At 31.9% G+C, this 57,671-nt stretch carries 50 protein-coding genes (2 of these 50 cut by a window edge); 10 read left to right on the forward strand and 40 right to left on the reverse strand.

The window, feature by feature from the left end; translation table 11 throughout:
• Positions 1-776, reverse strand: partial view of an oligoendopeptidase F gene (gene pepF / locus SBL15_RS05695; protein ID WP_107612378.1) — the 5' end (the start) only. Its footprint begins 1,036 nt before the window's first position; the window shows 776 of its 1,812 coding nt (coding positions 1-776); the start codon lies at positions 774-776; its stop codon lies beyond the left edge, outside the window.
• A 170-nt stretch (positions 777-946) separates the two neighbouring features.
• Here pepF and SBL15_RS05700 point away from each other — a divergent pair, with 170 nt between their 5' ends.
• On the forward strand, positions 947-1,288 hold the full coding sequence (locus SBL15_RS05700; protein ID WP_037537113.1) for a membrane protein: 342 nt from the start codon (positions 947-949) through the stop codon (positions 1,286-1,288).
• 118 nt (positions 1,289-1,406) lie between these two features.
• On the opposite strand, the gene SBL15_RS05705 is transcribed toward SBL15_RS05700, so the two are convergent.
• The 12 genes from SBL15_RS05705 to SBL15_RS05760 all read right to left on the reverse strand — a co-directional run bounded on the left by SBL15_RS05705 (position 1,407) and on the right by SBL15_RS05760 (position 14,797).
• Positions 1,407-2,405, reverse strand: coding sequence for a siderophore ABC transporter substrate-binding protein (locus SBL15_RS05705; RefSeq protein ID WP_317955407.1), 999 nt, complete (start codon positions 2,403-2,405; stop codon positions 1,407-1,409).
• A gap of 88 nt (positions 2,406-2,493) precedes the next feature.
• Entirely contained in the window at positions 2,494-3,270 is a 777-nt protein-coding gene (locus SBL15_RS05710) for an HAD-IIB family hydrolase (protein ID WP_317955409.1), read from the reverse strand.
• A gap of 848 nt (positions 3,271-4,118) precedes the next feature.
• Complete coding sequence (locus tag SBL15_RS05715; protein ID WP_317955411.1) at positions 4,119-5,378, reverse strand: aminoacyltransferase; 1,260 nt, start codon at positions 5,376-5,378, stop codon at positions 4,119-4,121.
• Positions 5,379-5,399: 21 nt separating this feature from the next.
• Positions 5,400-6,659: an aminoacyltransferase gene (locus SBL15_RS05720; protein ID WP_037537117.1), complete on the reverse strand. Its 1,260-nt coding sequence runs from the start codon at positions 6,657-6,659 to the stop codon at positions 5,400-5,402.
• A gap of 273 nt (positions 6,660-6,932) precedes the next feature.
• On the reverse strand, positions 6,933-7,664 hold the full coding sequence (gene trpA / locus SBL15_RS05725; protein ID WP_317955414.1) for a tryptophan synthase subunit alpha: 732 nt from the start codon (positions 7,662-7,664) through the stop codon (positions 6,933-6,935).
• Positions 7,657-8,868: a tryptophan synthase subunit beta gene (trpB, locus tag SBL15_RS05730; RefSeq protein WP_107612226.1), complete on the reverse strand. Its 1,212-nt coding sequence runs from the start codon at positions 8,866-8,868 to the stop codon at positions 7,657-7,659. Before trpB ends, trpA begins: the two co-directional genes overlap by 8 nt.
• Position 8,869: 1 nt before the next feature.
• Positions 8,870-9,496 carry a phosphoribosylanthranilate isomerase gene (locus SBL15_RS05735; protein ID WP_107612227.1) on the reverse strand — a complete coding sequence of 209 codons (627 nt, stop codon included), beginning with the start codon at positions 9,494-9,496 and terminating at the stop codon, positions 8,870-8,872.
• Positions 9,493-10,275 carry an indole-3-glycerol phosphate synthase TrpC gene (gene trpC / locus SBL15_RS05740; protein WP_317955416.1) on the reverse strand — a complete coding sequence of 261 codons (783 nt, stop codon included), beginning with the start codon at positions 10,273-10,275 and terminating at the stop codon, positions 9,493-9,495. Before trpC ends, SBL15_RS05735 begins: the two co-directional genes overlap by 4 nt.
• On the reverse strand, positions 10,259-11,275 hold the full coding sequence (trpD, locus tag SBL15_RS05745; protein WP_107612229.1) for an anthranilate phosphoribosyltransferase: 1,017 nt from the start codon (positions 11,273-11,275) through the stop codon (positions 10,259-10,261). The genes trpC and trpD overlap by 17 nt, the downstream gene beginning before the upstream one ends.
• Complete coding sequence (locus tag SBL15_RS05750; protein ID WP_107612230.1) at positions 11,250-11,849, reverse strand: anthranilate synthase component II; 600 nt, start codon at positions 11,847-11,849, stop codon at positions 11,250-11,252. The genes trpD and SBL15_RS05750 overlap by 26 nt, the downstream gene beginning before the upstream one ends.
• Positions 11,846-13,255 carry an anthranilate synthase component I gene (locus SBL15_RS05755; RefSeq protein WP_107612231.1) on the reverse strand — a complete coding sequence of 470 codons (1,410 nt, stop codon included), beginning with the start codon at positions 13,253-13,255 and terminating at the stop codon, positions 11,846-11,848. Before SBL15_RS05755 ends, SBL15_RS05750 begins: the two co-directional genes overlap by 4 nt.
• Before the next feature lie 504 nt (positions 13,256-13,759).
• Positions 13,760-14,797, reverse strand: coding sequence for a M42 family metallopeptidase (locus SBL15_RS05760; RefSeq protein WP_107612232.1), 1,038 nt, complete (start codon positions 14,795-14,797; stop codon positions 13,760-13,762).
• Positions 14,798-14,945: 148 nt separating this feature from the next.
• On the opposite strand from SBL15_RS05760, the gene SBL15_RS05765 reads away from it, so the two are divergent.
• Positions 14,946-16,037, forward strand: a complete 1,092-nt coding sequence (locus tag SBL15_RS05765; protein WP_107612233.1) for a prephenate dehydrogenase — start codon at positions 14,946-14,948, stop codon at positions 16,035-16,037.
• 73 nt (positions 16,038-16,110) lie between these two features.
• Here SBL15_RS05765 and SBL15_RS05770 read toward each other — a convergent pair whose 3' ends face one another.
• Complete coding sequence (locus SBL15_RS05770) at positions 16,111-17,373, reverse strand: Y-family DNA polymerase (RefSeq protein ID WP_037537127.1); 1,263 nt, start codon at positions 17,371-17,373, stop codon at positions 16,111-16,113.
• A 152-nt stretch (positions 17,374-17,525) separates the two neighbouring features.
• Here SBL15_RS05770 and SBL15_RS05775 point away from each other — a divergent pair, with 152 nt between their 5' ends.
• Complete coding sequence (locus SBL15_RS05775; RefSeq protein WP_011275837.1) at positions 17,526-17,714, forward strand: 2-hydroxymuconate tautomerase; 189 nt, start codon at positions 17,526-17,528, stop codon at positions 17,712-17,714.
• 88 nt (positions 17,715-17,802) lie between these two features.
• On the opposite strand, the gene SBL15_RS05780 is transcribed toward SBL15_RS05775, so the two are convergent.
• A complete protein-coding gene (locus tag SBL15_RS05780; RefSeq protein WP_317955419.1) occupies positions 17,803-18,780 on the reverse strand; it encodes an LCP family protein in 978 nt (325 codons plus the stop codon).
• A gap of 146 nt (positions 18,781-18,926) precedes the next feature.
• Between SBL15_RS05780 and msrA the strand changes: the two genes are divergently transcribed.
• Complete coding sequence (gene msrA / locus SBL15_RS05785) at positions 18,927-19,433, forward strand: peptide-methionine (S)-S-oxide reductase MsrA (RefSeq protein ID WP_011275839.1); 507 nt, start codon at positions 18,927-18,929, stop codon at positions 19,431-19,433.
• Positions 19,434-19,505: 72 nt separating this feature from the next.
• Here msrA and mprF read toward each other — a convergent pair whose 3' ends face one another.
• The 6 genes from mprF to parE form a co-directional block, all read right to left on the reverse strand.
• Positions 19,506-22,028 carry a bifunctional lysylphosphatidylglycerol flippase/synthetase MprF gene (mprF, locus tag SBL15_RS05790; RefSeq protein ID WP_107638452.1) on the reverse strand — a complete coding sequence of 841 codons (2,523 nt, stop codon included), beginning with the start codon at positions 22,026-22,028 and terminating at the stop codon, positions 19,506-19,508.
• Positions 22,029-22,269: 241 nt separating this feature from the next.
• Entirely contained in the window at positions 22,270-23,499 is a 1,230-nt protein-coding gene (locus SBL15_RS05795; RefSeq protein WP_037537130.1) for an AI-2E family transporter, read from the reverse strand.
• A gap of 77 nt (positions 23,500-23,576) precedes the next feature.
• The gene (glcT, locus tag SBL15_RS05800) at positions 23,577-24,431 is read right to left on the reverse strand and encodes a glucose PTS transporter transcription antiterminator GlcT (protein WP_053017916.1); all 855 of its coding nucleotides are present in this window, start codon (positions 24,429-24,431) and stop codon (positions 23,577-23,579) included.
• A 161-nt stretch (positions 24,432-24,592) separates the two neighbouring features.
• Positions 24,593-26,050, reverse strand: a complete 1,458-nt coding sequence (locus tag SBL15_RS05805) for an alanine/glycine:cation symporter family protein (protein ID WP_107614265.1) — start codon at positions 26,048-26,050, stop codon at positions 24,593-24,595.
• A gap of 216 nt (positions 26,051-26,266) precedes the next feature.
• On the reverse strand, positions 26,267-28,666 hold the full coding sequence (gene parC, locus SBL15_RS05810; RefSeq protein WP_107612237.1) for a DNA topoisomerase IV subunit A: 2,400 nt from the start codon (positions 28,664-28,666) through the stop codon (positions 26,267-26,269).
• A complete protein-coding gene (parE, locus tag SBL15_RS05815; protein ID WP_107612238.1) occupies positions 28,663-30,663 on the reverse strand; it encodes a DNA topoisomerase IV subunit B in 2,001 nt (666 codons plus the stop codon). The genes parC and parE overlap by 4 nt, the downstream gene beginning before the upstream one ends.
• Before the next feature lie 202 nt (positions 30,664-30,865).
• Between parE and plsY the strand changes: the two genes are divergently transcribed.
• A complete protein-coding gene (gene plsY, locus SBL15_RS05820; protein ID WP_011275846.1) occupies positions 30,866-31,474 on the forward strand; it encodes a glycerol-3-phosphate 1-O-acyltransferase PlsY in 609 nt (202 codons plus the stop codon).
• 169 nt (positions 31,475-31,643) lie between these two features.
• On the forward strand, positions 31,644-31,943 hold the full coding sequence (locus tag SBL15_RS05825) for a HesB/YadR/YfhF family protein (RefSeq protein WP_011275847.1): 300 nt from the start codon (positions 31,644-31,646) through the stop codon (positions 31,941-31,943).
• A 305-nt stretch (positions 31,944-32,248) separates the two neighbouring features.
• Here the strand turns inward: SBL15_RS05825 and menI are convergent, their stop codons facing one another.
• From menI to SBL15_RS05840, 3 genes are all read right to left on the reverse strand, one after another.
• On the reverse strand, positions 32,249-32,719 hold the full coding sequence (gene menI / locus SBL15_RS05830) for a 1,4-dihydroxy-2-naphthoyl-CoA hydrolase MenI (protein WP_107612239.1): 471 nt from the start codon (positions 32,717-32,719) through the stop codon (positions 32,249-32,251).
• Between the two features lie 94 nt (positions 32,720-32,813).
• On the reverse strand, positions 32,814-35,519 hold the full coding sequence (gene acnA / locus SBL15_RS05835) for an aconitate hydratase AcnA (protein WP_011275849.1): 2,706 nt from the start codon (positions 35,517-35,519) through the stop codon (positions 32,814-32,816).
• A gap of 295 nt (positions 35,520-35,814) precedes the next feature.
• Positions 35,815-37,452: a BCCT family transporter gene (locus SBL15_RS05840; RefSeq protein ID WP_107612240.1), complete on the reverse strand. Its 1,638-nt coding sequence runs from the start codon at positions 37,450-37,452 to the stop codon at positions 35,815-35,817.
• Between the two features lie 188 nt (positions 37,453-37,640).
• Between SBL15_RS05840 and mscL the strand changes: the two genes are divergently transcribed.
• Positions 37,641-37,994 (forward strand): large conductance mechanosensitive channel protein MscL, encoded by a 354-nt coding sequence (mscL, locus tag SBL15_RS05845; protein WP_033080045.1) that lies wholly within the window; start codon positions 37,641-37,643, stop codon positions 37,992-37,994.
• Positions 37,995-38,048: 54 nt separating this feature from the next.
• On the opposite strand, the gene sbcC is transcribed toward mscL, so the two are convergent.
• The 7 genes from sbcC to sosA form a co-directional block, all read right to left on the reverse strand.
• Positions 38,049-41,084, reverse strand: a complete 3,036-nt coding sequence (gene sbcC, locus SBL15_RS05850; protein WP_317955422.1) for an exonuclease subunit SbcC — start codon at positions 41,082-41,084, stop codon at positions 38,049-38,051.
• Between the two features lie 4 nt (positions 41,085-41,088).
• A complete protein-coding gene (sbcD, locus tag SBL15_RS05855) occupies positions 41,089-42,213 on the reverse strand; it encodes an exonuclease subunit SbcD (protein WP_317955425.1) in 1,125 nt (374 codons plus the stop codon).
• Between the two features lie 363 nt (positions 42,214-42,576).
• Positions 42,577-43,044, reverse strand: coding sequence for a CcdC family protein (locus SBL15_RS05860; protein ID WP_037537138.1), 468 nt, complete (start codon positions 43,042-43,044; stop codon positions 42,577-42,579).
• A gap of 158 nt (positions 43,045-43,202) precedes the next feature.
• On the reverse strand, positions 43,203-43,445 hold the full coding sequence (locus SBL15_RS05865) for a YneF family protein (protein WP_011275855.1): 243 nt from the start codon (positions 43,443-43,445) through the stop codon (positions 43,203-43,205).
• A 220-nt stretch (positions 43,446-43,665) separates the two neighbouring features.
• On the reverse strand, positions 43,666-45,654 hold the full coding sequence (gene tkt / locus SBL15_RS05870) for a transketolase (protein ID WP_107612638.1): 1,989 nt from the start codon (positions 45,652-45,654) through the stop codon (positions 43,666-43,668).
• A 103-nt stretch (positions 45,655-45,757) separates the two neighbouring features.
• Positions 45,758-45,991 (reverse strand): DUF896 domain-containing protein, encoded by a 234-nt coding sequence (locus SBL15_RS05875; protein WP_317955427.1) that lies wholly within the window; start codon positions 45,989-45,991, stop codon positions 45,758-45,760.
• A gap of 123 nt (positions 45,992-46,114) precedes the next feature.
• Entirely contained in the window at positions 46,115-46,348 is a 234-nt protein-coding gene (gene sosA / locus SBL15_RS05880) for a DNA damage-induced cell division inhibitor SosA (RefSeq protein ID WP_107612636.1), read from the reverse strand.
• Between the two features lie 142 nt (positions 46,349-46,490).
• On the opposite strand from sosA, the gene lexA reads away from it, so the two are divergent.
• Positions 46,491-47,114 carry a transcriptional repressor LexA gene (lexA, locus tag SBL15_RS05885; protein ID WP_011275859.1) on the forward strand — a complete coding sequence of 208 codons (624 nt, stop codon included), beginning with the start codon at positions 46,491-46,493 and terminating at the stop codon, positions 47,112-47,114.
• Between the two features lie 229 nt (positions 47,115-47,343).
• Here lexA and SBL15_RS05890 read toward each other — a convergent pair whose 3' ends face one another.
• From SBL15_RS05890 to SBL15_RS05910, 5 genes are all read right to left on the reverse strand, one after another.
• Complete coding sequence (locus SBL15_RS05890; RefSeq protein ID WP_317955429.1) at positions 47,344-48,369, reverse strand: CAP domain-containing protein; 1,026 nt, start codon at positions 48,367-48,369, stop codon at positions 47,344-47,346.
• 14 nt (positions 48,370-48,383) lie between these two features.
• Positions 48,384-49,361, reverse strand: a complete 978-nt coding sequence (gene guaC / locus SBL15_RS05895) for a GMP reductase (RefSeq protein ID WP_037537140.1) — start codon at positions 49,359-49,361, stop codon at positions 48,384-48,386.
• A 146-nt stretch (positions 49,362-49,507) separates the two neighbouring features.
• A complete protein-coding gene (gene rpsN, locus SBL15_RS05900) occupies positions 49,508-49,777 on the reverse strand; it encodes a 30S ribosomal protein S14 (protein WP_011275862.1) in 270 nt (89 codons plus the stop codon).
• A gap of 180 nt (positions 49,778-49,957) precedes the next feature.
• On the reverse strand, positions 49,958-50,107 hold the full coding sequence (rpmG, locus tag SBL15_RS05905) for a 50S ribosomal protein L33 (RefSeq protein ID WP_001265708.1): 150 nt from the start codon (positions 50,105-50,107) through the stop codon (positions 49,958-49,960).
• A gap of 89 nt (positions 50,108-50,196) precedes the next feature.
• The gene (locus tag SBL15_RS05910; protein WP_107612502.1) at positions 50,197-51,711 is read right to left on the reverse strand and encodes a catalase; all 1,515 of its coding nucleotides are present in this window, start codon (positions 51,709-51,711) and stop codon (positions 50,197-50,199) included.
• A 215-nt stretch (positions 51,712-51,926) separates the two neighbouring features.
• Here SBL15_RS05910 and SBL15_RS05915 point away from each other — a divergent pair, with 215 nt between their 5' ends.
• Both SBL15_RS05915 and SBL15_RS05920 read left to right on the forward strand, forming a co-directional pair.
• Positions 51,927-53,381 (forward strand): amino acid permease, encoded by a 1,455-nt coding sequence (locus SBL15_RS05915; protein WP_107612504.1) that lies wholly within the window; start codon positions 51,927-51,929, stop codon positions 53,379-53,381.
• Positions 53,382-53,520: 139 nt separating this feature from the next.
• On the forward strand, positions 53,521-53,835 hold the full coding sequence (locus tag SBL15_RS05920; RefSeq protein WP_011275865.1) for a hypothetical protein: 315 nt from the start codon (positions 53,521-53,523) through the stop codon (positions 53,833-53,835).
• Positions 53,836-53,921: 86 nt separating this feature from the next.
• Here SBL15_RS05920 and SBL15_RS05925 read toward each other — a convergent pair whose 3' ends face one another.
• The 4 genes in view from SBL15_RS05925 to SBL15_RS05940 are tightly spaced (at most 52 nt apart) and all read right to left on the reverse strand, a layout consistent with a single transcriptional unit that may run on beyond the window.
• On the reverse strand, positions 53,922-54,725 hold the full coding sequence (locus tag SBL15_RS05925) for a Cof-type HAD-IIB family hydrolase (protein ID WP_037537143.1): 804 nt from the start codon (positions 54,723-54,725) through the stop codon (positions 53,922-53,924).
• A 52-nt stretch (positions 54,726-54,777) separates the two neighbouring features.
• A complete protein-coding gene (gene thrB / locus SBL15_RS05930) occupies positions 54,778-55,695 on the reverse strand; it encodes a homoserine kinase (RefSeq protein WP_107614393.1) in 918 nt (305 codons plus the stop codon).
• Between the two features lie 2 nt (positions 55,696-55,697).
• Positions 55,698-56,759, reverse strand: coding sequence for a threonine synthase (gene thrC / locus SBL15_RS05935; RefSeq protein WP_107613660.1), 1,062 nt, complete (start codon positions 56,757-56,759; stop codon positions 55,698-55,700).
• A 5-nt stretch (positions 56,760-56,764) separates the two neighbouring features.
• Positions 56,765-57,671: the 3' portion of a homoserine dehydrogenase gene (locus SBL15_RS05940; RefSeq protein ID WP_107612512.1), read on the reverse strand. 371 nt of this gene lie beyond the right edge of the window; only the last 907 of its 1,278 coding nucleotides appear in the window; the start codon falls outside the window, past its right edge; it ends in the stop codon at positions 56,765-56,767.

Genomic DNA, 57,671 nt, shown 5'->3' on the forward strand with positions numbered 1-57,671 from the left:
TGATCATGTAATAAATAGTCTATGACAGAATCATATCCTCTTAAGTCAGCCTCAATTTTTTCTTGTTGCACATGTTGATTGTAAGTCGCAGCAGTAGTATGTTGATATTTTTTCAGAGCATCACTAAAGCTTTTAAAACTTTTTTGTCTAAATTCTGGATCAGCATTATCCTCGTATTCATTTTCAAATGTTGCATAATCCATAGGGTATGTCACATTGTTATGTTCAAATGATTCGAAGGCAATATCAAGCATTTTCGTTGTGCCATATAATTCATATGCACTTTGAAAAGTAGGCGATAAACTCGCCATTACTTGTTCCACTTCAGGTGACAATTGATATGGCTTACTTTCAATTAATTTCTCTAAGTAGTGAGGCACATCAGATTCTTCTATTGCTTGTTTAATAACCTCTTCAGGTAACATTAATATTTCAGATTCTACAAAGGATAACTGACTTGAAATCTTACCATAATTTGTCGATAACTTTGCGCTTAATGTTTGTGCATCAGTATTAGCAGTATCAACGCTTAGTCTTAGTTCCGCATAATTACCAAGACGATCAAGTTGAATAAGAATATTTTCAAATTCTGATAATACTTTTTTTATCATCTTTGCATCTGAAATTTTACCTTTATATTGTTGATTGAATGACTTCGATTGATTTAGTATATTATCTAAAGTGTCATAAAATTGTTCATCACTATCAAAAAAATCATTTAAATTCCATTTTTCTAGTTCTGGAACATCTTTTCTAAATGGTAAACCTGACGTCATATATTCCACTCCCTTTAAAATCATTTCACAATCATTATACACAATATCATTTTCAAACTCATTATTAAGCCTCAAGGCCGAGTTATGCTTATAGGCAAAGGGGTATAATTTAATTACATATTATTGTATAGTATTTAAAAGAAAGATTTTTATTATGATAGGAGATATACATGACTATTTTTGATATGCCGAACTATTTATGGATTACAATAGTTGCAATGATAATTTTAACTGTCTTCTGTGCTTTAGTACTTAAGAAATGGTTTGTATCCGCAGTAATTACATTTGTTGCGTTAGCTGTCTTAGCATTTTTTATTCCTAATTTTTATGACATCTCATTTCAACCATTACTAGGATATGCTGCTTTTCTAGCCATTATCAGTTTAATTATCAGCTTTTTATTATGGTATTTCACTAGAAATTGGCGTCGCGAACGTAAAAAGAAACAATTAGAAAAGGAAATACGTAAATACGAAGATGATGACGAAACAATCCGTCGTCGTAGAAGATAATAAAAAAAGCGTTTGAGACATATATGCATACTTGCATGTTAAAATGTTTCAAACGCTTTTTTTCTATTCTAAAGTGAGTGGATTAAAAGCTTTTCACTAATTATTTTTAAAAGCTTTTTTAAATTTTGTCTAATTGCTCAATGGTAGTTTCAATTCCACCCTCAGAAAAATACCATGCGTTAGATTCAAATTGATAAACTTGATCATTCTTAATAGCTTTTAATTTTTTTATAACGTCGTTATTTAATGCAGAAGGTAACGACTTATCATTTCCTTTTTGAGTACGATCAATTACAAATAGTTTATCTGGGTTTACTTTGTTTAAATACTCATAAGTAATAGAATTTCCAGCAGAATTGGCTTTCATGGCAGTGTCAGCATGTTTTATTCCTAAATCTTTATTTAAGAATCCTCCGAAACGACCAGTAGGTCCAAATGCTTTAACACCTTTATCATCCACATTTAAAAACAAGACCGTATCGTCATTAATAACTTTTTTAGTTTCAGCAACTTTTTTACTTAGTTTCTCATTAAGCATTTTAGCCTTGTTTTGTTGTTTGAATATTTTCCCAAACAATGTCGTATTATCTTTAATGGAATCAATATAATGATCATTATCAGGACTTACAAATAATATTTTAGCGTTAGGGGCAGCTTTTTTTATTTCATCTAGCGTTTTAGTATGTGCTTGTCTAAATGATGTGAAGATAACTTCTGGTTTAGCTTTAGCTAAATTATCATAATTAGGTTGTCCAGGGTTACCTAAATTAGTATATTTATCATTTTTAAATTCTGAAAGGGAAGAAGGTAAGAAAGCAGCACCTTTACCTTTCGCAATTGCCACAATCTTATCTTCCAATCCCATCTGTTTCATAATATCTAATGCACCATAATCTAATACAGCCACTCTATCTGGATTTACTGGAACTTTAACTTTCTCTGTTTTCATTTTTCCTTTAGTATGTGTATTATTTTTATCTTTAAACTCATATGTATTCTCAACTGTAATCGTATCCTTGGAAGATGACGACGATTTAAAAGTAGAATCCTTACCGCACGCAGATAATAATACAACTATTGTGAAAAGTATAGCTATAAATTTAAATGTATTTTTCATAATTAACCTCCTATGAAATTATTATACTTGCAATTGATAATCATTTTCAATAAGAAGTTGTTTATATTTCATTATAAATGTAGCTATTTTAGTAATCTTTGCTTAATTCATTTAAAGATAAACATAGTGCTTCCGTATTCGCATTAATACAACGGATATTTTTATTATTTTTTAAAATAGAAGCATCCATTGATTCATTATTTACAAAATAACCAACTTTAGCATGTTGCAACATTTCAATATCATTATGATCGTTACCGAATGCAACATACGTAGGATATTTACCAAGTATATGCTCAACAGCAGTAAATTTATTAATATATTTAGCAGTAATATTAATATTAAGTTCATTTGAATGATTAATTAGTGAAAGACTAGGTGCATTGGTAGCTAGATATGTTATAACTTCGTCAAAGTCTTTTTCATCTATGTTCAATAAAATCGTCTTAATAGGTGAAGTAATCTCATTAATAGTTAATTTTTGTGCTAATCGATGAGGATCTAGGCGTTGATAAATTGTATTTGTAGCATCAACACGTGCTGCATAATCCCATTCATCATCAACAATGTAATTTAAGTCATAATGATTAATGACATGTTTTATCACATTAAATGATTTAGGCTGAATGGTTGCAAATGTCTGTATACGACCATTAATAGAGATAATGGAACCATTACCACCAATAAGTGCAAATTCATGAAATTTATTAGGTATTACAGGTAATAAATCACGAATTGGTCTAGCTGAAGCAAAAATAATTTTATGTCCTATATTATGTAAACTAAAAAGGTGGTCGGTAATTTTACAGTCAATTTGACGACCATCAAAGCAAATTGTTCCATTAATATCCAACACAATATTCATATTTAACTCCTTTATATATAAGTATATTCAAAGTCAAGCATATATAACTATATATAGCCAGATTTTTAAATGAATTATTGCTGAATAGATAGTAAATGTACATATAGAATCAGACATAGTAGGTAGTAAGATAGGTCCCCTGAGTTACTACATATAACTTCCTATAATATATATTATGTAAACTAAATGAAACACAAATAATTATCTACATAAAACCTTTAAATTGATACGCTGTCAGGACGATTTCTGAACATGTTTTATTATTGTTATGTATGATTGATTGTTATCTTACATTATTCAGCTTAAATAAATTGTTCATCCTAAGTTAATTAATTTAAAACTCATAAATACACATGGTTATTTATATGTCTATACGTTTAGAGATATTAATCCTATGATAATGTGTTTAATCTTTGACAAAGCTAATTGTTAACTAATTAAGCACTGCAGCAATTATTAATATCATGTACATAAAGCGAGTCATCAAGAACTCTTATTATATAGATTTAAGTAAATGTAATAATTTCTATTTTAGATATTAGGTTTAATTATTACAATTAAATGAATCGTAACTCTTTCGTATTAATCTTGGTATCTATTTATGTATATTGTTAGTCTTAACTAAATTTGCTAAAGAATAATAATTTAAATATTTTAAATTTAGAAAAATAAATTTGTTTTGTAATATTATTGCTAAAAATCAGACGTGTGGTAATATTAAATTGTAGGAGGCAACATGAAAATCAACTTAGAATTTACCTACACTGTATTGTAACTTGTCTCTATCACTAGTTACGATAAATAAAGGCTGCGACATCCACCATGTCACAGCCTTTATTATCATCAATTTATTTTTTTACTTTTTTGCGAATTTTATTAAGTGTATTAAACAACCAATATTTAACCTTATTTATAGGTTTATAGAAGTCCCCGATTAGCTCTTCAATGTAAACATTGAATCCTCTTTTAAAGCGATAAACACCATAATCTTCACTGTTCTCTGTAAAATCACCAGATAAACCATAAAAATTATATCGATCATATCCATGTTCGAAGCAATAGTTCATCATATGCCAATGCATCATATATGGTCCCATATAATTATTATATTTTTCAGATGAACCTCCAGAGAAGTAATTCACTTCATATGAATTTGCAAAGAAAATTCCTGATGCCAAATTCAAGATTTGGCCATCTGTCTGACGTAATTCGCTTGCTTGTAAGAGTTCTTTTTTATCGTGTTCAATTTGCTTATCTAATTCTGCAATTTTTCTAAGTTGTTTATCATTTTTATTTTCTTTTGCCATCATTTGATCACGACGGTTTTCTTTATCATTTAAAGCGTCTTGCAATGATTTTATGTATTCATCTAAATCAATATATGCAAGTGGAACAAGCACTTTATCTCCATAAGTATCAAAGAAGTTATAGAAATATTCGTCTGATTTTGATACGAAACCTGTTCTTGCTTCTGTTTCACGGTATAAGTCTAAGAATATATGAAACTCATCTCTACCAAGGAATCTTACTTTTACCCCGTAGTTTATCGCTTTATTAATATTTCTTTTACGTTGGCTATCAAATTGTTTTCTTAATGACGCAGGTGTTTCCCCTTTTAGATAGCTAACACCCATCCATCTTGCTTGGCTTGATGTGTCATATTCAGTAGTGAATCCATGGTGTTCATATCCATGTGATTTAAATAAATTAACTACAGCATCATTTTTCTCTCTATCTTCAAGTGGATTAATATCTTTATCATAAATTTGATAAATCCAATATGGATCAATTTTAACGTATAAGCATTGGTGTTGATGTAAATACTTTTCTAATTCACGTAAATAAAAATCAACTAAGCCTAAATCAGAATAGTCCATTACTGGGCCTCGATTTGAGTAATATACATAGCTTCCCATGGTCGGTATTTTAGAGAAAAGACTAGCAGCTAGTACTTTATTGCTTTCATCTTTTACACCTAGTAACACTACTTCAAAGCCATCATTTTCTCGTGTTTGAATATTCTCTTTCATTTGGAAGTAATGGCTTTCTAATGATGGGTTTTGTACAAAGTTTTCGAATTCTTTAACTGTTAACTCTGTAAATTTCATATTCGTCTATTCCCCTCTTAATTAAATCTTTTTTTTAATCTTTTTGAGTGTCTTATACACTGAATACATAGGTTTGTTAATAGGTTTCACAAAGTCTCCAACATACTCAATTACGTCTGCATTGAAACCTTTTTTAAATTTAATTACTCCAACATCTTCAGCGTCTTCACTGAAATCACCGCTAATACCATAGAAATTGTATCTATCAATACCATGATCAATTGCATAGTTAATCATTGTCCATTGAACAGCATAACTGCCTGCAAAATGTCTATATTTATTAGAAGTTCCACCTGCATAATAAACGACTTCAAATGGATTAATAAAGAAGAAACCTGCTGAAATTGGTAATTCATTACCATGTTCGGCTTGTAATTTTTTAGCCTCGTCTAATTTTTGTTGATTGGCATCTAATTGTTTTTCAAGATTTTCTTTTTTATTAAATGCCTTTTTATTGTCTGGTCGTTTTTCAATATCTTTTAAAGCTTTATTAACATCTTTATTTAAAGTTTCACGTTCATTTTGTAATTCTTCGATGTACTCATCAAACTTAATATAAGCTAATGGTACAAGCACGCGATCTTTGAAATGTCTATAGCGATTATAATAGAAACTATCATCTCTATCTTGGAATTCTTTTGTTTCGGTTGTATCTTCCATAAATGAACGGAAGATTGGAAGTTCTTCTTCTGATAAGAACTTAACTTTTACACCATTTTTTTGAACTTTTTTAGTATTACGTTTACGTAGACTATCCATTCCATTTAATATATCTTTAGATGTTTTATTTTTTAAATCTAAAACAGAATGATATCGAATTTGTTTAATCGGATCAAAACCTTTTGTAAAGCCTTCGTGTTCAAATCCGAGATGCTTCATCTTATCAAAGAACCAATCATTACCAGCATTACCTGTAATTTCACCATCATGATTTAAATATTGGTATGGTAAATAAGGGTCAACTCGAACATAAAGACAATTATGCTGTTTTAAATACTTTGTTAACTCATTAAAGAAAAAGTGAACAAGCTCTCTATTATCATAATCAATTACAGGTCCTCGGTTAGAATAAAAGTACTTGAAAAATTTCATGACTGGTACTGCTGTCAACATGCAGGCTGCAATGACCTCATTATCTTTATTTTTTATACCAACTAAGTGAGTTTCTGTTTTATTTGCAACTTTCATCTCATAGTTTTCAGTCATTTGTGTGAAATGACTATATGGCATCTTATCTGTATAATTGCCAAACTCTGCAGCTGTTAAATTTGTAAACTTCATTATTTATTGCTCCTACTTCAAAGAATCTTTATCTACTTTTTAGTTCAAAATTTAAATTATAATTTTCAATAATATCTTTATCTTCAACCAAAAATTTATTTATCCAGTTTCATTAAGTATACAATAGATATTAACAAAACTAAAATACAAACCATTTATTAGATTGAAATATTTTGCAAAATAAATGAATAGAGATTAAGACATCAAATATCGTCTTAATCCCTAGTAAACTTCTTCTATACATTATTTATCCACCAAGGTACATCTTATTACCTAAAGCGTATCTAGCGTTTCTCTTACTTGTTTCAAATAGTGAATCGTATCCTCGTTATTATCTTGACAAAAGCGTTTTACAATTTCACTACCAATGACTACGCCGTCAGCAACAGTAGCTAAATCCTTTATATGGTCTTTAGTTCTAATGCCAAAACCTGCAACTACAGGTATATCCGTATATGCTTTTAGATGTTTTAATTTATCTTTTAATTGAGGATGAAACGTTCCATTTTTGCCTGTTGTTGCATTCATAGTTACAGTGTATATAAACCCTTCAGCATGCTTAACGATTTCTTTTATACGGTCATCATTTGCAGTCATTGATATGAGAGATATCATTTTAACATCAAATTCGGATATTTTATGCTTTAATTTTTGAGTTAATTCGTAAGGCAAATCCGGAATAATCACGCCGTAAACACCTACTTTTTCACATTCTTTAAAGAATGCTTCTTCACCATAAGAAACAATGATATTGAAATAAGTCATTAGTACATATTTGCAATTAATTTCATCTTTGTTTTTGGATAATTCATTAAAAATGTAATTAATGGTCACGCCTTGCTTGATAGCTCGGTTGCCTGCTTCCATTATTATGGGACCATCAGTTACTGGGTCAGAGAATGGTACACCAATTTCTATTATATCAGCACCATTCTCATCTAAGATTTTCATATTTTTAATAAATGACTTATTCCCCATAATGTATGGAATAAATAATTTAGTCATGTGATTCACCTCTTTTTTGCATATAGTGTCTAATTGTTTCCATATCCTTGTCACCGCGACCTGAAATAGTAACTACTAAAATTTCATCTTTATTCATTTTAGGTGCTAACTTTTCAACATAACTAAGTGCATGTGCACTTTCAATGGCAGGTATGATTCCTTCCATTTTGCTGAAGCGGATGAGCGCCTCCATTGCTTCTGTATCAGTGGCATGTTTATATTGCACACGTCCAATATCGTGATAATATGAATGTTCAGGACCTATACCTGGATAATCCAAACCTGCAGATATAGAGTGTGCTAATTCTACTTGTCCATATTCATCTTGAATTAAGTACATTTTTGAACCATGAAGTACGCCCGGACGTCCTTTTCCAATTGCAAGTGCGTGCTTAGCACTATCAATCCCTTGTCCCGCAGCCTCTACACCATATAACTTGACCTTATCTCTAATAAATGGGTAAAAAGTCCCTATTGCATTAGACCCTCCACCTATACATGCAACAACTGCATCTGGTAATCGACCAGTTTTTTGAAGTAATTGTTCTTTAATTTCTTGACCTATAACACTTTGAAAATCTCTGACCATCGTTGGAAAAGGATCAGGTCCTAATGCCGAACCTAGTAAATAGTGTGTATCTTCAACATGACTTACCCAATACTGTAATGCCTTGTTTACCGCATCAGAAAGTGTTCCTTGACCTTCATCCACTGCTTCGACTTTAGCTCCTAATAATTCCATACGAAATACATTAAGCTGTTGACGTTTGATATCTTCTCTTCCCATAAATACGTTTAATTCCATATCAAATAGCGCAGCTACTGTGGCACTTGCTACACCATGCTGACCCGCGCCCGTTTCAGCAACTAGTTTATTTTTGCCCATACGTTTTGCCAATAAAGCTTGCCCTATTGCATTATTAATTTTATGTGCGCCGGTATGATTCAAATCCTCACGTTTTAAATATATTTGAGCTCCACCCAACGCTTCACTATATGATTTTGCATAAGTCAATGGGGTTTCTCTACCTACATATTCTTTCAAATAATAAGTTAATTCATCTTGAAATGATTGATCTTGTTTAGCCTTGTTATACGCTTGTTTTAATTCAATAATTGCTGGCATTAATGTCTCTGGAACATATTGCCCACCATATTCTCCGAAAAAACCTAATTCATCTGCTTCAGTTTGTATATTATACATATTATAATTCTCCCTTCACTTGTTGTATCACAGTTAACATTTTATTTTTGTCTTTCATACCATCTGTTTCAATACCGCTTGAAATGTCATAACCTAAGTGATTCAACTTCAATGCTTCAATTTGTTTTATCTTATCAACGTCAATACCTCCAGCAATTAAAAACGGTATAGATTGATCTAAGCCCTTAAGCAATGTCCAATCAAAAGATTGTCCAGTCCCACCATATTGCTCTGATGGCGTATCTATAATAAATAAGTCAACATGCTCTTTGAATTGGTCGATATCATTTATTATATTTTGAGTAGCTGGTAAAGCTTTAATTATCTTAATATTCTTAAAATTTAAACGAAGTTGTTTGATAAAATCTATCGTCTCATCACCATGGAGTTGGATGGCATTAATATTAGTAGCATTAATAATTTTCTTTATTAATTGCAATGTTGGATTAACTAATACGACTACTCTATCTATTTCGTCTGGCAACAATCTAGTTAGTTTATTTATTTGTTCAATGTCCAAATGTCGTTTACTTTTGGGATAGTGTATAAATCCCACCATGTTTATATTGAGTGGTCGAATGCTTAATGCTTCTACTTTAGTTTTTATACCGCAAAATTTTAAAATCATTGTTTCACCTTTTTTAATTTAAGTGAGGGTATAAAATGTTCTAACTCATTACAATTCATTAAGGCTCCACCAACTAATAAGCCATCGATCCCACTTTTTACTATTTGCTTAACCTCTTGTTGTGAATGAATTCCACTTTCAGATATATATAAATAGTTCTCTTTCTTACACTTAAGTATTTGATTAGTATGTTTAACATCGGTGTTGAATGATTTTAAATCACGATTGTTTACCCCAATGATTTGTGGATTTAACTGATAGGCACGTTGTAACTCAATACCATCATGTACCTCTACTAACACTTCTAGTCCCTTAGAACTTGCATATTGATAGAGTTGTTGTAACTTTTCGTCGGTAAGAATATTTACAATGAGTAAAATAATTGAAGCACCTGCTTTTTGTGCAACATCAATTTGAAGCGGATCAATGATGAAATCTTTACATAAAACAGGTAATTGTGTTGTCTCTGATATTTGCTGTAATCTTTCAAAGCTACCACCGAAATATCGTTCGTCTGTTAATACGGAGATAGCATTTGCTCCATAACGTTTATAATCACTTACTTGTTTAAATATATTTGTTTGTTGAAAAGCTTTTACAGATGGACTCTTTGATTTAATTTCAGCAATTAATGCTAAATTGTAATTTTTAATTAAAGTATCCGTTAATCGTGATTTATTTTTATGTTTGACCTCTTTCAAATTTTGTAATTTATCATGATAATAGCCGTCTTTTAATAATTGCTCTTTATAATCCACTATTTCACTTAATATCGTCACAGATATCACCTCTCATTTTCATAAATTGTTCCATCGCTCGACCACTATCAATTAAGAACGTAGCTAAACTTATTCCAGATGCTATCGTATCTACCTTTTCAGAAACGTATAACGCAAGTGCAGCATTTAATAAAACAACATCTCTTCTACAAGTTTTATCATCTCCACTTAAAATATCTAATGTAATCATTTTGTTTTCTTTTGGACTGCCTCCTTGTAAATCTTGATTACTTGCAAGCTTCAAACCATAATCTTTAGCATTTATAAAATAATGCGTTATGTCTCCATTTTCATTTAATTCATAAACTTCATTGTCTCCTGAAAGCGTAGCTTCATCCATACCATTTGCTCCATGTAACACTATTGCCCTCCGTCGCCCTAAATCTTTCAATGTTTGTGCTATCATATACAATCGACTTGGGTCGTACACTCCTAACACTTGATAGGTCAATTTAAATGGATTGATAAGTGGCCCAACTATATTAAAGATGGTCGGTATAGAAATCATTTTTCTAACAGGTTGAATATATTTCATTATTGGATAAGACTCCATTGCGCTAATGAATGCCAATCCCTGTTCTTCAATTTGTAATGGGACTTCTGAAACTTTTGTCGTCTTTATTCCCAATTCATTTAACAAATCAGTACTTCCTGAATGGGATGTTATACTTCTGTTTCCGTGTTTAATGACTGGAATACCAGCGCTTGCTACTACAAAAGACACTGTTGTAGAAATATTGAAACTGTTCGACTTATCTCCTCCTGTACCGCATACACACATACTTCCTTCATATGTTGGTTGATTAGGATACATGGTTTGAATTAAGCTATTGACGACATAGGTTAATTCTTGTTGTTTAATTTCCTTTTCTGTAAATCGCGTTAATAAGTCGACCTTGTCTTCCACATCAATTTGAGGATTAGTTAGATAGGTTATGAATTGTGTTGTCTCTGATTGTGTTAAAGTTATGTCATTATCCAATTGTTTTAGTAATCCCATTCAAATTCACCCTTTCTTTTACAATACGAATGAAGTTCTTAATAATTTGTGAACCAAACTCAGTAGCAAATGATTCTGGATGATACTGTATACCGAAATGAAGATGTTGTTTGTCCTCGAAGGATTGTATTGAATCTGATGTTCTTCCAGTAATGATTAAATTCTTAGGGAAAGACTTCATCTCACTTACAAGTGAATGATATCTCATAATTTTGAATTGGTGCGGTATCATCAAATAGAGTTCTGACTCGTTTTTAACTTCAAGTGTATCTACCTTTCCATGCATGACTTTCTCTCCCTGAATAACTTTGCCACCGTAGTAGCACGTTAATGCTTGAGCACCTAAACAAATACCTAAAATTGGTAAAGTATGATATTTATCGATAATTTTTACCAATTCATCGCCATCTAAAGGATGACCAGGACCCGGAGAAATGATTACCCCATCAATTTTCTCTAAATAGTTCAATACATCTTTATCATCTGGATATTTAATAATCACTTCATCAATTTGACTAACTACATCAACCAAGTTATACGTAAACGAATCGTAATTATCTATAATTAATATCATGGTGTTACCTCCAATAAGCTTTTTGCTTTAAGTCGTGTTTCTTCAAGTTCCTTTTCAGGTATAGAATCGTACACAACACCACAGCCTGCCTCGACATTAACAGTGTCGTCATCAATCAACATGGTTCGTATTGCCAATGCAAAATCTAAATTTTGATTACAATTGATATAACCAACGCCACCGCTATAGACGCCTCTTTTATATGGATAGGATTCATATATGCGTTGAATAGCTCTTAGTTTAGGTGCTCCCGATACTGTCCCAGTTGGTAAAAGACTTGCTATGATCGTCATTGGAGATATATCTTTTCTAATTTTTCCTTTTACTTCACTAACGATATGCATGACATGTTCATATTTTTCAATCACCATTAGTTTTGATATCTCAGATGTCCCTGTAATACTCACCCTATGAATATCATTTCTACCTAAATCTACAAGCATGCTATGTTCGCTTATCTCTTTCTCATCTGTAATTAACTGGTGTGCATTACGTTCATCTATCTCTGGGGTAGTGCCACGTCTAATCGTTCCTGCAATTGGATTAGTTATCACTTCACCGTTGTGCACTGCTACAAAGCTTTCTGGTGAACTTCCAACTACAATCTCATTTTCCATGTTCATGTAATACATATATGGACTAGGGTTCTTACGTTTTAAATTTTGATAAAGCTGATAACTCAATTGGTTTTTATTTTTTCCGAAATGATGTTGGTAGCTATATATTCTAGAAGGTACAACTTGAAACATATCTCCTTCAGTAATCCGTTGTTTCATTTGAGTAACAATATCGATAAATTGTTTATCAGAAATATTTGCTTTTATCTCTGATCTCTTAGGCACCATTTTATTATTCTCTTGGTAAACTTTAATTTGAGACAATGCTTGAATTCTATGCTTCACTCTTAATTTTAATTCTACATTACTTGCTTTTGAAAATTGATTAGAAGCAATCACGTATAATTCATCCTTGTAATGATCAAATACAAATACATCCTCTATCATGTAGAAAGACACATCTGATATTGTTTTCATACTCTTAATAGCCACTCGTTTTAAAATTGGAAATTCTTGTCGCACTAAATCAAAACTACACGTTCCCATAAAGCCAGAAATAAATGGCAGTTGCTTTAATTTTTCATCATTTATGACACAATCAAATTGATTGATGAATGTTTTTAAATAATTATATGGCTCAGTAGTTATAACTTTATCTTCTTTCAAAGTCTTAATAATTAATTCATTATCGTTTAATTTGACGGTGCCATAATAATCGAATGCAACGATAGAGTATCTGCCTTTTAATTGTTGTTGACTTGCGCTTTCAAATATAATTTTACGTTCATTCAACTGTCCTAAAGCTTCAGGCGTTATGTGAGCTTTCAATACTTCATAATAAAATTCCATTTTCTCATCCCTTTCACTAAAAAAAACGTCAGCCTCCTTATGTAAAGGACGCTGACGCGCGGTACCACCTTAATTAACGCAATATTCCGAATAATCGGAATATTAAGCGTTCACTCAGTCTTATTGATTTGTCTTTCAGCATAAACCCAAATTCATGATAAGGGGTGTTGATTTGCATCTACCATCAACTTTCTGTCACTACCTTACTCACCACTACTTCAATTATGCCTATTTAATTGTACATAAAAACACCACAGCATACGCGCTTTACTCTATAAGGACGCGTTACCGTGGTGCCACCTTAGTTAACAATACTTTGTTCACTCATACTTTATTAAAATTTAAAATTCTAGACCCAATTCGATTAATATGTTGTGCCAATTTACATCACCCATTGGCTTTCTATTTGCTACAAATCATATTATCTACTTCATTCATAGAATTGTTTGATATTTCTTATAATTCAGTATAATACAAAACTCTATTTTATTTGTCAACAATCAATTATAAATTTATTGGCGATAAACAATATGCGTATAAAAGATTTTGAGTTGCATTAATAGACTCAATATGAGTTCTTTCAAGCGCGTGAGATGATTCAATACCAGCACCAAATAAACCATGACGAATGTCTGCACCTGCTTTTAGTGCTGCTGATGCATCAGAGCTATAATAAGGATAAATATCAACTTTATAAGGTATGTCATTAATTTTACATAAATTTATTAAATGTGATTTTAATTCTCTATGATAAGGACCTGATCCATCTTTAGCACAAATCGATACAGTATATTCATCTGAGGTTTGACCATCGCCTAGCGCTCCCATATCAAATGCAATAAACTCTACTATCTTATCCGATATTGATGCATTTGCACCATATCCTATTTCTTCGTTATTAGAAATATAAAACTGAGTCGTATGTGGTAATTGCGTTTCTTCTTGTTTAAGTTTCTCAAGCAGTTCTAGTATCATTGCTACACTTGCTTTATCATCTAAGTGTCTTGATTTAATAAATCCTGATGATGTAATTTCAGTTCTGGGATCAAAACTTACAAAATCTCCCACTTCAATCCCTAAATCTCTTGTCTCTTGATCAGACGTTGTTTTTTCATCGATACGAATTTCCATATGTTCGCCATCTCTAGGTATTTCATGATTATTTCTGTAAACATGGACACTTGTTTCATGCAAACAAATCGTTCCTGTATATACTTGTCCTGAATCAGTTTGTATCTCACAATACTCTCCTTCAATCGCGTTATATGTAAATCCACCTATTAAACTAATAGATAATCGACCATCTTCTTTAATTTCTTTGACCATCGCGCCTAGTGTATCTACATGGGCAGTAATGCATCTTTGTTGTTCATCATTTTCACCTTGTACTTCGATAATTAAGGCACCTTTATTTGTTGTCTTAGTATCATAACCTAACGCTTCAACCTTGTTCTTAACATAATTAATTGCTTCCGTAGCATTACCAGATGGGCTATTAATTTCTGTAAGTTCTTTTATTGTTTTCAATACTTTTTGCGTCATCATTATCTCCCCTTTTTTAAAATAATTATTGATAACATTTTATCGTATTTATAGAACTATCACTATTAATTCATTTTACTATTGTTTATCTGCACACTCTACCTTACAATGTACATATTCTGAAAATTTTGAAATAAGGTGATTCATCATGAAAAATATTTTATTTATAGGACTCGGTTTGATTGGTGGCAGTTTAGCAAGTAATTTAAAATATTATCAACCTAATCTAACAATATCAGCATTCGACGCTGATAAAGATCAACTTGAAAAAGCATTATCAATAGGAATAATTGATAAAAAAATTGAAGACTATAGTGAAGGCGTAAAAAATGCAGATATCATCATTTACGCTACCCCAGTACAACAAACTGAATTATACTTAAAAGAATTACCTAATTATCAAACACAATCTCATTTAATTGTAACTGATACTGGTAGCACTAAATCTAATATTCAAAGCTATGAAAAGTTTCTCTTAAACAACAACATTCATCTTGTAGGTGGCCATCCTATGGCTGGAAGTCATAAATCTGGTGTTCTTAATTCAAAAAAGCATTTATTCGAAAATGCTTATTACATTCTCGTTTATGATGATGCACGTAATGCTGAATCGGCTAAAAAGCTACAAACATTGTTATCAACTACATCTGCAAAATTTATAACAACATCGGCACAAGAGCACGATTATGTTACTGGAGTTGTGAGTCATATTCCACATATCATCGCTTCAAGCTTAGTTCATTTGAGTGAAACAAACTCAAAGAATCATACTCTAGTAACACAATTAGCAGCTGGTGGCTTTAGAGATGTCACACGTATAGCTAGTAGTAACGCAGATATGTGGAGAGATATTACGTTTAGCAATCAAGAAAATATATTACACCTATTAGAAATGTTGCAACAACAGTTAGATTCAATTTCATCCCATATTCGTTTAAATGATACTAACGAAGTCCATAATTTCTTTTCAAGTGCTAAAAAGTTTAGGGATCATCTGCCCGTTAAACAACAAGGTGCACTAAGTATTGCGTATGATCTCTATGTAGATATTCCAGATAAATCAGGTATGATTAGTCAAGTAACTTCTATTTTGAGTTTACATAATATTTCTATAAGTAACTTAAAAATCCTTGAAATTCGTGAAGATATTTTAGGTGCTTTGCAAATTAGCTTTAAAACTCCTGAAGATCGTGAACGAGGTATTAAGGCGCTCAGTGATTTTGAAACATACATTCTATAATAATGTCCTCCTAATACAATGAAGTGCGCTCGATTTCTTTTAAATGCTCATTTCATTGATAGGAGGATATATTTTACATTTTATGCCCTGCCATTAAGCCCAAGCGACCATGCTTTGTTCCAGCATCAGTGTAAGATATCGCTTTAGATACGATTCCCTTACCATATTTGTTTTGTAAGTAATCAATGGTTTTAGCTAGCTTTTCATCTCTTCTTCTTTCATATTCGTCTATAAATAAGTTAAGCTGGCGGTCTTCCTCATTAATAAGTTGAGTCAATGATACGCTCAATGTTCGATACAGTGCATTCTTATCACACAATTGATTCGCATAATAATTGACTACTTTATAGATGTCTCGTTCTAAGTTTGTCGCATCTGTTAGTGTATATTGCTTATGAACACCACCGCCTTCTGTATAACCAAATGAAAAGTGAATTGTTCTTGCCAGTTGTTTACGTGCTCTTATTCTACTAGCAACGTCTTCAATTAATTCTTGCATTACAATTTTCGACTCCTCAAACCGATAATCTCTCATCAGTATTTGGCTTTTACATATGGATGGATTAGTAACATTATATTTTTCTCTCAATTTACTTTGATCAATACCATTAGCATGTAAATGCATATCTATCCCTAATACACCAAAATCTCTTTTAAGAAATCTGTATGGATATTGAGCTAGATCTCCAACAGTTACAATCCCTTTCTTATTGAGCTTTGCTTCTGTTTTCTTGTTAATGCCCCAAAAATCACGTAATGGCGTAATTTTCCACATCTTTTGTGGGACATCATGATATCTCCATTCTGTAATACCATTGGATGTATGTTTTGCTTCAATATCCATCGCGACCTTACTTAATAACATGTTTGACCCTATACCAATAGTGCAGTATATCCCTGTTTTATCTTCTATTTCCTTTTGTAATCTTTCTGCAAATGATTGTACAGTAGAGTTAAATCGATGATAGCTATCAGTCACATCTAAAAAGAATTCATCTATACTGTATTGATGTAAATCTTCTCCCGGTACATATTTAAGCGCAATTTTAGAAATTGCTATTGAAACTTCTAAATATTTTCTCATGCTAGGATTGATAATATAAATATCATTACGATGCGGAATCTCGAATAATCTTGACCCTGTTTTGATACCAATTTCTTTTAATTTAGGTGTGGCTGCTAAAACAACCGATCCTTGTCTTTTAGTGTCTGCAACTACTGCTAACTTTGTTTCTAGAGGATCCAATCCCTTTTGGATACATGACACACTAGCAAAAAAACTCTTTTGATCGATACATAATATGTCTCTTTCTTCCAATAAATTATAATCATACATGCCAAGATACCTCCCTTATTCATTTTTATTATATACGAACACTTGTTCTATTTCAATAAAAATAAGAACTAATGTTCTCAAATTTCTTTTGGAGTACTGTCCTAAAACATGCTATACTATGGATGAAATTACTTATTCAAGGAGGAAATAATATGCCAATCATCAATGTTAAATTGTTAGAAGGACGCTCAGATGAACAATTAAAAAATTTAGTAACAGAAGTAACAAATGCAGTTGAAAAAACTACTGGAGCTAACAGAGAGGCAATTCATGTGATTATTGAAGAAATGCAAAAAAATCACTATGGCGTTGCAGGAGTTAGAAAATCAGACGCAGAATAAAACTTTGATTAGTTTACATAATAATATTATGGTATTTATTAAAAGCGTAAAAAAAGAGTGCACCCAATTGAGTGCACTCTTTTACGTTTTAGTTATTTAGAAATTCTTTGACAGCTTTTTTATTTTTCTCCTTATCAATCTCTAAGGCACTGCCATCGTTATTTGTATTAATATTCTGGTACGAATTATTAATTGGAACCGTAAGAGATTCTACGTTCTTATCTCCTCTTATACCGTAACTAATACCTGTTTGGAAGATAGCTGAATTTGGCATACTTGTATTAATATAGCCCCTTAATATACCAGCTACTTTAGGCAATTTCATTACTGAGCTAGGTGTAACTAACTCTTTTTTCAACGTCTGCATAACTTGTTGTTGACGTCTAACTCGCCCAAAATCTCCTTCCTCATCATGTCTAAATCTCGCATATCCAAGTAATTCTTTACCGTTTAAACGATGATGACCTTTTTTTAAAGATACGCCAATATTTTCAGACATATCTTTTTCTACGTCCATAGGAACGCCATTAGGTTCTAATTCATCAATCATCTTTTCAAAGCCCGTAAAATCAATGACTGCATAATATTCAGGATTAATACCTAAATTCTTATTTAAAGTCTTTCTAAGAAGTTCAGGTCCGCCAAGTGAATAGGCTGCATTAATTTTATAATTCTGATATCCAGGTATTTCCGCATAAATATCACGCATCACTGACATCATTTTCATTTTCTTATGAATATAATCATATTGAACTACCATGATGGAATCTGAACGCGACTTGCCACCGCTAGCTTTGTCAGCACCTAACACAAGTACAGAAATCTTACCGTCATTTTTTACTGGTCCATTAAACTTATGTACTTTGATATCTTTTGCATGTTTCTCAGCGTAATTAACACCACTACGATAACCATGGACAATATAGATAATAGCTGTGATTAGCAATATCAATATAATCAAAATGATAAAAGGTAATTTACGTAGTTTTTTCTTATTCCGTCGTTTAGAAGGTGTCTGTGCGTCTGCTTGTCGTCTGTATACTGTCTTATCCTTCTCTTCTGTCATATTTACCTACCTTACGTCTAGTAAAAATCTTCAAAATTGTATATCTATGTACTATAATTATATATAATTAAATTATAGAAGTTGCTTTAAAAAATCAAGTAATTTTTAAATAAATGGTACTAAGTTCCAATGAAAGGATGGCATAAATGAATATTAATACAGCATATTTTGCTGGTGGGTGTTTCTGGTGTATGACCAAACCTTTCGATCAATTCGATGGTATAGAAACAGTAACATCTGGCTATATGGGTGGTTCAACTCACAACCCTACTTATGAAGATGTGAAAAGTGGGACCACAGGACATTATGAAACTGTAAAAATTGAATATGATGTTGCATTGTTTTCTTATAATAAATTATTAGAAGTATTTTTCTCGGTTATTGATCCCATTGATGATGGTGGCCAGTTTCAAGATAGAGGTTCACAATATAGAACAGCTATATTCTACACGAATGAGGATCAAAAAAGACTTGCTGAGCAATACGTTCACCAACTCGAGCAAACAATTCATTCAGAAAAAGCAATAGCGACTAAAATATTACCCGCTTCAACTTTTTACAAAGCAGAAGAATATCATCAAGATTTTTACAAAAAGAACCCTGAGCGATATGCTCAAGAACAACAAGACCGAGCAAACTATAAATCCAATTAAAGTTTTAAATGATTAAAGGCACCCTTCAAAGTGATTATCACCCATTCACTTGTTGGATGCCTTTTTTTACAATTATTTATGACGAATAACCCTCATTACTTTTAACATACTATACCATAGTGAACTATCTTTTCTATAAACCAAAAATCTTGGTTCCCAATTTGGACTATATTTTTCTTTGTACTTACGTAGTCCTTGAAAGCGATATAGACCATTGAAGTGTTCAAATACACGCCCAGCTACACGCTCTCGAGGGTAAGAGTAATTTAATTGACCTACATTTGATAAAGTTGCCATACCCATGTTAAATGCTTTATAGCCTTTATCTTTACCCCAAAGTAACATATGTAGATATAGGCCATCCATTAAAGGTAAATCTAAATCAGGTAACCAACGAATTAAATCTACTGAAATAGCTTCATTATAATAAGTAGGCATTAAAGTGCAAAACGCAATGACTTTACCTTCTTCATTATTCATTATTCCAATAGGTGCTTGTTGTAAATACTCTTCTGTAAATTGACCTACTGAAAAATGCATTTCATTACGTCCATCTAGCCATTGATCACTAACTTGTTTTAATTGAAAAATGAGATCTTTCGAAAAAGGTGGCTCTAAAATTTCAAATTGAATATTTAAATCATCAAATTTATTAAGTGTTGCTCGGAAACCACGACGTTTCTTTCCTGATGTCGTAAATTGAGTTAAATCTATAATGGCCTCTTCACCAAGTTTGAAAAACTGATTACCAAAATTATGATATAGCGGCATAAAGCGATCTGACACTTGATAGAATATAATGTCATAGCCTAACTTTTCACCGTAGTTATAAAAATCAATAAGTAAAGACTGAAACGCCTTCGTATCACCGATTGGATCTCCTAACACAACAAGAGCGTTACCTTTGTAGCGATACATTAAAAAAGCTTGTTGCGCTTCATGCATAAAGACATCTTTATCTCCACTATAGATTAAATGACTTAAATAATTGCCACCATACGTTTCAATAATTGATTTACATCTCGATAAATCTTCTAATTGGTGTGGTCTAGTGTATCTAGACCCCAATAACCATGCGACGATACCTACAAGTATGACTACTACAAGAATCGTTAACCAGAAATAATATTTCAATAAAGAAGTATCCATTTCAATGTGGTAAATATCAAGTGCATATAAAGTTTCTGAAATTATAAAATGATTAACATACAACACTAGCATACTTAAAATAATTGTAAAAATTAAACGTTTTAATCTGAATGGTCGTTTCATCACTTTAGAACGACGATAAGCGAGAACAAGTAATACAAATATTAATAAAATCCATGATAAAAGAATTAAAGATGCATAAGTATATACTGTTGCACTAAATATTAAAACAAGTGAAATCATTACAAACAAAATAGCACGTCGGCTTTGTTTAAATACACCTCTAACATTGATAAGTAATAATAAGCAAGCACTTGTATGCACAGATAACATAATATAATATGCGAAATGATGATCGTCGTATAAACCATCATAAACAATTGTAATGTTATTAATAAAGAAAACAAAACTTGTTATTAGTACTAACGTAGCTAAGGCAAATGACGGAATCTTGGCAATAATATCTTTTTGATAAGAGAATAAAAAAGATGTTACATCTCTTGCAGGTACAAAATATTTAGATTCTTCGAAGTATTTTCGCGCAGATGATCCAAACTCAAATGTAGATAAAACAAGTGCAATAATAACTGGTACAAAGTAATAAGCGAAACGATATAATAATAACGCTAATAATACTTTTTCTTCAGGAACACCTAAAGACTTAAGACCTAATAATACAACTAAATCGAAAGCACCGAAGCCACCTGGTATGAAACTAACCAATCCAGAAAGAGCAGCAATGATGAATATACCGATAACAGTCGTGAATGCTATGTTAATATCTACAATAACTGTTGATAAATAGAGTACTGTCGCAGCTGCAAGCCACTCAAAACTTGATACTAATGTGCAATAAACACCTAAATATTTATTGTTGCGATCAATAGGGTTAATCATGGTATAGGCAATAAATAAAGGTAAAAATAATGCAACAACATATAAAATCCATCGAACCCAACTTACTTTATTTATTATATGAGAAGCATCAAAAATATGTAACACGACAAGGATTGATAAAAGACTCAAACCCGTTAACATAGAAATCAGTATGATTGAAATGGCATGAACTAATTTTTTTCTATCAGTTGTATAATTTTTATAAATAAATGCTCTAAATCCAGCCCCTATAAATCCACCAAAGCCAACAATGGCATTAAGTGCATTAATGATATAGCTAATTTTAAAAACCCTAATAAGCGGTATATCCAGTTTTAACCCTTTTACTAAGATAAGATCATACAAACTTAGTAAAATCATAGCTGAACCACCGCAAATGAATAAGCCAACTAGATACCAACGATTAATTTTGCTAAATGCTTCAAGTGTTTGTTTAAAATTAATGTGTGCTAATTCATGATATAGCGTTGCAACAACTGCTATAAATAAAACTGCAGCAAAAACAAATTTGAGTATTGATAATAATCTATTCTTAAGTTCTTCAGTCATGTCATACCTCTACCTTTACCTACGATTATTTAAAAATATATCATACCTTCATTTGAATGAACATATGAATATGTATAACTCATACTAACAGTATTGTAATGTGTGTAAGATTAAATACTTTTAAAAAAAGGACGGGAATGAGACAGAATCCAAAATGAATTCATTATCTCATTCCCGCTAAGGTAACTAAAACTGGGAAAGCTAGATAAACTGGCTTTTACACTTAATACTCGTTTAAAGTTTATTCAGCTTGAGTATATTCTTTAGTTTCTTCTTTTTTAATTTCATATTCTCCTGAATCATCACCATAATAGTTGTTATAACGACGTTTAAATAATAAGAATAGGTGTGAGACTAATACTTTAAGTATTGCATAACCAGGTATACCTAAAATAACACCAACAATACCTAATAAATTACCAGCACTCAATAAGATGAAAATAATCGTTAAAGGATGAATTTTCAATGTTTTACCCATAACATTAGGTGAAATGAAATGTCCCTCAATAAATTGAACAAGCGTCCATACTACAATTAATTTCAATAACATGAATGGCGATGTAATAATCGCTATAATGATGGCTGGTGAAATAGCGATCGTTGGTCCTAGATAAGGTACAACACTAGTAACAGCAGCTATACAAGCAAGTACAAGACCGTAATCAAGACCAATAATTGAATAGCCTATAAAGAGTAAGATACCAATACAAAATGAAACAATAATTTGACCTTGGATATATGATCCAACTTGTACACTCATTTTTTCCATTAAATCATGGTAATCTTTTCTAAATTTAGGTGGCATAATCTTCGTTGAATACTCTTTAAATTTGTGACCATCTTTTAACATGAAGAATAATACAAAAGGTGTTGTGACAAGAACTACACCTACATTAACAATAGCTTCTGCAAAACTTCTAATTTTAGTTCCAAATCCATCAAAATAACTCGAAACCATAGAAGGTATCTTATTGGAAACTGAGTCTAACCAATCTTGTATTTGAGTATAAAATGATGATAAGAAAGAAAAATGTGTGACTTGATCTATTGCGTTATTAAATTTATCTACATATTTAGGGAAGTTGTTAGCTAAACGTGTGATTTGATCTCCAATAAGCGGAATTAATAAATTAATAATTAATGTCGCTCCACCAACAATAGCTAAAAATACAATAATGATTCCTAGTAATCTTGGAATATTATATCTCTCCATCAAATTAATCACTGGATTAATAAGATAGAATAAAATAAGCGATAAAATAATTGGTGCTACAATTGTATTAAATATGATGATAAATGGTTCAAAAACATAAGAAACTTTATCAAATATAAATATTACAATACCTATGAGCACTAATGAAAGCAAAGCAAATAATAAATCTTTACCGCCTAAGAATTTCATAAAACGCGTTTCTGTAAAACTAAATTTTTTTGCGTTTTTTTCTTCAACTTGCTTATTTTCAATTGCCATGTTTTTCACCATACCTTAACTTACTATTAAAACTAAAGCTATTTTACATCATAACACAAAAAATAATTAAGTGTTCCTTAGTTATGCGATGAACTTATTTGATTTTCAAAATGATAAATATGTAAAGCAAGATACACAATTTCGGAATCATCGATAGGAATATTCAAGTGCTTTTGAATCATTTTTGAAATTTTAAAAGCAGTATTATATGCATTTGGGTAATGATTTTTAACCATATCTATAAAAACATCTTGAGCATATATATATTCTTTTTTATTAAGTCGTCGAATTAAAAATTGAATATGTCTTATAAAACGTTGATATTGAACCGTATGATTATCGATTTCATGATTTAAATCATTTTCAATAATAAGTATACTTTTACTAATCAATTTATTGATCAAAGACATCTCATGTATCGTTAAATCCTCTGTGTTTGAAGCAATGTGTAATGCAATAAATCCAATTTCATCAGGTGGGAACTTAACATCTAGTCGTTGATTCAATTTATCAATAACTTGACTTGCAATAGCGTACGCACCACTATATAAATGTTTGGTTTCGATAGCAAATGGATTACTAATAATTTGATTTTGTTTTAATCTTTTATATGCAAATATAATATGATCAGTCAATGCAACAACAAGGTTTTTATCATCTGTAGTATGAGTTGTACTTGTAATAAAATTGACTGCTTCAATAATCGCTTGTAGAACATCTTCATCGGCAATTTCAACTAAAGATTTGTAATATTCTTGTTGTTGTTTTTGCTCTAATTTATAAACCTTTTCTATTGAAGCACTTTCATCTAAAGTCATTCCAGCCTTTTTATTAAAGCCAATACCTTTTCCAATGAGTATGACCTCTTGATTATTATAAGTGCATATGATGACGTTATTGTTTAAAGCTTTAGAAATGGTATACTCACTCATCATAATCACCTTTCTCTGTAATATATGAATTATAAATCTATTTATTAAAAATGAAAAGATTTCTAACTTAATGTAAAAACTCCTTTCAACGTTTTGAATGAAAGTTTCAACACATTGAAAGGAGTATGAATAAATTTTATTTTAATCAATCAATTAAGCGATTATTTTTTAGGTAGTTGATTTTCTCTACCCCAAGTTTCAATACCAAATAAGTTAATTTCAAGATTCTCTGGTTTAAACACAGGTTTCATACCAGCTTTACGTTGTCTTTGGTAATCTTTCATTACAGCTATCGCTATATTTGAAAGACCAATTATAGAAATCAAGTTAACAATTGCCATTAATCCCATGAATAAATCGGCAGTACTCCAAACAGTTTCAGTTTTTACTACTGATCCAACAAATACTAATAAGACAACTAAACATCTAAAAACAAACATAACTACTTTGTTTTTAGATAAGAACTCTATGTTAGATTGACCATAATAATAGTTACCAACAACAGAAGAAAATGCAAATAGCGTAATTGCGATTGTTAAGAAGATACCTCCAGCTGAACCTAAATGTTCATTTAATGCTGATTGTGTAACTTGAACACCTTGAGGTGCATTTTCTCCAAATTTTAATCCTGAATATAAAAGAATCATAATCGCTGTGGCTGTACAAACTAACATTGTATCGAAAAATACACCTAGTGATTGAATTAAACCTTGTTTAACTGGATGTGGCACTGCCGCTGTTGCTGCTGCGTTTGGCGCAGAACCCATACCAGCCTCGTTAGAGAATAGACCACGTTTAATACCTTGAAGAATCGCTGCACCTACAGCGCCTCCTGTAACTTGCTCGAAACCAAATGCACTCTTAATGATTGTGCCAATCATCGGAACAATTTGATCGATATTTAATAATAAGATAACTAAAACCATACCGATATAAATAATAGCCATGATTGGAACAATCAATGAAGATAATGTCGCGATACTGCGGACACCACCAAAGATAATTGCTGCAGTAATAACAGCTAAAATAATTCCTGTTACAACTGGACTTACGTTGTACTGTGTGTTTAATGATTCTGCAATCGTATTAGATTGAACAGTATTAAATACAAACGCAAATGTTATTGTAATTAATATTGAGAATAAGATACCTAACCATTTTTGGTTCAAACCTTTAGTTATGTAATATGCGGGACCCCCTCGGAATCCACCTTCTTTGTCATGAACTTTATAAATTTGAGCTAAAGTTGCCTCCATAAATGCACTTGCAGCACCGATAAAAGCAATTACCCACATCCAAAATACTGCGCCAGGACCACCTAGTACAATTGCCGTAGCTACACCTGCAATATTACCAGTACCAACACGGGAACCAGCACTAATTGCAAATGCTTGGAATGGCGATATACCTTTTTCACCACTATTCAATGTTTCAGGTTTTTCAGTTAAAGCTCTAAACATTTCCGGCAACATACGTAATTGCACGAATTTAGAACTAATAGTAAAGAAGAACCCTACAGTTAATAGCAATCCAATTAAATATTGCGACCAAATTAAATCATTACCTACCTGAACAATTGTTTTAAACCACCCAGGTATTAAATTATCAAAATCACTCATTAAATCCCTCTCATCTACAATAAATTAATATCCTAAGATATACTACAAGAGATTTATACTGTATTGAATAAACCCAATAAAATAATACTAGTACATATTACGTTTGAGTGTTATACAACATCAATATAAATCTCTTGAAAGATTAAAATTGGTTAAAATAACAAGTTCAATTTTATCATTTTCTTTTAAAATTGAAAATATAATTTTTATAATCCATTAGTCGATTGTCATATCTAAGACGTCTCCAAACTCTTTAACATCAACAACAAATGACCCATTTGTGTATTGTTCAGATAAATGAATATCAGTGATTTGTCCTTCTTCAGAGTGACTTTCAGAATATAGAGTATACATACTTTCATCTTTAACAACATAACCTGCAACAACACGATGCGGATTTTTCTTCAACTCTTTAAGTAATGTAATACCTCTTTGTGCTCTTTTAGCTTGTTGTAAAATCTTATAGCTAATTCGTTTTACAGCACCTCTTTGAGTAGCCATTATAATTGAGCTATCACTATCTACAACATCCGTCATAACGACAAAATCTTCATCTTTTAAGTTGATAGATTTCACCCCAGCTGCTCGTAATCCCGTATCAGATAGTTCTTCACTTGAATATGTTAATGACATACCTTTATGTGTTAATACATTGATGAGTTGATCTTCATTTAATCGAATGACATTTATTAATTCATCATTATCTTTAACTTTCATAGCAACTAATGGTTTATTGTAACGAGTCGTTTTAAATAAGCTAACGTTACTTTTTTTAATCATTCCATTTCGAGTCGCTAGTACATAAAATGCGTTATCTTTAAAACTTTGTTCATTGTAAACATCAACTACAGTTTCATAATCATCTAGGGGAACAATTTGAGATACATGCTGTCCAAGTTCTTTCCATCTGATATCTGCTAATTTATGAACCGGAATGAATAAATACCTTCCTTTATTTGTAAAAACAAGTACCGTATCTTGCGTGTTAACTGTTTGATATTTGAGTAAACTGTCTCCATCTTTAAGCCCTATTTCAGTGACACCACTGGCATTGAAACTACGTGTAGATGTCCGTTTAATATATCCTTGACGTGTAATACTTAAAACAACATCTTCACTTGGAACCATAACTTCTTTATCAATTTTAATTTCTGCGATTTCCGCTTCAATTGATGATAAACGTTCAGATTTAAATCGTTTTCTAATATCAGTCAATTCACTTTTAATTACTTGTAACAATGCATCATGATTATCAAGTATATGACGATATTCTTTAATCAAATTAGCTAACTCATTATGTTCATTTTCCAATGCAACGATATCTGTATTAGTTAAACGATAAAGTTGAAGCATAACAATAGCCTCTGCTTGAGCTTCCGTAAATTCAAATTCAGCAACTAAATTGTCTTTAGCATCTTTTTTATTTTTAGAGTTACGAATTAACGTGATAACCTCATCCAATATTGATAGTGCTTTCATTAAACCTTCCACAATATGCATGCGTTTTTCAGCGTGATCTAAATCATATTTCGTACGATTTGCCACAACTTCAATTTGATGATTTAAGTAACTATCAATAATTTGGCGAATACCCATTAGTTTTGGACGACCGTCACTAATTGCAACCATATTAAAGTTATAAGCAATTTGTAAATCAGAGTTTTTGAATAAATAGTTTTTTATAGCTTCTGCATTTACATCCTTTTTCAGTTCGATTGCTATTCGTAATCCAGTGCGATCAGTTTCATCACGGACTTCGATAATACCATCTACTTTTTTATCTGCTCTTAACTCATCGATTCTTTTGACTAGTGAACTTTTATTCACTTCGTAAGGAATCTCAGTAACGATAAGTTGTTGACGACCATTACGAAGGGTTTCTTCATCCACTTTAGAACGTACAACAATTTTACCTTTACCAGTCTCATAAGCTTTCTTAATGCCATCCACACCTTGAATAATACCGCCAGTAGGGAAATCTGGACCTTTTATATATTTCATTAGTTGAGTGACAGTAATATCAGGATTATCGATATATTTCAATGTTGCTTGAATTACCTCTGCTAAATTATGCGGTGGGATGTCAGTCGCATAACCTGAAGAAATCCCTGTTGAACCATTAACTAATAAATTAGGAAATCTTGCTGGTAAAACCATTGGTTCTAAAGTTGTATCATCATAGTTTGGAACAAATGCAACAGTTTCCTTGTTAATATCTCTGACAAGTTCTTCCGATAATTGGCTTAACTTCGCTTCAGTATAACGCATGGCTGCAGGAGGATCATTATCGATACTACCGTTATTACCATGCATTTCAATTAAAACATGACGTAATTTCCAATCTTGACTTAAGCGTACCATTGCATCATATACTGATGAGTCGCCATGAGGATGATATTGACCAATAACGTCACCGACTGTCTTCGCACTCTTACGGAAATTCTTATCATACGTATTCCCACTACTATGCATTGCGAAAAGAATTCTTCGTTGTACTGGCTTCAAGCCATCACGAACATCCGGTAATGCACGTTCTTGAATAATATATTTACTATATCTTCCAAAACGATCGCCTATCACATCTTCAAGTGATAAATCTTGAATTATCTCACTCAATTTGTTTCCTCCTCAGTATATTCTTCAGTTTCTAGTACTTGTACTTCAGTATTATCTAATATACTCTGATCTTCTTGCATGCCAAATTCAACGTGACTTTCAATCCATTCACGACGTGGCGCAACTTTATCACCCATTAAAGTTGTAACTCGTTTAGACGAACGCATTTCATCTTCAATTTGAACACGAATTAATGTTCTAGTTTCAGGATTCATAGTTGTTTCCCATAACTGTTCAGGGTTCATTTCACCTAGACCTTTATAACGTTGCAACATAAATCCTTTTCCTAATTTCTTCTGAAGTTTTTCAAGTTCATCATCAGTCCATGCATATTCAACTTGCTTAGATTTACCTTTTCCTTTTTCCAGTTTATATAATGGCGGTAATGCGATAAATACTCTTCCAGCTTGTACAAGCGGTTTCATGTACTTAAAGAAGAAGGTTAATAATAATACTTGAATATGCGCACCATCTGTGTCGGCATCAGTCATGATAATAATTCTATTATAATTACTGTCTTCTATTTTAAAGTCGTTTCCAACACCAGCACCAATTGTATGAATGATAGTATTAATTTCTTCATTTTTAAAAATATCTTCAAGTCTTGCTTTTTCAGTATTAATAACTTTACCTCTTAAAGGTAAAATCGCTTGGAATTTTCTATCTCTTCCAAGTTTAGCTGAACCGCCTGCTGAGTCACCTTCGACTAGATATAATTCATTTTTCTCAGTATTTTTACTTTGAGCAGGTGTTAACTTTCCTGATAATAAAGTGTCTTTACGTTTATTCTTCTTACCTGAACGTGCATCTTCACGTGCTTTACGCGCAGCTTCCCTAGCTTGTTGTGCTTTAATTGCTTTCTTCACTAGAGATTTAGAAAGTTGACCTTTTTCTTCTAAATAATATGGCAATTTATCAGAAACTACTGAATCAACAGCACTACGAGCTTCTGAAGTACCCAATTTAGATTTAGTTTGCCCTTCAAATTGTAACAATTCTTCAGGTATGCGAACTGATATAACTGCAGTTAAACCTTCACGAATATCATTACCGTCTAAATTTTTGTCTTTTTCTTTCAATTCATTGATTCTTCTTGCGTAATCGTTGAACACACGTGTCATTGCAGTTTTAAATCCTACTTCATGTGTTCCGCCGTCTTTGGTACGCACGTTATTTACGAAGCTTAATATACTTTCTGAATATTGATCATTATATTGAAAAGCGACATCTACTTCTATACCATTTGAAGCACCTGTAAACATAGTTACGTCGTGAAGAACCTCTTTGCCTTCATTTACATAACTAACAAACTCTTTAATCCCCTCTTCGTAATGATAAACATCTTCACGTTCTTTGCCATTACGTAAATCTTTCAATGTTATTTTAAGATTCTTTAATAGGAAGGCAGATTCTTGTAACCTCTCACTTAAGGTTTCAAAATTAAATGTAGTTGTAGCTTTAAATATTTCGGGATCTGGTTTAAATGTAACTTTAGTTCCTGTTTTTTTTGTTTTACCTGATTTAACTAATCCAGATGCTGGCACTCCACCATTTTTAAAGCTTTGCTTGTAAATATTCCCGTCTCTATGTATTTCTACTTCTAACCATTCGCTTAATGCGTTAACTACAGATGCACCAACCCCATGCAATCCACCTGATGTTTTATATCCGCCTTGGCCGAATTTACCACCGGCGTGCAATACCGTGAAAATAACTTCTACAGTAGGTTTACCCGATGCATGCATACCTGAAGGCATACCACGACCATTATCTTCAATAGAAATACTATTATCTTGATTTATTGTTACATTTATTTCATTACCATATCCGTTTAAAATTTCATCTACGGAGTTATCTACTACTTCATACACTAAATGATGTAGTCCTCGTTTATCAGTAGATCCTATATACATACCTGGACGCTTTCTTACAGCTTCCAATCCCTCTAATACTTGAATAGAATCATCTGAGTAATGATTTGAATTTTTTGTTGCCAATGCGTTCGCCTCCTACAAACGTACGTTCGTTTTAAAAACTATACAATAGTTATTCTTATATAAATTGGTCTAAATTGCAAGCGTGAGTTAAAAACTAATCTATTTAAAGTTCTTGTTAAGAACAAATTTTTAAAATTGGTCGTTGTTATCTATTAGATTATGGTAAAATATAGCTACGTTATTAAAGGATGTGTAAAGTTATATGATGATAGTAGTCATGCTCATATTAAGCTATCTCATCGGTGCTATTCCTAATGGATATGTTATAGGAAAGCTTTTTTTCAAAAAAGATATTAGACAATATGGCAGTGGTAATACTGGCGCAACTAATAGTTTCCGAGTTCTAGGTAAACCAGCAGGATTTATTGTAACCTTTTTAGATATATTTAAAGGATTTATTACTGTGTTCTTTCCTATTTGGTTTCCAGTGCATGCAGATGGACCGCTTAGCACGTTCTTCACACATGGGTTAATTGTAGGTTTATTCGCAATACTTGGCCATGTATATCCAATATATCTTAGATTTAAGGGTGGAAAAGCTGTAGCTACAAGTGCTGGTGTTGTCTTAGGCGTAAATCCTATCTTGCTACTTATATTGGCAATTATATTCTTTGGAGTATTATATATATTTAAATATGTTTCACTCTCAAGTATTATTGCAGCAATTTGTTGCGTTATTGGCTCTCTCATCATACAAGATTACATATTATTTGGGATGAGCTTACTCGTTTCAATAATTTTAATAGTAAGACATCGCACCAATATTGTAAGAATTTTTAAAGGCGAAGAGCCAAAAATAAAATGGATGTAAATCCAATACCGATAATAATGCATTAAGCGTATCAATTCGCTTAGTGCTTTTTTATATCTTCATTGAAATTTTAAGGATTATCTCAAAATATGGATATGTTATAATTCTAAGAGTTCCATTTAAAAATTAAAATCCAAGTAATAGATAAATAAGGTAGGAGGATAATGTAATGAAAATTAAACTAACAGATCAAGCTGTAGAATGGTTTAAAGATGAACTAGACTTACCTGAAAATAACAAAGTTTTACAGTTTTACGTTCGCTATGGTGGTGAATTTCAACTTAAACAAGGTTTCAGTCCTGCCTTTCGCGTTGAACCAAGAGAAGATGTAGAAATTGGTTACGAAGAAAATTATAATGATTTGATATTAGTCGTTTCAGAAGAAGATCTATGGTATTTTGAGGACAATGAAGTCCTCGTTGAAAAAGTAGATCATGATGATGAAATTGCCTATTCTAAATTGAAGTAAGTCATAAAAACCGTTGAATTTAACTAAGCATATATAAAAGAACTGAGAAGACGCTCGCATGTAGCATTTCTCAGTTTTTTTAATACATATTAGTGATAAATCTAAACGCTTGAAATCACAATAAAAATTTTAAAGGTAAGGTAAATGATGGTCGGCCCTCGAATAGAGAATTTCGCCCTGAAATTCTTCAAGCTAAGCAAGCTGGGGTCGGGGCCCTAGCATAGAGAATTTCGCCCTGAAATTCTTCAAGCTAAGCAAGCTGGGGTTAAATGAATACATTCCTCTCCCTAAGTCTTGTATATCATCTATATTTCAAGGTCGCTTGATTGTGTCACTTCAAAATCTTTTCCATCTTGATTTAATTTATCTACATGACTATAAACCTTATGCCATTCTGGGAAGTAACGGTCTAATCTAATTGGTCGAAAATTACTTGATTTCATACAAATTAATTGAGTTGAACCAGTTGTGGCAAGATCTCCATTCTCATTATATACTTCATAACAATAAACTGATTTAAGTCTTGAATATTGCTCAACCCATGTTTTGACTGTCACTTTTTCAGGATAAAAAATTGATTTTCTATATTTTATTTGGAGGTCTACAACTGGAGAAATGATGCCCTCTTTTTCCATATCTGCATAACTAAAACCCAACTTTCGGATATAATCTGTTCGTGCAACCTCAAACCATGTTGCATAATTACCATGATAAATCACACCCATTTTATCTGTTTCTTGATATCTAGCTTCAATTTCAGTCATACTGTATATCATTCTTAAGTACCTCTTTTCCAAAATCATTCATAATTCATATTAACATAAAAAAGCCATCCCAACATAAAGTCAGCATGGCTTTAAAATTCATATATTATTGCGCTAATTTATTTCTAAGAACCATTTGTAAAATACCACCATGACGATAGTAATCTAATTCTACTAGTGAATCAAATCGTACAATTGCTTCAAAATCAACGACTTCACCATTTTCTTTTTTAGCATGTACTTTCACAGTATCACGTGGACTTACTGTTTCGTCAATATCAACAGAAATAGCTTCTTTACCATCTAATCCTAATGATTCTGCTGATTCACCATCTTTAAATTGCAATGGTAAAACACCCATCATAACTAAGTTAGAACGGTGAATACGTTCATAGCTTTGAGCGATAACAGTTTTCACACCTAATAAGTTTGTACCTTTTGCAGCCCAGTCACGAGAAGAACCCATACCGTAGTCGTTTCCTGCTAAAACAGCTAAACCAGTACCGTCTTCTTTATATTTCATAGCTGCATCATATATAGGCATTACTTCATCTGTAGGCCAGTAAGTAGTGAATCCACCCTCAGTACCTGGCGCTAATTGGTTTTTAATACGAATATTAGCAAATGTACCTCTTACCATTACTTCATGGTTACCACGTCGAGAACCGTAAGAGTTAAAGTTTCTAATAGGTACATCATGATCTAACAAATATTTACCAGCTGGTGTGTCTTTACCGATTGCACCGGCTGGAGAAATATGGTCAGTCGTAACAGAATCGCCAAATTTACCCATAACTCTTAAATCTTTAAGTGGTTCAATTGTACCAGGCTCTTTTGATAAACCTTGGAAGAATGATGGATTTTGGATATATGTTGAATTAGGATCAAAGTCATATAATGGTGCATCTGTTACATCAATTTCATTCCACATTTCATTGTTATTATACACGTTTTTATATTCTTCTAAGAATAGTTCAGGTGTTACAACACTATCTACAGTATCTGCAACCTCTTGAATTGTTGGCCAGATATCGTTTAAGTAAACATCTTGACCGTCTTTACCTTTTCCAATTGGCTCATTTTGTAAATCAATATCCACTGTACCAGCTAATGCATAAGCTACTACTAATTGAGGAGAAGCTAAATAGTTTGCTTTAACTAATGGATGGATACGACCTTCAAAGTTACGGTTACCAGATAATACTGATGTAACTAGTAAATCTTCTTCAGCCACTGCTTTTTCGATTTCAGGTAATAATGGACCAGAGTTACCAATACATGTCGTACAGCCGTAACCAACTAAGTTAAATCCTAAGTCATCTAAATATTCTTGAAGACCTGAATCTCTTAAGTATCCAGTTACAACTTTTGAACCTGGTGCTAATGAAGTTTTAACAAATTCAGGAACTTTAAGACCTTTTTCAACGGCTTTTTTAGCAACTAATCCTGCACCTAACATAACATATGGGTTAGATGTATTTGTACATGATGTGATAGCTGCGATAGCAATATCACCTGTTTTCATTGTTGCAGTTGAACCGTCAGCAAAATTGATATTTGCTTTTTTATCAAATTCACTTTTATCTAGTCCATGTCCTTGGTTACCAGCAGGTGCTGTAACAGATTTTTCAAATTCTTTCTTCATATCACTTAAGAAAATTAAATCTTGTGGACGTTTTGGACCTGATAATGAAGCTTCAACAGTAGATAAATCTAAGTCGATGACATCTGTATATTCTGGGTCTTCTTTATCTACAGTGAAGAACATATTATTTTGTTCTAAATAAGCTTTAACTAATTCAACATGCTCTTCTTTACGTCCAGTTAATCTCATATATTTAAGAGATTCTTCATCAACTGGGAAGAAACCACAAGTTGCACCATATTCAGGCGCCATGTTAGCGATTGTTGCACGATCTGCTAATGGTAAGTCAGTTACACCAGGACCGAAGAATTCAACAAATTTGCCAACTACACCTTTTTTACGTAGTTCTTGAGTCACACGTAATGCTAAATCAGTAGCTGTTGAACCTTGTGGTAATGAATTAGTTAATCGAACACCAATTACTTCAGGGATTGGGAAGTAAGAAGGTTGTCCTAGCATACCCGCTTCAGCTTCAATACCACCAACACCCCAACCTAATACACCAATACCATTGATCATTGTAGTATGAGAGTCAGTTCCTACAAGTGTGTCAGGAAATGCCGTCTGTTCTCCATCAACATCGCGAACGTGTACAACATTTGCAAGATATTCTAAGTTTACTTGGTGAACAATACCAGTTGCAGGGGGAACAGCATTATAGTTATCAAATGCTTTAGTCGCCCAATTTAAAAATTGATAACGCTCATAGTTACGTTCGAATTCTAATTTCATATTTCTTTCTAATGCATCTGGATTAGCATAGCTATCAACTTGAACAGAGTGGTCAATGACTAAGTCAACTGGCACTTCTGGGTTGATTTTATTAATATCCCCACCAACATCGTTCATTGCTTTACGTAATGATGCTAAATCAACAACTGCAGGAACACCTGTGAAGTCTTGCAGAATAACACGAGATGGTTTGAAAGGTACTTCACCTTCATTTCCTTCATTGCCAAAGTTACCCAACGCTTTAATATGTTCATCAGTAATGACAAATTCATCTTCTTGTCTTAATACTGATTCTAATAAAACACGAATTGAGTAAGGTAATTTACTTATTTTTGTTAAACCTTGTTCTTCTAAACTTTTTAAATCATAGTACGTATATGACTGGCCATTTGCTTCAAATGTCTTTTTAGCTTGTTGCTTAATGTTAGAAGTCATTTATATATCCCCCTTGAATATTAAAATTCATATTTATATGCCTTTAAATAAATTGTATAATTATATGTTTTTCAAAACAACTGTATATACCTACATTTCATGTGATTTAGCTTTCGCATTTATAATCAGTGTATATAAGTTATTCTTATCATATGTGCTTACCACTATAAGTAAATATTATTAATTGAGAATGATTTTCATTAATATATAACATGATCTCTTTAAAATTCATAAAAAACCCTCAAGTACTTATAAAAGCACTTAAGGGCAATAATGTTATTATGATGACTTCATATTATTTTTCAGCGTTTCTTCTTGATTCACGCTTTTCTAAAATATCAGATTCATAATCTTGTTGTTGACTTTTAACATAATCTTGAAGTCTATGTTTGTTTGGTTGAAGTGTTAATCCTAAGAATTTACGTTCTTGGTTTGCATCTTTATAGAAACTAATCATCATCATTATAACTACAAAGGAGAATGGGAACGCACTTATAATTGCCGCACTTTGAATAGCATTTAATGCGTCAGCACCGTTTCCGCCACCTGCTAGTAATAAGATGAATGCGATTAATGATTGAGAAACACCCCATGTTACTTTCACAGCACTAGAAGGTTCAAGAGAACCAAATGTTGTTTGCATACCCAACACAAATGTAGCTGAATCGGCAGATGTGATAAAGAATGAAGCAATTAGTACTAATGCTATAAGTGATAATGCCATTCCTAATGGAACGTGGTGGAATACACCGAACAACTGAGTTTCAGGTGTCATTTTAAATAATTCAGGGTGTTTTTTACCTGTTTCAATACCTAACACACCAAATACACTGAACCATAAGAAACTTACGATTGCTGGTACTAGTAAAACACCTGAGATAAATTCACGAATTGAACGTCCTTTAGACACACGTGCAATAAATACACCTACGAATGGACTCCAACTTAACCACCAACCCCAATAATAAAGGGTCCATGAAGACATCCATTCACGTTTTTGACCATTTAATGCTGCAGTGTCAAAACTGTTGAATAAGAATGAATTTAATAAGCTACCAGTTGAACTAGTAAACATATTTAAAATAAGTACAGTAGGTCCAATAATTAAAGCAATAATCATTAAAACAGTACCTAAACCAATATTTAAGTTACTTAAATATTGAATACCTTTACTTAAACCAGACCATGCACTAGCAATAAATAATATTGTAACTACGACAATTATAATAGATTGAACCCATACATTATTTGGAACACCAAATAAGTAATGAAGTCCACCATTAATTTGTAACGCTCCCATACCAAGTGAAACGGCTACACCTACAACAGTCGCAAATACTGAAAGAACGTCAATAATTGTTCCTATAGGTCCTTCCACTTTGTCTCCTAAAATAGGGCGTAGTGTACGAGAAATTAAACCTGGTTCATTTTTTCTAAATTGTGCGTAAGCTAAAGCTAATGCAACTACACCATATACAGCCCAAGCATGGAATCCCCAGTGGAAAAATGTAGAACGTAATGCTTCTGTATATGCTTCAGTAGTTTTAGGATCGGCATTAGGTGGTGAGGCAAAATCTGCCATAGGTTCAGCTGCACCGTAGAACACTAAACCTATTCCCATACCGGCACTAAATAACATCGCAAACCATGAAACAGTATTAAATTCAGGTTTATCATTAGGTTTACCTAGTTTAAGTTTACCGATTGGACTAAAAATTAAAAAGATACAAAAGAACACTATTACAGTAATCAAAATCATGTAATACCAGCCAAGCTTTTCAGTAATCCAACTACTGATGTCACCTGTAATTTTACCGAATTGCTCAGGTAAAAATGCACCGATTAATACAACAATGGCTACTACGATAGCACTGTAAATAAAAACCGATGAAAACTTCTTGTTTTGTTTTGTTTCTTCAGAAGAAGAATTCATAATTTACTTACCCCTTTCCTATATTAAATTTAAAAATTAGTTTGAAATAACTATGAAGTAATTTAAGACGCTATATTAAAGGATAACAAAGCCTTTATACAATATCAAATTTCTTTTAAATTAAACATTTACTAAAATATTTATATATTGTATAATATATTTTATTCTTATGTGAGGGGTATTGAATTATGTTTAAAGAATTTAAAGAGTTTGCTCTTAAAGGTAACGTGCTAGATTTAGCAATCGCTGTAGTTATGGGTGCAGCATTCAATAAAATTGTTACATCATTAGTTACATACATTATCATGCCATTAATTGGTAAAATTTTCGGTTCTGTTGATTTTGCTAAAGATTGGGAATTCTGGGGTATTAAATATGGCCTATTTATCCAATCAATTATTGATTTTATAATTGTAGCAATCGCACTATTTATATTTGTTAAAATCGCAAATACTTTAGTGAAGAAAGAAGAGCCTGAAGAAGAAATCGAAGAAAATACTGTTTTATTAACAGAAATCCGCGATTTGTTAAGAGCTAAATAATCATAATTTAAGACCGTATGGCAATATTGTATTAATTTTGCCATACGCTCTTTTTTAGTTCCACTTAAATCGAGTTTGACTTTGATATTGATTTGATGTTACTTCAAGTATTAATGGAATGCGTTGTTTAAGTTCACTAACGTGAGATATGATACCAACCATCCTGCCTGAAGTTTTTAATTTAACCAAAGTATCTAGAGCAGTTTCTAATGTTTCTTGATCTAACGTACCAAAGCCTTCATCTATAAACATTGACTCAAGGGTAATACCACCAGACTCTTGTTGAACCACTTCACTCAATCCTAGCGCTAAAGCTAGAGATGCTTGGAACGTTTCACCACCTGATAATGAACTAATATGTCTAGATTTATTTGAATGAAAATCAAACACTTCAATTTCCAAACCACTATAACCATGAGATATAGATTCTCTTCTTTTTAGCTGATATCTTTCCCCACTCATACGTTCTAAACGAATATTTGCTTGATGGATGATTCGTTCTAAGTAATGAACAAGCACATAGTTTTCAAGCGTTAATTTTTTACTATTTTTTCCTGATAGTACCTCTGATAATTCAAAGATTTCTTGTTGTTCTTTTAATTCTTTCTCTAAATAATTTATATGATCCATTATACTATTAAATTTGTCTTTATTTTTCTGTACTTGATATTGAATTGTAGCACTCGCTTCAACGTACTTATTATAGTTGGATTCAATTTCAGTTTTTGTAGCTTCCAATTTTTCAACCGATTCAGGTTTATTGTCTTTTGTAAGTTGAGATAGTCGTTCAATTTCTAAAGTAAGTTTTTGATGATCATGCTCATATTGCTGAATTTTCATTTCAATTTGCTCTTTGTTGTCTAACTTAGATAATAAAATTTCAACATCTTTGTATGAATTTAGTCCAATTCGCTTCATTTCTTGATTAATTTCATCGCTATGACCACTAATTTCTTGTTCAAGTTCTTTAATAACTAATTGATTATTGTTTAGATTATTTGTTTCGATTTCAATTTGTTGTTTTGTTTGATTTATTTCTTTCTCTAATACTTCGTTCTTAGAAACATGATCAGTTACTATCTGTTCATATTGCTTAAAGCACTGTTCAAATTTATTAGTTTCATCATAATTAGTGTAGCTTTTAAATTCTTTTATTAGTGTTTCAAATTGATGCTTCAATGATAAAAGTTTTTCATGCTTAATTTGTAAGCTATGATTAACATCTTTATGCTTATCTAGTGCACTTTTAAACTTTTCACGTTGCTTAATTTGAAGTTGTAGTTTTTCTTTTTCCTTATTTTTAGTTCTTAATTGTTGTTCTATTTCGTCGATATCACTAATTTCATCATCATTTATTTCTAACTCACTCATTTGATTACTAATATAATCAGAAGTGGTTTCAAGTTTAGTTAACTCATTTATTTCTTTATTTAACTGATTATTAACTTCTTTTATTAAATTTTGATTCTTAGCTATTTCATTAAAATTAATATGTTCATTGAGAGACTCAATTTCATTACCACAGATAGGACATGTATCTCCAACATGAAGTGCATTTTGAATTTCTTGAATAAATGTTTGTTTATCATTTAAATCAATATTTGACTTGTCTATATTTTCTAATTGAAGTTTTAAATCTGAAATTTGTTCTTTAGTTTTTTTAATACTATTCTCTGTTTCGTTGTATTTTTGACTTAAAGATTGGTATTTTTTCTTGTTTTCTCTCAAAGTCACTTTTTTATCAAAAGTGTTTTTTAATTGGAATATCTCCTGTGTTATTTCGTCAATATTCTCGTTATTTACATCTATTTTAGCTATATCATTATTTAATTTATCAATTAAATTCTTATTTTCTTCTTGCTTTTGATTATTCTCTTTTAAGTATGTTTCATTTTGTTTAATTTCGTTAAAAGCTTCACGATACTTATTTATGTTTGTATAAAACTGTTTAGTTTTATCAATATATACAGACTTAATGTTAATATCTTCTGATTGTTGATTTAAAATTTCTTTTTCTATCTTAAATTTCTCTAATTTATCATTAAGTTCATCTAACTCTTCAAGAATAGAATTTAACTTAACCTTAGTATTTTCATATTTTTGTTCCTTTGCGTTTCTTTGATTATACAATTGACTCAAGGGTTTAATTTCCATAATTTTACGTAATTCAGCTTTTAATTTTTCAATACTATCTTTGTTTCTTTCTAGTTGCACTTTCTTATCTTTATTTCGATCAAGTTCTTTAAGTGATTCTATTAATTTATTGTTTTCTTCAATTTTTCTTTTAATAGCTTCAAGCGCATCATGGTGTTCAGATTTTAATTGTTCATATTTTTCATTTAAGTGTTGACCTACTTGTTCAAACTGAGGTATTGCATTAATAATGTCTTTGGTTTGCATACTATTCAAAGATTTAAATTGAATTAATCCATCATTCTCAAATGTTTCAATATCTTCCCAAAGTATTTGAATCTGACTATAACGTGATTCTATTTGTTTCTTCTCGTCTTTAACTTGATTTAACAATAAATTTTGCATCTCTTCAAAACGAATACTATTGAATAATGTTCTTAAAATACTTTGTTTATCGGAACTGTTAGATACTAAAAATTTCTTAAATTCTCCTTGAGGTAATATGAATAATTGTCTAAATTGTTCAGCGTTGATACCTAACAGATCTTTGATAAAACCATTACCAGAGCTGATTTTACTCTCTCGTAGTTCGTAAAGCTGACTTTCTTCATCAAATTCAAAAACATCAAGTTTACCAGGTGTTAAAGAAGTATTCCCCTCTTTAATAAATCCAGCCTGTCTAGATATTTTAAATTTTTTATCGTTAATTTTAAATTCATATTCTACACTCATCGGGGATTTACCATCTGCAAAATGACTTCGTAATTCTCCCTCATTTCTCCCCTCTGTAGAAGCCTTACCAAATAGAGCATAAACAATGCCATCAAATAACATAGTTTTTCCCGAACCAGTTTTTCCACTAATTAAAAATAACTGTTCATTATTTATTTGTTCAAAATCAATAACTTCATGTATGAAAGGTCCAAAATTATTAAGTATTAATTTAGTTGGTCTCAATTATTTAATCCTCCCTATTGATAACTTGATTTAATAATTGATGTATTTTCTTCTCTTGATAGTTTGTTAACTCTTCACCCGTAATTATTTTGTAGAAATTTTTAATTATTGTAGGATCATCTGTAGTTTTAAAATCTGCGTACGTTGATTTATTATCATTTTCAAAAGTGATATTACTAAGCGAGAGTGTATTTGGGTATATCTGTTTAAGGTGGATGATAGGGTCCGTGACATGAGACATATTTTTAAGTTTGAAGTGAAAATAATTGCCCTTATTTTTCACAGGAACGTCTCCTTGTATAACAGCCGAGTAGTCACCTTCAATTTCTTCTAACTCTCTTAAAGGTTTTAATTGTACAAACTTAGTATTTATGTCATTTTTTGAACTAATCATTAATTTTTTGTATCCTTTGGCCTGGTTCACTTCAGAAAATGAGTATTGTAATAACGAACCACTGTAATCAACAATATTATCAGTAATACTAAATGGATGATGAAGATGCCCTAATAGTACTTTGTCAAAAATTTGGAAGTTAGCGCTTTCTACACTTTCAACTGTTCCAATTGTAAGTGGCCTTTCAGATTCTGATGTTTTACCACCTTTTATGGTTAAATGGCCAATTAAAATATTAATTTGATTAGGGTCTATAATCTTCGAAATGTGGTTAATACACTTTTGAGTTGCTTGCTCATATGTCTTGATATCATCATCATTAAAGTAAGCCTTAATTTCACTAATAGTGGCAAAAGGAAGTGTGTAAAAGTTAATATTATTAATAGTTATAGGGGTAGACATTAATTCTAGTTGCGTTCTAATATATAAATGTGAAAACTCAAACCATGTTGACCCATAATTTAATCTTTCTCTACCATCATGATTTCCATTGGTTATAATTGTAGGAATTTTCATATTTACATTTATAGTTTTAATCGTTTCTTCAAAAAGTCTAATGGTCTCCTTACTAGGATAAGACGTATCGTATATATCACCCGAAATAACCAGAACATCTGGTTTCTCTTCCTTCAAATTATCAATAAATTTGTTCAATATGTAATGTTGATCTTCTAAAAATTGCTTACCATTTAAAATCTTACCTAAATGCCAATCAGCAGTGTGAATAACCTTCATAATGACCTCCCTTTAGAACGTTTGTTCGTGTATATTATATCTTGAATCATACTATTGTTCAAACTAAAAAAGATGGAACAATGATTAATTTAAATTCATTGTCCCACCTATGTTATTAAGCAGCTATTAATAACCCCAACTTGCATTGCTTGTAGAATTTCTTATTTTGAAATTCTCTTTGTTGGGGTCCCGCTCAGCCCGGCAAGGTTGAATCGAATTAAAAAAGCTTGTTACAAGTGTGTTTTTAATTCATTCAACTACTTCCAATATGTAATTATAGCCTGAGATATTAATTTATGTCCCAGGCTCTACTAAAATTTTCAAAGTAATTTAAAATACATCATTTTTTAAATCATTATTCAATTATTTGACAGTTGACCTTTTCAACTTTTTATATTTATATAACATTGCTAATCTCCAAGGAACAATCATGCTAAACGCAAGTAAGAAGAACATGCCGCCAATTTCACCTGGATCAATTTTACTACTGATAAATATTTTAATTACAGTGCGTATAATTAATAAAGAAATTAAAATGATTGGAAATGCTTTTGAACGCTTCATATAAATTTCAGTACCGTGTACCTCAAAGTGACTTGTCCATATAAGAACAGATGAGAATAAGACACCTAGAATAATCGACTCTAAAATTTCAGTACCAGTCAATCTAAAGTACGGAATCACATACATCAATGCACCTGTAGCCATGAAAAATGGAGGTAATATAATTTTCTTTTCATTAACAGGAAAGTTTTGAGCTTTCATTCGAATAAAAATTACTACTATACCCATAAATAAAGCAAATACAACAGAAAAAATTAAATACGCCAACGTTACACCTTCTTATATATTCATAAACTCTTACTCTTTATTTCTCATTGTAAGTTATTTAGATTTTTAAAAATTTTCTTTTTTAAATAACACTAAAGTTGTTTTACTACAAAAATAAAGGATTGTAAACCTTAAAGGTACTACAATCCATTTAAAAATTATTTTTTTGAACTTTTCATGTTTTGATCCATGTTTTTATTCATCATTGTCATCATTTGATTGATTTTCTTTTGCGATGGTTTTTGACCCATTTGCATCATCATCATTCGTAACATTTCTTCATTAATAGGTGGGTTTTTTTTCAAATAATCCATCATATATTTACGTGCTAAAAAGAAACCACCAACTAGTCCACCGATAAGCGCTACAATGATTAATAAAATTGCTAACCATGTTGCCATTGTTTCACCCACTTTCTATATCCTACTGAATTTTACTAAATTACTATTCTATTTTCAAGAGCTAGTTAGTAATTCTGCATCCATTTGTTATCATAACAAATACTTAAACAAATGTAATATTTATTTTTAGCTAACTTAAAAATTATTTTGTATTACTCATTCAAATTAAAGAAGACTTTCCAATGAAAGCCTTCTCAGTTCTCTAATTTCTTATCTAATATTAAAATGTGCGAATTTGATTTAATACATTTTCTTTAGTGAAACCATATTTTTCTACGACTAAGTCGCCAGGGGCACTTGCACCAAATTGGTCAATACCTATCACTTTACCTTCAGTGCCTACATATTTGTGCCAACCTAATGGAGATGCCATTTCAATTGCAACACGTTTAGTAATTTCTTTAGGAATTACAGACTCTTTATATTCTTCTGATTGTTGCTCAAAAGCAAACCAGTTAGGCATTGATACTACACGTACACCTTTACCTTGTTTATCTAAATCTTTAGCTGCTTCAATTGCTAAGCTAACTTCAGAACCAGTAGCAAGTAATAGATACTCAGGTTTAGTTTCAGTTTCGAAGACAACATAAGCACCTTTACGAACACCTTGTTCAACTGTCTCTTCATCTACATCTAAATATGGTAGATTTTGACGAGTTAATACTAAAGAAGTTGGTGTTTGTTCTGATTCAAGAGCTACTTCCCAAGCTACTCTTGTTTCATTTCCATCAGCTGGACGAATGACATTCATATTTGGTATTGATCTTAAACCCGCTAATTGTTCAATTGGCTCATGAGTAGGTCCATCTTCACCTACAGCGATTGAATCATGTGTGAAGATAAATGTTGAATTTAATCCCATGATAGCTGATAAACGCAACGCTGGTTTTAAGTAGTCACTAAATACAAAGAATGTTGCACCATAAGGGTGTAATCCACCGTGTGCTGCCATACCATTTACAGCTGCACCCATAGCGAACTCACGTACACCAAACCATATATTTTTACCTTCAGGTGTATTTCTATCATAATCAGTCGCTTCTTTAACGTTAGATTTGTTAGAACCAGCTAAGTCAGCAGAACCACCAAAGAATGACGGAACTGATTTACTTAATGCTTGAATTACTTCACCTGAATCAGCACGTGTTGCTGCATTATGATCGCTATCAAAGCGTGGTAATTCATCTCTATAGTTTTTAGGTAGTTTACCACTAATAGCTAATTTAAATTCATCTGCTAATTCTGGATATTGTTTAGAATAATTTTCTAGTAATGCTTTCCATGCATCTTCATGCTCATTTGCACGTTTTAACATAGTTGTTTGGAAAATTTCATATACTTCTTCTGGGACATTGAAACGTTTTTCAGGATCTAAACCATATGCCTCAAAAGTTAATTTTCTCTCATCTGAACCTAGTGGTGCACCATGGACACCATTAGTACCACTCACGTTTGGAGCGCCATAACCGATAATTGTTTTAACTTCAATCATAGTTGGACCATTTTGAGACTTAGCTTTAGTTATTGCCTTATCGATAGCGTCTAAATCATTACCATCTTTTACTAATATGTGATTCCAACCATAACTTTCAAATCGTTTCTTAACATCTTCAGAGAAGGCTTTATTTAATTCGCCATCTAATGAAATATCGTTTGAATCATATAAAACAATTAGCTTATCTAATTGATTATGGCCAGCAAATGAAGCAGCTTCATGAGAAATACCTTCCATTAAATCACCATCAGAAGCTAGCACATAAGTATAATGGTCAACAATATTGAAATCATCTTTATTAAATTTACCAGCTAAATGGTCTTCAGCCAGAGCCATACCTACAGACATAGCAAAGCCTTGTCCAAGTGGGCCAGTAGTAACTTCAACACCATCAGTATGTCTGAATTCTGGGTGTCCAGGTGTTTTAGAACCCCATTGTCTAAATTGCTTCAATTCTTCTAATTCAAGACTGCCTGAAACATGTAACAAGCTGTATAATAGCGCAGATCCATGTCCAGCCGACAATACAAAACGGTCTCTATTAAAATAGTCTTTAGATTGAGGATTAAAATTTAAGTGGCGTGTCCATAAAGTATAAGCCATTGGTGCAGCTCCCATAGGTAATCCAGGATGACCTGAATTAGCTTCTTCGATTGCATCAATACTTAAAGCTCTAATCGTATCAATCGCTAATAGATCTTTCTCGTTAAACATCTCTAATACTTCCCTTCTACTTTAATCATCTTTCGTATATTATAACTTAAAAATATTGAAATTGATAATCGTTTAAACTCAACGAACTATATTCTAATATTTATTAATTTTTATTTTGTTCTTGTATGTTTTTTAATTTTTCAGGTGTCACATCATTATCCTCAGGATCTATCACCTTTGTGCTTTCAATTTGTTGTTTAAACCCTTTTCTAAATGCTTCGAGGTATTTCTTACGCAATTTCGATTGCTCTTTAGCTTCAGCTTCAGTTAAACCTTGTTCCTTTTTCTTTTTAGCAAGCTCATTAATTCTATCTATATTTAAATTATCATTAGACATAACTATCACTCTTTCTATATTTCCATTAATATTTTCTCTTTTACTTCATAGAATATAACAAAAAAGAGGTCTAGACAAAAGCTATTGACATTTAAATAGCTTTGACAGACCTCAAATTTATAATCATCTTACAAATGCGAACACTTTGTAGTCATTTTGTTCCCCATTTGTATTATTTACGTTCTTATTATCATCTTTAATAATTGCCTTTTTAGAAATAGTATGGTCAGTTATTTCGTACGTTTGTTCCATTTGAGCGTTATGATATAAATTCATGAAAAATACTATAAAAACAACACAAGATATTGATACAACAGCTATATTAGTTAATAATTTATTTTTATATTTATTAAACATTACTTTCACCTCTAGAACATTTGTTTGTATACATACTTTAACAGAACATCTGTTCTTAGTCAACATAAAAACGAACAAATGTTTGTTCAATGTTTAAATCAGTGCTATAATATAGTTAAATAAAATTAGGGAGTGCCTATATATGAGAGAATTAACTAAACGTCAAAGTGAAATATACGATTATATTAAACATGTAGTACAAACTAAAGGATATCCACCAAGCGTACGAGAAATTGGTGAAGCAGTAGGGTTAGCGTCAAGTTCAACTGTTCATGGTCATCTATCTAGACTGGAAGAAAAAGGATATATTAAACGAGACCCTACGAAACCGAGAGCCATTGAAATTGTTAGCGAACAAACTAACGATGCAGTTAATATGGAGGAAACAATTTATGTTCCTGTAATTGGTAAAGTTACTGCCGGAATTCCGATTACTGCAGTTGAAAACATTGAGGAATATTTCCCTTTACCAGAACATTTAACATCAACTCACAATAGTGATATCTTTATTTTAAATGTTGTGGGTGAAAGTATGATTGAGGCAGGTATTTTAGATGGAGATAAAGTTATAGTTAGAAGCCAAACCATTGCTGAAAATGGGGACATCATTGTTGCGATGACTGAAGATGATGAAGCAACAGTTAAACGCTTCTATAAAGAAAAAACACGTTATAGATTACAACCTGAAAATAGTACAATGAGTCCTATTTATCTTGATAACGTTACTGTTATCGGTAAAGTTATTGGTTTATACAGAGAACTGTAGTTTTAATTTCTAAAATTTACGTTAACCTCTCTCTTATATATTTCTATATACAAAGAACTAGCAAAGTCTACAATGTAAACTTTGCTAGTTCTTTTGCTTTTCATTCTCTTTTTTATTCAAAATTTCTTTAACCTTATCTAGAATATCTAGTTTATTAACATCTTTAGTTGTCATAATATCAACTTCCTTATCAACTAAAAGATACCCTTAATAAGTCGCATTAAAACACTTAGCCCGTATAATTTTCTGTCCAATATGGTTGTCGTTTGTCATTAAAATCAACGCCTACGCCTAGAGTACTGAAATTTGTATTCAATATATTCTTTCTATGACCAAGTGAATTCATTAACCCCTCATGAGCAAATATACTATTTTGTTGCCCATACGCTAAATTTTCACCTGCCGCATTGAAATCAATGTCATCATCTTTTAATCGATCAAAAGGAGATTCACCATCTAAATTGTTATGATCAAAGTAATTTTGTTTTACCATGTCTTCACTATGATTTCTTGCTGTATCGGAGACATCTTTCGAGTAACTAAGTGTATTCAGCCCATGCTGTTTACGCTCAGAATTAACTAAATCATAATTTTGATATTCAAAGCTTTGTTCTAATGTTGAAGATGGCGCACCGTAATGTTGAGTCAACCTTTTTTCCATGGCGTCACTAACTTGAAGTAATGCAGTAACACCATTGTCATTATGTTTATCATAAAAAACAGTTGTATAAATATTATCTTCATGGAAAACATCATACTCATCGCTACTTATATCAACACGGTATCTACCTTTAACAATTTCCTTTAAAGGTTTACCGAGTCTATCCTCAACAGCATTTTTAGGGGTGTTATATTTCACCTTAGATTTAGATGTAATGACATTTTGATTACTATATAAAGCATTGACTTTATTCCCTAAATAGCTAACCATTATGAAATTATCGTAATCATTATTGTAATAGGTATACCATTTAGCGCCATATTCATTAGATGTTACTCTTTTAGGTTTCCCCAATTGATTTTCAACTTTGTCTTTAGACATATTCATCTGAATATTATTAATAGCAAAGTCCTGTTCTGTAGGTGTTTTGAGCCTATTGTTTTTTAAACTCGAATCTTGATTCATAACTTGCTGAACTTTACTTCTTACGTCATTCTGAAATTTTACTAGTGTTTGATTTTCCTTTAATGGTATGAATAAAGCTACAACTAATAACACCAAAGAAAATAAAAGGAATTTTTTAATAACATACACCTACCACTCAAGTTCTAATCCTTGTCCCCATTAAAAATTGAATTTCGCACTATAACATAATCGACAGTTGTTAATGATTTTAAATCTTTTCCACCTGCATATGAAATCGAGCTTTGTAAGTCTTGTTGCATTTCAACTAAAGTATCTTTTAATGATCCTTTATGTTCAACAAACATTTTTTTACCTTCAACATTCTTGTGTTCACCTTTTTGGAATTCAGATGCACTACCAAAATACTCTTTATAACGTTTGCCGTCTAATTCAACAGTTTCACCTGGTGATTCTTCATGAGCCGCAAATAGAGATCCTATCATTACCATGCTTGCACCAAATCGAATTGATTTAGCAATATCGCCATGTGTTCTTAAGCCACCATCAGCGATTATAGGTTTACGCGCTGCTTTACTACAAATATTTAATGCTGCTAATTGCCAACCACCAGTGCCAAAACCAGTTTTTATTTTTGTGATACAAACTCTACCTGGTCCAATACCAACTTTAGTTGCATCTGCACCAGCGTTTTCAAGTTCTCTAACACCTTCTGGCGTACCAACATTTCCAGCAATTACAAATGTTTTTGGAATATATTTTTTTATGTGTTTAATCATTTTAATAACTGAATCCGAATGACCATGAGCTATATCAATCGTAATATATTCAGGAACTAATTGTTTGTCAGCTAATTCTTCAATAAACTTAAATTCATTTGCTTTAACACCTACAGAAATAGAAGCAAACAATCCTTCTTTTTGCATGTTTTGAATAAATGGAATACGAGCTGCTTCGTCAAATCGATGCATAATATAAAAATAATCATTTTTAGCGAACCAATGCGCTAATTCTTCACTCATAACAGTTTGCATATTCGCTGGCACAACAGGTAACTTAAACGTTTTCGGTCCAAATTGAACAGTTGTATCACATTCCGAACGACTTTCAACTATACATTTATTTGGAATTAATTGAATATCTTCATAATCAAAAATTTTCATACTTTTTAGCCCCTATACAATCATATTTATTAAGTAAAAACGAACGTTTAGTATATTAAATATAAAAATCATTCATTTTCTCACCCTTATATACTTTACAATTTTTTAATTGTCTTGTAAATGGACTAAAGTACTAGATTTGTATTTTACCAACTTGATTTTTTAACGCCCGGGATTTGTCCTTTGTGTGCATGTTCTCTAAAAGCAATTCTAGACATTTCAAATTTTCTTAATACACCTCTTGGACGTCCTGTTACTTTACATCTTCGAGTTAAACGCGTTGGTGAAGAATCACGTGGCAACTTACGTAATGCTTCATAATCTCCTTTAGCTTTTAATTCTTTACGTAATTCATAATATTGATTAACTAATTTTTCTCTTTTCATTTCTTTAGCAATTTTAGATTTTTTTGCCATATATATCACTCCCGTTATTTTAAATCGTAATAATTACTTTTTATATAATAACACATGATTTTAAATTTACAAGACTGATGACTTAATTTCATTTAAATAATTAAAAAACCGAAGTATAAGATTATTATACTTCGGCAAGTTCTTACTTTATCTTTAATGTCGTATTTAAAAGATAAGAGATTATTTAGTTTCACGGTGTAGCGTGTATTTATTTAATCTTGGGCAATATTTTTTCATTTCAATACGCTCAGGATTATTACGTTTATTTTTAGTAGTAATATAATTACGATCGCCACATTCTGTGCAAGCTAATGTTACATTAACGCGCATAATTAACATCCTTTCTCATTTAACTAGGAATACTTACGATTTAAAATTTTACCATATTAAAATGCTCTACGCAATCTAATTTTATAGTACTATTTAAAATTCTCGTATGTTTCGTCGTTAGTACCTTCTAAATCAACATCATTAATATCGATTTCTAATGCTTTGGCAACACCTTTACCATATTCTTGATCAGCTTTATAACAATGACGAATGTGTCTATGTTTAACGTCTTCACTCACACCATCCATTGCATTTGCTGTGTTAGTAAAGATTCTTTCTTTGGCATCATCAGATTGTAAACGGAATAATTTACCAGGTTGTTCAAAGTAATTATCATCATCTTGTCTTTGATTGTACTCATAACCGTCTCCATCTACTGGAAATGCTGGTTTTTTATATTCAGGTTGTGATTGGTAAGCACCTTTATTATTTGGATAATAATGAGGACCACCACCTTGATTTCCATCAAGGAATCTCATTTGACCATCACGACTGAATGGACACATATTTTCAATGCCAACACCTTTAGGTTGGTTAACAGGAATTTGCCAGTGATTGACACCTAATCTATAACGTTGCGCATCACCATATGAGAATAGACGTCCTTGTAACATTTTATCTGGTGAGAAGTCTAGACCAGGAATAATGTTTGTTGGAGCAAAAGCAGCTTGTTCAACATCCATGAAATAATTCTCTGGGTTTCTATTTAGCTCAAATTCACCCACTTCAATTAATGGGTAATCACCTTTATACCAAACTTTAGTTAAATCAAACGGATTATCTGGATGATTTTTAGCTTGCTCCTCAGTCATAACTTGGATATACATTTTCCATTTTGGATAATTGCCATTTTCAATTGCATCGTATAGGTCACGTTGTGATGATTCTCTATCTTGACCTACAATTTCAGCCGCTTCATCATCTGTGTAGTTTTCGATGCCTTGTTGAGTTCTGAAATGATATTTAACCCAAACACGTTCACCCTCGTCATTGTACATAGAATACGTATGTGAACCGAAACCGTGCATATGACGGAAGTCTTTTGGCATACCTCTATCTGACATTAAAATTGTAACTTGGTGAAGTGCCTCTGGTACGCCAGTCCAGAAATCCCAGTTATTTTGAGGACTTCTCATATTAGTACGTGGGTCTCTTTTAACAGCACGGTTTAAACTAACAAACAACTTAGGATCTCTAAAGAAGAACACGGGTGTATTGTTACCTACTAAGTCCCAGTTACCTTCTTCCGTGTAAAATTTAAGTGCAAATCCACGGATATCTCTCTCTAAGTCAGCTGCCCCACGTTCACCGGCAACTGTTGAAAATCGTGCAAACATTTCTGTTTGTTTACCTATTTCTGAAAAGATTTTAGCATTTGTATATTTCGTAATATCATTTGTTACAGTAAATGTACCAAATGCACCTGAACCTTTAGCGTGCATACGACGTTCAGGTATTACTTCACGATCAAAATGAGACATTTGTTCTAAAAAGTATGCATCTTGCATTAATAGTGGACCTCTCGGACCAGCTGTCATACTATTCTCTCTATCTGAAACAGGGTGCCCAAATAAACCAGTTAATCTTTTATCATCTTTCGCCATAGTTAATTCCCCTTTCACTTATTTATAATTATTATAATTTAGAATCTACTATAATTAAACCCATAACCCCTATAATTAAAACATTTTAAAAAACCTTATAAAATGTCAGAAAATTTAAAATTTTTAAGCTAAATTGTTTAAAAGTTATTGAATACTGTCCCTAAAAGGATTAAAATGGTTTGTATATTTTAAATTTTAGAATTAGGAGACATCATATGGAAGATAACAATATGAAAAGAGGTCTTAACTCAAGACACATATCTATGATTGCTATAGGTGGCGCAATTGGTACAGGGCTCTTTGTAGCAACAGGTAGTGTTGTTGCTCAAGCTGGTCCTGGGGGCGCTATATTAGCCTATTTATTAATTGGCATAATGCTTTACTTTTTAATGTCGTCAATTGGAGAGTTGGCAACATTTTATCCAGTTTCAGGATCATTCAGTTCATACGCAACGCGATTTGTAGACCCTTCTCTAGGTTTTACAATGGGATGGTTATATTACATTATGTGGGCACTAGTTTCCAGTGTAGATGTTATGGTTGCTTCAAACGTATTGTATTATTGGGATGTATTTAAATTCTTTAGTCCACTTACTTGGAGTTTAATCTTTATCACTATTGTATTTTTATTAAACATCTTCACGGTTAAAGCTTTTGGAGAAACTGAATTTTGGTTATCACTAATTAAGGTAGTAACTATTATTATATTTATTATTGTTGGTTTCTTGATGATCTTCGGTATATTAGGTGGCCATTCTTATGGCTTTGAAAATTATACTAAAGGTGAGGCACCATTCGTGGGTGGTTTATCTGGTTTCTTAGGTGTCTTACTCGTTGCAGGATTCTCAGTTGGCGGTACTGAAGTTGTAGCAGTGACTGCTGGAGAATCTGATAATCCAGAAAAAACAATGCCTAAAGCTGTTAAACAAGTTTTTTGGAGAATTTTATTATTCTATGTATTATCAATTGGCGTTATTGCAGCTATCATTCCTTATACTGACCCATTATTGTTAAATGAGAATGAATCTGTTACACAAAGTCCTTTCACAATTGTATTCGATAGAATTGGTGTTGCTTTTGCCGCTTCTGTTATTAATGCTGTTATATTGACATCATTATTATCTGCGACAAACTCAGGTGTTTATACTACTAGTAGAATGTTGTTCTCTTTAAGTGATGAAAAACAGGCACCTAAATTCTTAAGTAATCTAAACGATAAGTCTAAATTACCTTTAAGAGCATTAGTTACAACATATATTTTGATTGTAGCGATTATTATAATTGCTAATTTTTATTCAAATGCTGTTTTTAGTTTGTTAAATATTATTGGTTCATTGGTAATCATTGTTTGGGCAGCTAGTTCATGGGCACAAGTAAGATTGCGTAAAGCTATTAAACGTCAAGGTCAAGATATCAATCAACTTTTACCTTATAAATCACCATTGTACCCTCTTGGACCAATTTTAGTATTTGCAACTTTAATTTTCTTATACTTTGGTAATTCAATTGGAGATTTATTCGATGGTAATATAGGTAAATTTTTCGTTAACATTTTACCTATCATTATTTTAGGACTCATTTTCTTAGCTCATAAATTAATAAGAAAAACGAAGTTCGTTAAACTAAATGATATGGATATCACACCACATCATTATCATAAAGATAATTAAATAATTAAATGCGAGCACTGAAAGTATAGTAAATCCTTTTTAGTGACTCGCATTTTTGGTTTCAACATATTGATATTTTCGAAAAAACAGTTATCTAGTATAATAGTAGTAAAGATAATGACTTAGAGGTGAAAGCAAGATGGTTGGTCAAACAAACTTATTTGATGATGTCATTAAGAGTGAAGAACGTTTCGTTATAGTTGTACAATCTCTAGAAGAAAAAAATGGTCAATTACTAAAACGTACATTAAGAGAGTACCCTAGTCTTGAACATGACCAAATGGAAAATTTATTTACACATTTAAAAGATGTATTTAGTACTGAACCATTCAGTGAAAACCAGTCTGCATTTACAATTACAGTGTATACAAATTTAGATTATGCTGCTGATCAAGTTTACGCTTATGTAAAGCGTTCAAAAGGAAAGCACGAATGGACACATACTGCTAAATAATAAAAAGGCATGAGGTCGAATGAATCATTCATCATGGTAATTATGATGAAATAAACAACATTCGTATTCTCATGCCTTATTTTGTATTACAAAAGTGTTTTTAAAGCTGCGGGAATACCATTAGAATCGTTATCTAACGTTATTTTGTCTGCAATAGCCTTCAGTTCCTCATTTGCATTTCCCATCGCGATAGCACAACCCACTACTTCAAACATTGATTGATCATTTAAACTATCACCAAAACAAATCACTTCAGATAATGATACATTTAATTTTTCACATAATGCTTTAATCGCATTACCTTTTGAAACATCCTTTGCCATAAATTCTAAAAAGAATGGTTTACTTGTTGTTACATCAATTTCTGAGTTAAAACTTCCATGCATATCATCACGTACTTTAGCAATATTTGTTGCGTAATCAACGCCCATCGCTTTTGGAACGCTATCGTTAATATAAGCTTTAATATCATCTACACGTTTCATAGGTAGCCCGGTAAGTTCTGATTCAATATCTCGATATTCATGATCACCATCATGGATAATATGACCATCTTGATATGTCAGGATTAAAAAGTTATGTTCACGACAAAAATCCACAATAAGGTCAAAATTCTTCTTAGATACACTTTGACTCACTTCTACTTCTTCTGTTGCTACTTTGATCGTTTTACCGCCGTTGTAACTGATGATATAACTATCATGAACATCTAATTGTAATTCTTTTGCAATTGGTAGCATACCTTCAGTTGGTCTTCCTGAAGCTAACACTACTTTATAGCCTTGATTTTGAATATCTATCAAGTAATTTTTAGTTTCTTTACTTACTTTATTCTCACTATTAATTAAAGTATCGTCCATGTCCATAACGATCATTTTATAATTACTCATATCTGAAGTGTACTCCTTTCGAAATTTACTCGTTTATATTTTACAATAAATTTTATGAAGGATACACAATTTCTTCAACAACGCCAATTTCATTGATTGTTGCTAATTCTGAATGACATGTTGTAACGGCTTGTCTTAACGCTCTAACTAATTGACCACTCGTCTCCTTAGGACTCATTGTTAATATGGTAGGCCCTGCACCACTAATTACTGTCGCATATGCATCATATTGTTGAGCTATAGCTTTTACCTCTTTAAATTCAGATATTAAATGTTGGCGATATGGCTCGTGGAAGCCATCCTGTGACATCATTTTCCCAGCAAGTTCATAATTATGTTGAATTAATGCACACAGCATCGTATTACTTATTGCACTACTTTGAACCGCGCGCTTATGAGAAAATTGATCAGGTAAAACGTTACGAGAATCTTCAGTCTTTAATTCATATGGAGGTATAGTTAGAATTATATCAACATCTGGCACATCAATATGTGCTATATTCGTTTCTTTAGTATCTGGATTATAGAAGCCTGCTAATAAGCCACCATAAATTGTAGGTGCAACATTATCTGGATGACCTTCTATTTCTGTAGCTAATTGAAGTAATTCATATTTAGAAAGCTGAATATTGCCAAAATAATTTGCAATGTATAAAGCGCCTACCAATGCAGACGCCGATGAACCTAAACCTCTAGCTAATGGTATATCACTTCGCATTTCTACACTTAAGCTAGGTAATTCTACATTATATTTAGATGCGACCTGCTGGGCCACTTTAAAAACATAATTGTCTTTGTTCTTAGGAAGTGAATCTAATTCGGAATTTAAATATGTAAATTCCCATTCTTCCCCTTCAATTCGTTTCACATAAAGATGTAAATATTTATCTATAGCCATACCTATCGAATCGAAACCAACGCCTAAATTAGCAGTAGACGCTGGTATCTTTAAGTGCAACTGTTCAGTCATTTTTACAAAGCCCCTTTAATGTAATCAATAATACTTGATTTATCGTTAGGAAGCGGTTGAATAGGGTTATCTAATATTGAAATAGCAGTATCAGGATCTTTTAATCCATTACCAGTTAAAATAGCTACTATTTTTTTGCCTTTAGGTAATTGTCCTGCTCGATGTAATTTAATCAGACCTGCAATTGAGGCGTTACTAGCTGGTTCGCTAAATACACCTTCTTTAGAAGTCATTAATTGATAAGCTTCTAAAATTTCATCATCAGTAACACTATCAATCAATCCATTAGATTCGTCTAACGCATTCGTAGCTTTAGTCCAACTAGCTGGATTACCAATTCGAATAGCTGTAGCAATTGTTTCAGGGTTTTTAATCACTTTATTTTGAACAATTGGTGACGCACCTTCTGCTTGGAAGCCAAATAATCGAGGTAATTGACTACCCTTTTTCTCATGGTATTCTTTAAAACCTTTCCAATAAGCTGTAATATTGCCTGCGTTTCCAACTGGAATTGCGAGTACGTCTGGGGCTTGTTCCAATTGTTCAACAATTTCAAATGCACCCGTTTTTTGACCTTCAATACGATGTGGATTCACTGAATTAACTAACTCAATTTCTTCATCATTTTCAGCAATTTCCTTAACAATTTCTAAAGCTTCATCAAAGTTTCCTTCAATAGAAACAATTTCAGCACCATACATAACAGCTTGCGATAATTTACCGAGTGCAATCTTACCCTCTGGAATAACTACAATTGCTTTCAATCCAGCTCGTGCAGCATATGCAGCTGCTGAGGCTGATGTATTACCAGTAGATGCACAGATAACAACTTTTTTCCCTTGTTCTTTTGCTTTAGTAACAGCCATGACCATACCTCTATCTTTAAAAGAACCTGTAGGATTTGCACCTTCATATTTTACATATAAATCAATATCCAACATCTTAGACAAGTTCTCACAATGAATTAATGGAGTATGTCCTTCATTTAATGTTAACTTTGGTGTGTCGCTGTTAACTGGTAAATATTCTTTAAACTCTTCAACTAAACCTTGCCATCTTTTCATAAACATTAAACCCCTTCAACTGGATAAATTTTCTCGATATTAAAATCAGCTTTACTTAAAACGTCCTCTGGTGACTGATCTAAACCTATAATAACTACATCATACGTTTGTTCATCACGTTGTTCAACTTGTAGTGATTTATGGAAAGGTAACGTTTCTTTCAATAATGATTCAAATTTTTCTTTTGATAAGTCACTATTAAGAACAACATAATAGTTTAACTTCTCTTGAATAGCTACGACATCTTCCGTATCCATAATTTCGCGAGTTGCATCGGTTTTCAATTCAAAATGAGGTGGTAATGTATGCGTATTTGATTCAAAGAATAATGCCACATTTAGTAAATCACTTACAACAGCACTTCCAGTAGCTAAGCTACCTGCACCTTTCCCATAGAACATTGTATCGCCCACTGCATCGCCCACGACATAGATTGCATTATATTCATCTTCAACTGTAGCTAGTTGATGGGATTTATGTATTAATGTTGGTTCAACTGATGCGTTAACTTTACTATTTTGATAAGTTCCCTTACCAATCAATTTAATTTTATAACCTAATTTGTCCGCGACATTGATATCAGATAAAGTGGTCTGACTTATACCACGAACTTTAACATCATTTAATTTAATGACTTGGTTAAATGATAAATAAGAAGTGATAACAACTTTACGTGCTGCATCAATACCTTCTACGTCATCAGTCGGATCTGCTTCAGCAAAACCTAACCTTTGCGCTTCATCAAGAGCCTCTTCAAACGTTGTTTGTTCACGTGTCATTTTAGATAAGATGAAGTTAGATGTACCATTTAGTATTCCCATAAATTTAGAAATGTTATTAGCATTTAATCCATTATTAATAGCATTTACTATAGGGATACCACCGGCAACACTCGCTTCGAATTTCAACGCA

This window comes from Staphylococcus sp. NWU MKU2 (assembly GCF_033283605.1).
Classification (GTDB): domain Bacteria; phylum Bacillota; class Bacilli; order Staphylococcales; family Staphylococcaceae; genus Staphylococcus; species Staphylococcus haemolyticus.

Bases quoted from the DNA above. Each gene is read 5' to 3' on its own strand.
- SBL15_RS05925 (WP_037537143.1), bottom strand. From the start codon at position 54,725: ATGAGTAATTATAAAATGATCGTTATGGACATGGACGATACTTTAATT.
- SBL15_RS05705 (WP_317955407.1), bottom strand. From the start codon at position 2,405: ATGAAAAATACATTTAAATTTATAGCTATACTTTTCACAATAGTTGTA.
- mprF (WP_107638452.1), bottom strand. From the start codon at position 22,028: ATGACTGAAGAACTTAAGAATAGATTATTATCAATACTCAAATTTGTT.
- SBL15_RS05795 (WP_037537130.1), bottom strand. From the start codon at position 23,499: ATGGCAATTGAAAATAAGCAAGTTGAAGAAAAAAACGCAAAAAAATTT.
- SBL15_RS05755 (WP_107612231.1), bottom strand. From the start codon at position 13,255: ATGGAATTTTATTATGAAGTATTGAAAGCTCACATAACGCCTGAAGCT.
- glcT (WP_053017916.1), bottom strand. From the start codon at position 24,431: ATGAGTGAGTATACCATTTCTAAAGCTTTAAACAATAACGTCATCATA.
- SBL15_RS05710 (WP_317955409.1), bottom strand. From the start codon at position 3,270: ATGAATATTGTGTTGGATATTAATGGAACAATTTGCTTTGATGGTCGT.
- SBL15_RS05770 (WP_037537127.1), bottom strand. From the start codon at position 17,373: ATGTATGATTATAATTTATTGGAAGAAAGAGACATATTATGTATCGAT.
- acnA (WP_011275849.1), bottom strand. From the start codon at position 35,519: ATGACTTCTAACATTAAGCAACAAGCTAAAAAGACATTTGAAGCAAAT.
- trpD (WP_107612229.1), bottom strand. From the start codon at position 11,275: ATGGGATTACTAAAACAATTGGATAATGACATAACTTTAACACAATCA.
- rpsN (WP_011275862.1), bottom strand. From the start codon at position 49,777: ATGGCAAAAAAATCTAAAATTGCTAAAGAAATGAAAAGAGAAAAATTA.
- msrA (WP_011275839.1), top strand. From the start codon at position 18,927: ATGAATATTAATACAGCATATTTTGCTGGTGGGTGTTTCTGGTGTATG.
- SBL15_RS05920 (WP_011275865.1), top strand. From the start codon at position 53,521: ATGGTTGGTCAAACAAACTTATTTGATGATGTCATTAAGAGTGAAGAA.
- SBL15_RS05720 (WP_037537117.1), bottom strand. From the start codon at position 6,659: ATGAAGTTTACAAATTTAACAGCTGCAGAGTTTGGCAATTATACAGAT.
- rpmG (WP_001265708.1), bottom strand. From the start codon at position 50,107: ATGCGCGTTAATGTAACATTAGCTTGCACAGAATGTGGCGATCGTAAT.
- SBL15_RS05805 (WP_107614265.1), bottom strand. From the start codon at position 26,050: ATGAGTGATTTTGATAATTTAATACCTGGGTGGTTTAAAACAATTGTT.
- SBL15_RS05735 (WP_107612227.1), bottom strand. From the start codon at position 9,496: ATGATTTTAAAATTTTGCGGTATAAAAACTAAAGTAGAAGCATTAAGC.
- SBL15_RS05775 (WP_011275837.1), top strand. From the start codon at position 17,526: ATGCCAATCATCAATGTTAAATTGTTAGAAGGACGCTCAGATGAACAA.
- SBL15_RS05875 (WP_317955427.1), bottom strand. From the start codon at position 45,991: ATGTCTAATGATAATTTAAATATAGATAGAATTAATGAGCTTGCTAAA.
- mscL (WP_033080045.1), top strand. From the start codon at position 37,641: ATGTTTAAAGAATTTAAAGAGTTTGCTCTTAAAGGTAACGTGCTAGAT.
- sbcD (WP_317955425.1), bottom strand. From the start codon at position 42,213: ATGAAGGTTATTCACACTGCTGATTGGCATTTAGGTAAGATTTTAAAT.
- thrC (WP_107613660.1), bottom strand. From the start codon at position 56,759: ATGAAAAGATGGCAAGGTTTAGTTGAAGAGTTTAAAGAATATTTACCA.
- lexA (WP_011275859.1), top strand. From the start codon at position 46,491: ATGAGAGAATTAACTAAACGTCAAAGTGAAATATACGATTATATTAAA.
- SBL15_RS05915 (WP_107612504.1), top strand. From the start codon at position 51,927: ATGGAAGATAACAATATGAAAAGAGGTCTTAACTCAAGACACATATCT.
- SBL15_RS05700 (WP_037537113.1), top strand. From the start codon at position 947: ATGACTATTTTTGATATGCCGAACTATTTATGGATTACAATAGTTGCA.
- SBL15_RS05760 (WP_107612232.1), bottom strand. From the start codon at position 14,797: ATGACGCAAAAAGTATTGAAAACAATAAAAGAACTTACAGAAATTAAT.
- trpA (WP_317955414.1), bottom strand. From the start codon at position 7,664: ATGACTAAATTATTTATTCCATACATTATGGGGAATAAGTCATTTATT.
- SBL15_RS05865 (WP_011275855.1), bottom strand. From the start codon at position 43,445: ATGGCAACATGGTTAGCAATTTTATTAATCATTGTAGCGCTTATCGGT.
- SBL15_RS05715 (WP_317955411.1), bottom strand. From the start codon at position 5,378: ATGAAATTTACAGAGTTAACAGTTAAAGAATTCGAAAACTTTGTACAA.
- trpB (WP_107612226.1), bottom strand. From the start codon at position 8,868: ATGTATAATATACAAACTGAAGCAGATGAATTAGGTTTTTTCGGAGAA.
- menI (WP_107612239.1), bottom strand. From the start codon at position 32,719: ATGATATACAGTATGACTGAAATTGAAGCTAGATATCAAGAAACAGAT.
- guaC (WP_037537140.1), bottom strand. From the start codon at position 49,361: ATGAAAATTTTTGATTATGAAGATATTCAATTAATTCCAAATAAATGT.
- SBL15_RS05825 (WP_011275847.1), top strand. From the start codon at position 31,644: ATGAAAATTAAACTAACAGATCAAGCTGTAGAATGGTTTAAAGATGAA.
- tkt (WP_107612638.1), bottom strand. From the start codon at position 45,654: ATGTTTAACGAGAAAGATCTATTAGCGATTGATACGATTAGAGCTTTA.
- SBL15_RS05765 (WP_107612233.1), top strand. From the start codon at position 14,946: ATGAAAAATATTTTATTTATAGGACTCGGTTTGATTGGTGGCAGTTTA.
- SBL15_RS05780 (WP_317955419.1), bottom strand. From the start codon at position 18,780: ATGACAGAAGAGAAGGATAAGACAGTATACAGACGACAAGCAGACGCA.
- sosA (WP_107612636.1), bottom strand. From the start codon at position 46,348: ATGTTTAATAAATATAAAAATAAATTATTAACTAATATAGCTGTTGTA.
- plsY (WP_011275846.1), top strand. From the start codon at position 30,866: ATGATGATAGTAGTCATGCTCATATTAAGCTATCTCATCGGTGCTATT.
- SBL15_RS05840 (WP_107612240.1), bottom strand. From the start codon at position 37,452: ATGAATTCTTCTTCTGAAGAAACAAAACAAAACAAGAAGTTTTCATCG.
- SBL15_RS05750 (WP_107612230.1), bottom strand. From the start codon at position 11,849: ATGATATTAATTATAGATAATTACGATTCGTTTACGTATAACTTGGTT.
- thrB (WP_107614393.1), bottom strand. From the start codon at position 55,695: ATGACTGAACAGTTGCACTTAAAGATACCAGCGTCTACTGCTAATTTA.
- SBL15_RS05910 (WP_107612502.1), bottom strand. From the start codon at position 51,711: ATGGCGAAAGATGATAAAAGATTAACTGGTTTATTTGGGCACCCTGTT.